This is a genomic window from Halorubrum cibi, assembly GCF_900182635.1.
GTDB classification, from domain to species: Archaea; Halobacteriota; Halobacteria; order Halobacteriales; family Haloferacaceae; genus Halorubrum; species Halorubrum cibi.
In genome coordinates this window covers 278,966-333,672 of record NZ_FXTD01000002.1, presented here as the reverse complement: position 1 = coordinate 333,672, position 54,707 = coordinate 278,966, and the positions used below count along the sequence as shown (strand labels likewise).

Below are 54,707 nucleotides of genomic sequence, written 5' to 3'. Positions count from 1 at the left end.
GCCAGCTCCCGGCCGGCCGTGAGCAGTTCGAGAGAGACGTCGCGAAGCTCCCCGCGGCGGTGTTCGGAGACGACGAGCACGTCGCTCATTACGCGTCCACCCCCTTCTCTCGAAGGACATCGGCAAGGCGACCCGCGGCCTCGCCGGCGTCGCCTTCGATGATCTCCGCGTCGGAGTCGCTCTCGGGTTCGTACATCTCAGTCAGCGTCAGCGCGCTCTCGACGTCGGCGGGGGTGAGTCCGAGGTCACCCAGGTCCTTCGCGGCGATCTCCTTGCGCTGGGCCTGTCGGATCCCGCGAAGGCTGGCGTACCGCGGCTCGTTGAGCCCGGTCTGGACGGTCAACACGGCTGGCAGGTCCACCTCGGTCAGCTCCTCGATACCGCCCTCCAGCTCGCGGTGGACGTTCGCGACGCCCGCGTCGGCGTCGAGATCGAGGTCGTTGACGACCGCGGCGTGGTCGAACCCGATCCGCTCTGCGAGCGCGACGCCGGTCGCGCCGAAGGCGGTGTCGGCCGCCTGAACGCCGCTCAAGACGAGTTCCGGCTCCTCCTCGTCGACGACCGCCTCGAGGACGTCGACCTTCGAGGAGACGTCGGCGAAGGTCCCCTCGAAGGCGTCGTCCCACACGCGGACCGCGCGGTCGGCGCCCTTCGCGAGGGCCATCCGGATCGTCTCTTCGGCGCGCTCCGGGCCGATCGTGACGGCGACGACCTCGTCTGCGATCCCGGCCTCGGCGAGCTGGACGCCGGCCTCGACGGCGTAGTCGTCCCACTCGTTGAGGTCGTACTCGAGGTCCGACGCCGCGATGTCGGTCCCCTCGATCTCGAAGTCGTCGTCGGCCTCCCCGACCTCCTTCACGGTCACGAGGACTTTCATGAACGTTCCTCCGGCGGTCGTGGTGTAATGGTTTTCGGAACGCGTCCCGCCGCGACGCCGACGCTCGCCGGCGGAGATCAGCGGTGATTCGGTGCGGCTCTAGTCGTCCACGACGGCTCTAGTCGTCCGCGCTCGCGGGGTCGCCGCCGCCTCCCGCTCGGTTCGGGAGCATCGGGGTGCCGTCGGCGCGGGGACCCAGCCGTGGCCCGTGCGGGCCGTCGTCGGGGTCGATCCGTCGGCGCGTGCGGTAGTCGGTCGACCGCTCGACCGGAGTGCGGCCGATCGCCGTGATCATCTCGACGTAGTCGTCGAACGAGCGGTACTCGCCGTACTCGCCGCCCGCGCGCTTCGTGATCTCCTCGGAGAGGATCGTCCCCATGAAGTCGTCGGCGCCGCAGTTGAGGAGTTTGAGCCCGTGTTCGTCGCCGGATTTCACCCACGACGCCTGGACGTGATCGACGTTGTCCAAGAAGAGCCGCGCGACGGCGACGACCAGTTCGTCCTCGTCGCGGGAGGGACCGGAATCGACGACGCCCTGCCGGTACAGCGGCGTGTTCCGATGAATGAACGAGAGCGGGACGAACTCCGTAATCGAACCGATCCGGTCCTGGAGGTCGCGGATCACCTTCAGGTGCTCCGCGCGGTGTTCGACCGTCTCGACGTGGCCGTACATCATCGTCGAGGTGACGTCGAGGCCGGCGGCGGCCGCGCCCTCCATCGCCGCGACCCAGTCGTCGGTGCGTATCTTCCCCGGACAGATCACGTCGCGCACCTCGTCGACGAGGATCTCGGCAGCCGTGCCGGGCGCGGAGTCGAGCCCGGCGTCGGCCAGTTCGCGGTAGACGGACTCGTAGCTCCAGTCGGTCCCCCGTCTCGCGTGGTACGCCTCCTCCGGCGTCATCGAGTGGAGGTGGACGCCGCCGACCGACATCGCGTTCATCTGCTCGAGGTAGGTCCCCGGATCGATCGCGTACGCCTCGGGGGGCTTGTAGTTCACCGCGCTCGCGGGGTCGTCGTGTGCGGCGAGGATCTCGTGGTGCTCGTCGTTCAGCGCGAACGCCGGGTGGAGCCCGGAGACCGAACACACCTCGTAGATCCCCATCTCGAGGGCGTCCTCGACGATCGCCCGCGACTCCGTCGGCGTCTTCGTGAACCCCGCGTGCTCCGCGTCGCTTCCGGCCTCGAAGGCGTGTGCGCTGTCCTTGAAGTTACAGAACAGACAGCCCGTGTTACAGGCGGTGGTGACGTTGTTGTTGAGGTTGGCGACGAAGGTGACCTCGTCGCCGACCTCCTCGGCGCGGCGGCGGTCGGCGGCCTCCAGCACCGCCTCCTTTCGGTTCGGGTCGATCCCGTCGACGTCGGTCCCCGTCGCGAGCAGTTCCGTCGCGTCGTCGACGGAGAGCCGGATCCCGTCGCGGGCCTTCGCGAGGGCGTTCTCGAACGACTGGTCGGTCGCCGGCTCGGGGAAGCCGAAGTCGTTCGGGTCCAGGTCGGGATCCGTCGTCATCCCCCTACCGTCCCGGCCCCACGGATAAAAACGGGGCGGTCACGGCACCCGCCGGCAACGCCGATCGGTTTTTTTATTCCCCGCGGCTCCTCCGGGAGACGATGGTCGCCGCCGGTTTCCCGCTCGATCCGCCGACGTACGCCCTGTTCGTGCTGGCGGCGGCGACGCTGATCGTCACGCCAGGGCCCGACACGCTGTTCGTGCTCTCGTGTGGGCTCGAGGACCGAGGGGCCGGCCTCCGGGCCGCCCTCGGGGTCACGACCGGGATCCTCTTTCACACCGCGCTCGTCGTGATCGGCGTCGCTGCGGTGTACCGGGCCGTGCCTGGCGCGGAGCGGGTCGTCCGGATCGCCGGCGGGATCTACCTCTGTTATCTGGGCGTCGACACGCTCCGATCCGCCGGCGAGGAGGCGTCGTCCACGGGCGGCGACGGCGTCCGCGAGGGGTTCCTCGTCAACGCGCTCAACCCGCAGGTCGCGCTGTTCTTCCTCGCGTTCCTGCCGGGGTTCGTCGAAAGCGGCGGCGTCGGGATCGGTGGCGTCGACGGTGGCGTGTCCGGCGGTGTCGGCGTCGGGACCGGCGTCGAGGGGTGGGGTCTCGCCCCGCTCGGCGGATTCGGCGCCGAGAGCGGGGCCATCGCGCTCCTCGGCGTCACCTACGCCTCGCTCACGGCCGCGTACCTCGGCGTCGTCGCACTCGTCGCCGATGGGGCCGCGGGGGTGCTCCGGTCCGAGGCGACCGGCCGCCTGCTGGACCGGGTCGCGGGCGCGATCCTGCTCCTGCTCGGCGCGTGGGTGCTCCTCGGGTGAGCGGTCGCCAGGTGAGTGATCACTGGGTGCGCGGGAGAGGATCTCACCGAACCGGCACGCCGGTCCACCCCTCTCGGCCCCGCCGGTCCGACTCGGCCTCGGCGCGTTCCCGAAGCCGTCGGATCCGGTCGGCGGTCGGCGGGTGCGTCGAGAGCCAGCGCTCGAGCGGATCGCCCGTGTCGCGGTGGGTCGAGAGCGGAGCGAACGGCCAGGACGGGTCGCTCGCGCGCTCGATCCGGCGCAGCGCCCGAGCCAGCGCGAGCGGGTCGCCGGTCACCTCCGCCGCCCGGTCGTCGGCCGCGAACTCCCGCCTGCGCGAGCGGGTTCGCGCGAGCAGCGTCGCGAGGACGAACCCGGCGACCACTCCTCCGGCGAGGAGGCGATGGAGCCGCGCGAATGCGCCCGAGCGATCGCCGGGTCGCCCGCGGATCCACGCCGATCCCTCCGCTAGTCCGGACAGCGCCAGCAGGGCGGGGAGCGTCGCGAGCGCGACGAGGCCGATGACGCTTCGCCCGAGGCCGTCGATCATCGCGGCCGCGAGCCCGTCCCTCGTCTCGAGATGTGCGAGCTCGTGTGCGAGGATCCCCTCGAGTTCGGGCGGCGACAGCAGCCGGAAGAGCGACCGGTCGATCACGAGTGCGTCGCCGCCGGAGCCGCCGACTGCGAACGCGTTCGGGGCTCGCGCGTCCGCGACGTACAGCGTCGGGCGGTCGACGTCCATCCGCTCGACGAGCGCGTCGAGCCGGCGGTGGAGTCTCGGGGCGTTCGCCCGGGGGATCGGGTCGGCGTCGACGGCGTCGAGCAGCCGCGCCGCCCCGAACCGGTAGCTCAGGTACGCGGAGCCGAGCGCGGCGGCGACGAGCAGCACGACCGACTCGACGGTTCCCGGTCGGAGCGCCCAGAGCGCGCGGAGCGCCCGGAGGACGACGAGCGCCGCCGCGAGGTACCCCGCGAGGAGGACGACGCCGACCGTCGCCGTCGCGAACCGGAAGGCGAGCCGGGTCATGCGCTCTCTACGCGCCGCAGGGACAAAACCCGTCGCGTCGTGCCGGAGGGAAAGCCGTAATCCCTCGGGGGAGAAAGCGAGTCGTCATGGACCCACGCGTACGCGAACACGCGGAGACGATCGCGAACCACTCGACCGGCATCGAGGCCGGGGACGACGTCGTCATCCAACTGCCGGCCGAGGCCGAGGACCTCGCGGTCGCGCTCCACGAGATCTGCGGCGACCGCGGGGCGAACCCGGTGTACCTCAACTACTCGAAGCGGGCGGACCGCGCGTTCAAACGCGCCGCCGACGGCTTCGAGGAGCCCGCTCACCGGCGCGCGCTCTACGAGGAGACGGACGTCTTCGTCATCGCCCGCGGCGGAGCGAACGTCACGGAGGGCGCCGACGTGGACCCCGAGACGAACGCCGCGTACAATCGCGCGATGGAAGAGGTGAAACGCGAGCGCCTCTCGAAGACGTGGTGTCTCACGCAGTACCCGACCTCCGGACACGCCCAGCTCGCGGGGATGAGCACCGAGGCGTACGAGGACTTCGTGTGGGACGCCGTCTCGCTCGACTGGGAGGCCCAACGCGAGTTTCAGGCGGAGATGGTGGAGATCCTGAACGACGCCGAGGAGCTCCGGATCCGCTCAGGCGAGGAGACCGACCTCACCATGAGTCTCGCCGGTAACACGGCCCTCAACGACTACGGCGAGGCGAACCTCCCCGGCGGCGAGGTGTTCACGGCCCCGATGCGCGACAGCGTCGACGGCGAGGTCCACTTCGACCTCCCGCTGTACCGATACGGCCGCGAGATCGACGGAGTCAGACTGCGGTTCGAGGACGGGAGAGTCGTCTCACACGCCGCCGACCGAAACGAGGACCTGTTGACCGGGATCCTCGACACCGACGAGGGATCGCGACACCTCGGCGAGCTCGGGATCGGGATGAACCGGCAGATCGACCGGTTCACCTACAACATGCTGTTCGACGAGAAGATGGGCGACACCGTCCACATGGCGGTCGGGTCCGCCTATCCGGACACGGTCGGCGAGGGGAACGAACTCAACGAATCCGCCGAGCACGTCGACATGATCGTCGACATGAGCGAGGACTCGGTCATCGAAGTCGACGGAGAGGTCGTCCAGCGTAACGGCACGTTCGTGTTCGAAGACGAGTTCTGACCGGAGACGAATTCTGACGGGACACGAGTTCTGACCGGAGACGGAGCGACTGGCGGTGCGGGAGGCGGCGTTTCGGAACCGGGGTCGGAATCGATCGGTCTCGTCCTCACGGTTCGTCGGGATCCTCCTCGGAGTCGTCGCTCGCGTCCGTCTCGAGCGGGTCGGGTCCACTCCCGACGTGACGAGCGTACGGGAAGCAGGCGAACGCCAGCGCCCCGAGCGTGTCGTATCCCAGATCGGAGATGGTGTCCGTGAGGTATCGCTCGATGCTCCATCGGACGTAGAACTCTCGGAAGGCGTATTCGTACACCTCGAAGACGGCACCGATCGTGAACACGAGCGCGGGCAGGAGCGAGAAGAGGCGCCTCGGAGTCGTGAACGCCGACGGTCGCAACAGGTAGACGATCCCCGCGACGCCGAACCCGGACAGCGAGTGGGTCACCGCGTCCCAGAACCAGTAGCGCGTGTACGTCCCCCACGCCAACCCGAGGAAGTGGAACGTCGTGACGGCGAGCGAGAGGAAGGCGATCGCGATCCAAGCGGGCCGCCACTCGGGACCGGACGCGACCCCCGAGACGATCCGCGACGGGATCCCCTCCGCGGGGTCCCGGCTCGCGAGCGACCGGCGAGTCTCACTGAGCGTTCCGCTGCCGGCGGCGAGAACCGAGACGGTCGCTCCGAAGACGATCGTGGCACCGACGACGACCATCACGCCACCGTGACCGGGCGTGTACACGACGAGGAGCGAACCGATCCCCCACAGCGAGACGAGCAGCGCGAGCGCGAGCCAGACGTCGTACCAACGGCGATCGGGAGCGGTGTTCAACAGTCCGAGAAGGACGAGGATCCCGACCAGAACCACTTCGAAAGCCGCGCCGAACGGAACGATCCCGAAGATCAGGAGTCCGCCGGTCGCCGCCCACTGAATCCGCCGATCGTTGCGCCACGCTCCGACGACCGCGATCGACGCGACGATCGGGATCGCGACGACCGAGACGGCGAGCGCTATCGTCCCGACGGGAGTCGACGGAAACCCGTCTGCGGCCGTCGTCGTCCCGGTGACGAGGGCCGCGGACGTGAGGACGGCCATCGGGATCGCGAGCAGCGTGGGGAGGGCGCGGAGGCTTCGACGGAGGGTGCCTCGTACGTCGGCGGTTTCGGACACGTCTCGGACTCGTCGAAGACGGTATTAAACCTGATCAGCGGTCGGCGCATACGTTTATCCGGTGACGCGACCAACGAGGAGGTATGCCCGAGGAAGTCCTCTTCGAGTCGGAGAGCCGTCGAAGCCGCGAGGAGATCGCCTCGTACCTTCGGACCGTCGCCGACTCGCTCGAGTCCGGTAACGCGATCACGCTGACCCGCGGCGAACAGTCGGTGACGATGGATCCACCCGCGCGGCCCACCTTCGAGGTGAAAGCCGAGCGAGAGGGTCCGGCCGGGGGTCCCGGCGAGTTGAGCGTCGAGTTCGAAATCGAGTGGGACGAGGACAACGCCGGCGGCGACGACGGCGGGGACCTCGAGATCGAGTAGCGTCGGGAGAAGGCGAGATCCGGTCGATCCGTCAGGGAACGTCCGTCGAGATCTCCGCGAAGGCGTCCTCCGCCGAGAGCCGGTCGAGGGTCTCGTCGACCTCCGCGCGGACCGCCCCCATCCGATCGACGAGTTCGTCGTACTCCTCGGTGTCCGTCGTTCCGGCGGCCTCCAGCGCCGCCTTTTTCGAGGCGAGCGCGAAGAACCTCTGGCTCCGTTCGTCGAAGGCGGCGCGCTCTAAGAGCACCTCCACGAGCGCGATGAGGTCCTCGTGGGTGACGGGTTTCGTCTTGTAGTCGTCGAACGGCATGTCGACGATGTCGACGTCGGGTTCGACCGCGGTCAGCATCGCGACCCGGGCGTCGTATCCCGCAGAACGGATCTCGGAGAGCACCTCGTGACCGGAGAGGTCCGGCATCCGCCGGTCGAGGAGTACCACGTCGACGTCGTCGTCCATCTCCTCGAGGGCCTGCTCGCCGCTCGTGGCGAGTCGGACGTCGTAGCGTCCGTCGAGGTAGACGCGGTACAGCTCGGCGAGGTCGGGCTCGTCGTCGACGGCGAGGACCGTCGGCGTCGATCCGTCGGAGGACGATCCGTCGGAGGACGATCCGTCCGTCATCGTCGTACGGGCGCGTCGAGGTACTCTCGTTCCGCGTCCGTCGACGCGGCGCGTTGTGAAACGGCTCGTCCGCTCATACGAGACGGTACGGACGGGAGCGGTATAAACCTCGTCGGCCAGGTCTCAGGTCGGATAATCGGAGTCCGCGCGGAAAACCCTCCCGACGCCGCCGCCGGCCCGCCGTGACCCAAAGGCACATTTACGCGCGTGCCGTACCGGGGATAACGAATGTCTCATAGCCCCTCACTGCCGGACCGCCCTCGTCTCGAACTCGATCCGGAGATGAGCGAGGCGGAGCGGCTCGAGGCGATCCGGCAACACTACCGGCGGATCGTCCACGTGAACGACGAACTCGAGGACCGCCTCGAGGACGCGCAGGGACGCCGGGGCGACCTCAAAACCGACGTCGACGAGCTGAAACGCGAGAACGAGGTGTTGAAGACCTCCTCTCTGTACATCGCCTCAGTCGAGGAGATGACCGAGGACGGCGTCGTCATCAAACAGCACGGCAACAACCAGGAGGTGTTGACGCAGACGGCGACCCGCCTCGACGCCGACCTCCGACCCGGCGACCGCGTCGCGATCAACGACTCCTTCGCGATCCAGCAGGTGCTCGACGACGAGACCGACTCCCGCGCGCAGGCGATGGAGGTCACCGAATCGCCCGACGTCGAGTACGCCGACATCGGCGGCATCGACGAGCAGATCCGCGAGGTTCGCGAGGCCGTCGAGGACCCCCTGGAGAACCCCGAACAGTTCGAGACCGTCGGCGTCGAGCCGCCGAGCGGCGTGCTGCTTCATGGCCCGCCGGGGACGGGCAAGACGATGCTGGCGAAGGCGGTCGCCAACGAGTCCGACGCGACGTTCATCAAGATGGCCGGCTCCGAGCTGGTCCGAAAGTTCATCGGCGAGGGGTCCCGGCTCGTCCGCGACCTCTTCGAGTTGGCCGCCGAGCGCGAGCCCGCGGTGATCTTCATCGACGAGATCGACGCGGTCGCCTCGAAGCGGACGGACTCGAAGACGAGCGGCGACGCCGAGGTCCAGCGGACGATGATGCAGCTCCTCTCGGAGATGGACGGCTTCGACGAGCGCGGGGAGATCCGCATCATCGCCGCCACCAACCGATTCGACATGCTCGACGAGGCGATCCTTCGGCCCGGTCGGTTCGACCGGCTCATCGAGGTTCCCGAGCCCGATACCGAGGGCCGCGAGCGTATCCTCGAGATACACTCCCAAGAGATGAACGTCGCGGACGACGTCGACGTGAGCGAGGTCGCGGCGGACCTGGAGGGGTACAGCGGCGCGGACATCGCCTCGGTCGCGACCGAGGCGGGGATGTTCGCGATCCGCGACGATCGCACCGAGGTGGTCCAGGAGGACTTCGAGCGCGCCCGCGAGAAGCTCCAGGACGTCGAGGGCACCGACGAGCAGGTCATCCACTACCAGTACTGAGCGTCGAGCGATCTCCGGGTGGCCGTTTTTGAGGCACCAGCCGTTCGTTCGTGTGTAGTCGCTGCCGTCAGCGCGAAGAACACCTCCAAAGCCCCAGCCGCGAGGCGGGCGCAGGCGACACAAGCACCGCAACGAGAGAGTGAGCGAAGCGAACGATCGAGTGAGGAGCGCAGCGAGCGTGCGCCCGCCTCGCGACTGCCCCTTTGAGTCCCACCCCACACCGCGACCGCACCTCACGCCTCCCCAGCCTCGTCGCCGGACTACGTCCGGCTGCCAGAGGCGCGTAGCGCCTCGCTGCGGCTCCTTTCAGTCGCCGCGTCCCTCGCGGGCTCCTCGCGCCCCTTCGGGGCACTCGCAGGCGCGCCACCGCTACGTTTTCAGGTTCGGCTTCGGACCGTCGTCAACTCGGACCCGGTTCGTAACCCCTTAGCGCCCGCGTCGTCGACTCCACGCCGATGAACACCATCCACGTCGCCGGCGGCGTCGGCGTCGCCGACACGCCGATGGCCTCCTACGACGCCGCGCTCGCGGACGCGAACCTCCACAACTACAACCTCGTCGCCGTCTCCTCGGTGATCCCCGCGGAGGCGACCGTGACGCGGGTCGATTCGGTTCCGGACCTCGGGCCGGCGGGGAACGCGCTCACCGTCGTGGAGGCGCGCCGGACGGTCGGGCCGGGGGACGAGGTCGATTTCCGCGAGGGCGGCCGCGCCGGCGCGGAGGACGCCGCCGACAAGCGCGCCCCCCGACGACGGCCGGACGTCGCCGCCGGACTCGGCTGGGCGACCGGTCCCGGACCGGGGATCTTCTACGAAGTGACCGGGGAGGACTCCGAGGCGGTCCGCGACCGGATCCACGCCGGATTGGACGACGGTTCGGCGCTGCGCGAGTGGGACCTCGCCGATCGGGAGACGCACGTCGAGACTGCGACCGCCGAGCCCGACCGATACACCACGGCGGTCACCATCGCCGCGTACGGCGAGTCGGAACCGATCCTCTGAGGTCTCGCCAAGATTGATTGGCGTCGCCCCGGTATTCCGTTTCGACGGAGACCGATGGTACTCGAGAACGTGACGCGGTACGACCGGGATCGGGCGTCGACGCTCGGGAGCCGGGCGGTCGTCCTCGGCGGGAGCGTCGCCGGCCTGTGTGCGGCGCGCGTGCTCGCGGACGCCTTCGATGAGGTGGTGGTGCTGGAGCGGGACCCGATCCCGGAGACTCCGCGTCCCCGCGACGGCGCGCCCCAGACGCGACACCCGCACGCCATGCTGGAGGCCGGTCGGGCGACGATCGCGGACCTGTTTCCCGGCTTCGGCGAACGGCTCCTCGAAGCGGGAGGGTTGCTGATAGACGCCTCCCGCGAGATGCGCTACTACGACGGCGGCGACTTCCTCGCGGATCCCCCCGGCCGGTTCCCGATGTACTGTGCGAGCCGGGCGCTGTTCGAACACGCGATCCGCGAGGGGATCGATCGACTGCCGTCGGTCACCCAGCGCGGGGACTGTGTGTTCACGAGCTACGAGACCGACGACGACGGCGGCGTCACGGGAATCGAGTTCCGCGACGAGCGCGGCGAGCCGACGACGCTCCCGGCCGACCTCGCCGTCGACGCGACCGGCCGCACGAGCCGGACCCCCTCGTGGCTCGAGGAACACGGGTACGAACCACCTCCCACCGAATCCGTCGAGGTCGACGTGACCTACAGCACGATCCGGGTCGAACGTCCCGAGTCGGCTCGGCACGCGCTCGTCGTCCCGCCGGACCCGCCGCGGACGCGCGGGGCCGCCGCGATCCCGATCGAGGACGGCCGGTGGGAGGTGATCCTCCAAGGACTCCACGGCGACGACGCCCCGACCGATCGCGAGGGGCTCGTCGCGTTCGCGGAGAGCTTCCCCGTCGCCGAGGTCGCCGAGGTCGTCCGCGACCGCGAGTGGAGCGAGGAGCGGATCCATCACTACCCGTTTCCCTCGAGCGTACGCCGCCGGTACGACCGGCTCGACCGGTTCCCCGACGGGCTGGTCGTCACCGGCGACGCGGTCGCGAGCTTCAACCCGATCTACGGGCAGGGAATGTCCGTGGCGGCGCTCGACGCGCTGGTACTCCATCACGCGCTCGCCTCCGGCGGTCTCGACGGCCTGGCCCCGCGGTTCTTCGACCGCATGGCGGCGATCGTCGAGGCGGTCTGGCGGGTCGCCGTCGGGGCCGACTTCGCGTTCGAGGCGACCGACGGGGCGAAACCGACCGGGACCGACTCGTTCAACCGGTACGTCGACCGGCTCGTCTCGACGGCACACGACGACGGGCGGGTGACGGACGCCTACTACCGCGTCTTTCGACTCGAGCGGGAGCCGACCTCGCTGTTGCGGCCGGGCGTGCTGTGGCGCGTGTTGGTTCCCTGAGAGGGCGGCACCGCGAGCCGAGCCGTCGCCGACGCGGGGGGATCGCCGTCGCCGACGCCTTTTTGACTCGGGTCCGCGTACACCGGGTGTCTTCGATGAACGGCAACAACCCGTACGCCGGACCGCCGGGCGTCACCGACGCGGGCGAGCCCGCGCCGGTCGACCTCTCCCCGGAACAGGAACGGCGACTCAGGCGGACGGTGGCGGGGATCGTCTCCCGTACCGAATCGTATCTTCCGGACGGCTACGCGGTCGGATCGGAGCTCTCGGTCGGAACCGACGGCCCCCAGGCAACCGTCGCCGTCAACCCGCCGGCCGGCCACCCCGTCACCGCGGGGTTCACGCCGGACCTCGACGAGCTCGAGGCCGGGATCGCCGACTCCGACGCCGACGAGGTCGCCCGCGGGCTGGCCGCCAGCGCCGCGATCCAGGTCATGGACGCCGTCGGCGACGTGACGCCGACCGCGAAGTGATCGCCTCGAGAACGGTTCCGACGTAGCCGCGAAACGGGATCGACGGAAAACGTCTTCACACCGGCCGAGAGACCTCCGGCGTGAACGGGCTCGAGATCGGTCTCCGACTGCTCGCCGGAGTCCTGCTCATCCTGACCAACGGCTTCTTCGTCGCGATCGAGTTCGCGCTGACCCGCGTCCGGCAGTACCCCGAGTCGGCGTTCGACACGCCGGGGTTACGGAGGGCCTGGGAGATGACCGAGGACCTCGAGATCTATCTCACGAGCTGTCAGGTCGGCATCTCCGCGACGAGCATCGCCGTCGGGATCGTCGCGGAGCCGGCACTGGCGACGCTGATCGAACCGTTCTTCGAGAACACGCTCCTGGCGTCGATAGGGGCCGGCGGGATCGTCGGCTTCCTGATCATCAACCTGCTTCACCTGACGCACGGCGAGCAGACGCCGACGTACCTCGGCGTCGAGCGGACGCGGTTCGTCGCCCGCTACGGCGCGAGACCGCTGTACTGGTTCGCGAAACTCATCTCCCCGATGATCGCGATCGGCGACGGCGTCGCCAAGTGGACGCTCGGGCTCTTCGGGGTCGAGATGACCGGCGCGTGGCTCGAGGCCGAGTCCGACCGGATCGAGTCGCGGGCGGACCTCCGACACCGGCTCGGCTCCGTCCTCGACCGGGGGGGCCTCCCGGAGGAACGCAAGACGGAGATACTCAACGCGCTCACCGTCGGCGAGCGTCCCGTGAGCGAGGTGATGACTCCTCGCGACGAGGTCGTGTTCCTCTCGACGACCGCGTCGATCGAGGAGAACCTCGATCGGATCGGCGGCAGCCCGCACACACGATTCCCGCTGATCGGCGACGACCCGGCGGACTTCCGCGGGATCGTTTACGTGCCCGCGGTCGTCGACCGGATCGACGCCCTGCGGGAGGGGTCGACGAACCTCGAGGAGGTCGCCGCGGATCCGATGACGGTCCGCGCGGACACGCCGATAAGCGAGGTCGTTGACCGCTTCCAGGCGGAACGCCAGGAGCTCGCGCTCGTGTGTGATGACGGGGATCAGAGCGTGCTGGGACTGGTGACCGCGACGGACGCCCTCGAGGCGGTAATGGGCGAGATCGAGGACCCGCTCGACGTCGCGTTGGGGGGACGGCCGGAGGGGGGCGAGTCAGGAACGTGATCCTCAGAACGCGGACGACACCCGACGCGTGAACACGCCGAACGCGAAGGCGAGCGTCCCGAACACCGGAACCGCCAGGACCCAGAACGCGACGGCTCCGTGCCGGCGTCCCGTATGGAGAAAATCGACGAGGCACTTAATACGGCCTCGGTCTGCGAGAACCTACCGGCTCTCCCTTTGCTCCGCCTTGTTCCGGTAGCTGAAATCCATAATACACCCTGTGCCCGCCACGGGGAAATCCGTGGGTAATAGTGGGTAACACATATCAGCGGTGGGTCCGTACCGTTCGTCGATGAAAGTCGACGCGACAGACCTCAAAACAAACGAGACGGACGACCGAGGTCGAGTCTACCTCGGCACCGAGTACGCGAACAAGCGCGTAACCGTCGCAGTCGTTGAGGTAGAGTCAGACCGACCGGACGACGACGAGGTGGCAGCCGCCTATCGGGAGGCCTCCGAGAGCGCGGAGGCACTCGCCGAGGAGTGGGGCGAAACGTCCGACGAGGCGTGGGAAAGCCTCGATGAGTGACGGCACGGACGTGCGACGGGGCGACGTGGTTATCGTTCGACTCGACCCCGCTGAAGGACACGAGATGAAGAAGACGCGCCCGGCCGTGGTCGTTCAAAACGATATCGGAAACCGGAACTCCAGTACGACCATCGTCGCGCCCGTCACGGGGACCTACCGCGAGTATCCGTTCGAGGTGTTCGTCGAGGAGGACGGGTCACCGCTCGAAAAGAATTCGTCGATCCGGCTCGACCAGATTCGAACCGTCTCGGTTCCAGAACGGATTCACTCGGTCGTCGGTTCACTCGACGGACCTACGATGGCTGAAGTCGACGAGGCGTTACAGCTGAGTCTCGGCCTCGACTGAGCTACCGGCTCTCCCTTTGCTCCGCCTTGTTCAACTCGATCAGGAGCCTGAAGATCGCCTTCACGAGGTTCACGTCGACGTCGAACTGCTCGGCGTTCTCGCCGGCACGGTCCATCACGCGGGCCTCCTGTGACTCGTCGGTGGTCGGGAGGTCTCGCTTCTCTTTCACCTGCGCGACCGTGTCCGCGACGTACGTTCGGCGGGCGATCAGTTCGACGATCTCGTGGTCGATGTCCTCGATCTCCCGGCGGAGTTCGTCGAGGCTCATCTCTTCGGGGTCGGATGTGTCAGTGCTCATGGTGAATCACCGGCGTACGCGCCGTCGTTTCGCGTCGTCGTCCGTCGAAGGGTTCCCGGTCGGTCGCCCCACACCTCCGCGAGGGCGTCGAGGTCGGCGTCGGGGTCGGTCGCGTCGGCGACGGCGACGACGCTCGGACCGGTCCCCGAGAGCGACACCCCCGACGCGCGGGGCATCGCCTCGACGGCGGGGTCCGTCTCGAAGCCGAGCGCGGCCGAGAAGGCGAGCCCGTTGACGGTCATCGCCTCCGCGTAGCGCCCCTCCTCGGCCAGGTCGGCGACGAGATCGGCCATCGACGCGACGGCCCCGCAGCGCTCGACGTCGGCGTCGGCGCTGTAGGCCCGCTCGGGCGGGGTCCAGACGAGGACGTCCCAGTCGACCGGGTCGCGGGCGCGGAGGCGGTCCTCGCCGTTGTCGGTGAGACAGATGCCGCCCAGCATCGAGGCGGTCGCGTCGTCGAACGCGCCGGTGACGGTAACGCCGGCCTCGCGGGCCGCGCGGACGCCGAGCCGGCAGGCGTCGAGCCGGGTCACGTCGACCGCGGGGTCGTCGGCGTCGCCGACCGCCAGTCCGAGCGCGTCGCAGGTCGCGAGGACGGTCGCGTTGGCGGCCGCGCTGGAGCTTTTGAGCCCCGCCGCCAGCGGCACGTCGCTGTCGGTCCGGACGATCCCGCCCTCGCCGTCGCCCCACCGATCGGTCGCGAGCGCGACGCAGCGCTCGACGAGCGCCGTGTCGCCGTCGGGGTTCTCCGCGATGGTCCCCTCGACGGCGTCGGCTTCGGAGTCGAGTTCGACCGTCGCGCGCGTCTCGACGTCGAGCCCGAAGGCCGCACCGGTCCCCGTCGCCAGGGCGTTCAACACGGTTCCCGCGCCGAGCGCGGCCGCCCGTCCCTCCATACACGCACTCGCGCCGAGGGCCCTCAAAGGGTTAGCGGTCGCGGCGAGGCTGTCGAGGGTGCCGGGACGACGCTTCGCTCCGGTTCGGCGAGGTCCATCGCGCCCGCGAGCGCGGTCCTTTTCACGTCGGCGGCCGGAGCGACCGACATGTCCGCATCCGCACCCGGCGACGTCCCGCCGACCTCGATCGGCGTCGACCTCCGCGAGGAGGGCGTCGTCGTCGAGTACCTCGACGGTCGAACCACGCTGTACCGCGGCGTCCCCGAGTCGGTCGAGGGAACCGTCACCGCGGGGCCGGGCAAGGAGACGCACGTGCTCGTCACCGACCCGACCGAGACCGAGGGCGTGATGACGTACGTGAACGACTACAACACCGGCGAGGAGATCCTCCGCGACTCGGGCGTCGGCCGCGTCGTGGTCGACTCCGACGAGACCGACGAGGTGTTCCCCGGCGTGATCGTCGGCCGCGACGGCCAGCGCAACCGGGTGACCGCCGACCCGGAGGTCGCCGGCGGCCGCGTGTTCGTGTTCGTCGAGGACGGCTGGATCGAGGAGAGCTACGAGATCGTTTCCGGCCCCGAGGAGGGCCTCGACGCCCACCGCTGATCGACCGTGAGCCTCGCGAAACCCTGGCGCGACCTCGACCGGACGACCGTCGGGAGCGCGCCGAACCGATACGGGCTCTACGAACTCGGCGACGACGAGGGGGAGACCGTGGGGTTCGGGACGGGCGTCCTCCGCGACGAGCTGAAGGAGGCGCTCGCGTACGGGGACGCGACCCGCGTCCGATGGGAGGTCGCCGACTCGGAGGCGCACGCCGAGCGGCTCCTCGCCGAACACGTCGAGGAGTGAGCGGCCTCCGCTACGACGACTCGGCGTGGATCATCGCTCGCTCGACGTCGAGCCGAACCGACTCGATCCGGCCGCCGACCGCGGCGACGGCCGCGAGGACGGGATACGTGACCGGCAGTTCCCGGTAGAGGTACGCCTGTACGTCCGAGACGATCCCGGCGACGTTGGCCGATCGCTCCCCGTCGATCCGCTCCTCCTGCCGACGGGCCGCGATCTCGTCGCACGTCCCGGCGAGGACGTTCAACCGAGCGCGATACGCGTCGAGCGCGCCGAACCGCTCGGCCTCGAACTCCCGCCGTGAGACGGTCTCGACCTCCTCGACGATCGGGGAGAGGTCCTCGCGAGCGTGGGAGACCGACGACGACTCGGACTCGACGATCCCGACGAGTTCGTCCCGCCGCCGTATCGCCTCCGTCGTCTTCGCCAGAAGCGACGATCGGTACCGCTCGTGTAGCGTCGGCTCTCGGGTGAGCGCGAGCGCGAGCTCCGGGCCGAACTCCTCCGCGAGGCTGCGTTCGTACGTGTCGTTGTACTCCTCGTCGTAGTGGGGTACGGACATCACCGTCTCCTCGTAGGCGTTCCGGATCGCGACGAGTCCCGGACCGGTGGTCCCCGTCCTGCCCCGGAGCCGCGACGGATCCGGGGCCGCGGCGGTCACCGTCCCGGCTTCCGCGGCGGGTCCCGCTCCCGTCGTCGGCGTCGCCTCCGCGGAGATCCCTCGAACGCGCGACCGAAACGCCTCGAAGGCCTCCCGTTCGTCGACGGTTCGCCGGCGCTCGACGCGGAGGGCGTCGCGGGCGTCACACAGGAGGGACTCGGCGCTACGTAGTCGCTCCGCGCCGTCGGGATCGGAGCCGTTCCCGGGATCGATCGTCGCCATGTCTCCCGAGATACGTTGATCGGGCATAATCGATTATATGTGGCGTATATCGTCCGGTATAGTGGGTCATACGGCTATATATGGATCGCCGACTGGACGTTCCGTAGCCGGATCGTCGGCGTTCGACGCGCCCTGAGTTCGAGATATATAGGTATCATAGTCATATATAGCACTATCGTTCACTACACCCCGTCGTATATTCATCATAGCATCGTATTTACGTGGTCTTCGTCCACGATCCGGTGATGGCACCCAGCCAGAACCTGGAGGCGGAGGGAATCACGCGACGGAGATCGCTCGCGGCGCTCGCCGGTGCCGGTGCGTTGGCGCTCGCGGGTTGTACACAGAGCTCGGGGGGCGGTGGCTCTGACGGCGGTTCCGGTGACGACGGTTCCGGTGACGACGGTTCCGGTGACGACGGTTCTGGAGACGGCGGAGACTCGCTCTCCGGTTCGATCAACATCGCCGGGTCGAGTACCGTGTTCCCGCTGATGAGCGCGGTCATGGAAGACTTCGCCGAGGAACACCCAGGCATCGACCCCACCATCAGCTCGACCGGCTCCGGCGGGGGCTTCTCCAACTACTTCTGTGTCGGCGAGACGGACTTCAACAACGCGAGTCGACCCATCCAGCCGGAGGAAGAACAGCTCTGTGCGGACAACGGCGTCGAGTACATCGAACTGGTCGCGGCGACGGACGCGCTCACGGTCGTCGTCAACCCCGAGGCCGACTGGATCGACTCGCTCACGATCGAGGAGCTCGCGACGATCTGGGAGTCCGACGCCGTCGAGACGTGGGACGAGGTCCGTGACGAGTTCCCGAACGAGGAGATCGAGCGGTACGGCGCCGCCGACACCTCCGGGACGTACGACTACTTCATCGAGGCCGTCCTCGGCGAGCGCGGCCACACCAGCGACTACCAGGCGACCGAACAGGACAACAACATCGCCACCGGCGTCGCGGGCAGCGAGTACGCGATCGGGTACTTCGGGTTCGCGTACTACTTCCAGAACCCCGACCAGCTCAAGGCGCTCGGGATCGACTCCGGCGACGGCCCCGTCGAACCGAGCCTCGAAACGGCCTCCAGCGGCGAGTACACTCCTCTCTCGCGCCCGCTCTTCACGTACCCCTCGATCGAGTCGCTCGGGAACGAACACGTCGCCGAGTTCGCCCGCTACTTCGTCGAGCAGACGACGAACGAGGACCTCGTCGCCGGCGACGTGGGATACGTCCCGGCGACCGAGGAGACGCAGGAGGAGCAGATGCAAAAGCTCGAGGACGCGATCGAGCAGGCACAGGGGTAACTCCCCGTGATGAATCGGTGTATTGATTTACGACAGCGTGCGATGTCCGACCGGTTGTGACAGATAGTACCGAAAGCCCCGATCTCCAGCGTCGGAGCGGGCTCAGACGGTTGAAGGAGGGAACCTACGGCGGGTTCTTCGCCGCGTGCGCGGCGATCACCCTGCTCACGACGGTCGCGATCTTCGCCACCCTGCTTTCGGACGCGGTGGTGTTCTTCGCGGAGGTCCCGATCATCGAGTTCCTGACCAGCACCAACTGGAGTCCGAATCCGGCGGGCGGCGGGCAGTCGTTCGGCATCGTCCCCCTCCTGATCGGGACGATCGTCGTGACGGTCACGGCGGCGTTCATCGCGCTTCCGACCGGGACGCTGACCGCGATCTACCTGAGCGAGTACGCGAGCCCGAACGCGCGCTCGATCCTCAAGCCGCTGTTGGAGATCCTCGCCGGGATCCCGACGGTCGTGTACGGCTACTTCGCGTTGGTGTACATCACCCCGGTACTGAAGGCGACGCTGTTTCCGGAGATGAGCACATTCAACGCGCTGTCGGCGTCGATCATGGTCGGCATCATGACGATCCCGATGGTGTCGTCGATCTCCGAGGACGCCATGAGCGCCGTGCCCGACGAGCTGCGGCAGGCCGGGTACGGCCTCGGCGCGACGAAGTTCGAGGTCTCGACCGGGATCGTCGTCCCCGCGTCGATCTCCGGGATCGCCTCCTCGTACATCCTCGCCGTCTCTCGCGCCATCGGCGAGACGATGATCGTCGTCGTCGCGATGGGCGCGCAGGCGCGGATGCCGGCCGTCGGCGAGACGCTCTTCGGGATCCCGTATTTCAACCCGGCGGACGTGCTCTTGGACTCCGGGATGACGATCACCGTCGCGATGGTCCAGATCGCGGGCGGGGACCTCACCGGCGGGACGATACCGTACGACTCGATGTTCGCGCTCGGACTCGCGCTGTTCGTGGTGACGCTCGTAATGAACGTGTTCAGTGACATCATCGCGGAACGCTACCGGGAGGAGTACTGATGGCGACCGACAACGCGAACGCGGACGGGTTCGGCGAAGTCAGTCGCGTCCGAGGGATCCTCTTCGAGTACCTCTCGCTCGGCGCGAGCGTGGCGGGTCTCGTCGCGCTCGGCGTCCTCCTGGTGTACGTCGCGATAGACGCCTTCGACCTGGCGAGCGCGAGTCCCGGGTGGCTGTTGACGTACTTCCTGACGCTCGTGATCCCGTTCCTTGCCTTCTGTCTGTACAGTGCGGACGACTCGGCGGTGACTCGACGCGTCCTCGTCGTCCTCGCCGGCGGACTCGTCGCCGTCGCCGTGATCTTCACCGCGATCGAGGCGTTCGTCGTGACGATCCCCCGGCTCAGCTGGCAGCTCACGTACCTCTTCGTCGTCGTCGCACCCGCCACGGCGTACCTCGCGTACGTCGGCAGCCACGGTCGAGTCGGCGCGGTCGGCTTCGGTCTGCTCGGTCGGCTCGTCGGCGGGACGGCGATCGGCCTCGCCGTCGGCACCCTCTTTCTGGTGTTCGACGAACTGGTGTGGTTCCTCGCCTACACGCTCGGCGTCCTCCCCGCGGCGGCGCTGTACGCGTACGGTCGGCGGCGCGACGCCGGTCGAGCGGTGACGGCCGCGATCCCGGTCGGACTGGTCGGGCTCGTCGCCGCGGTGTTCCTCCGCGGCGTCGTCCGAACGTATCCGTCGGATCTCATCATCTACCTCTGGACGCTCGCGGTCCCGATCGCGGCCGTCGGGGCGCTCGTCGTCGACGCCCGCGGGAGCCGGACCGCGGCGGTCGCGGCCGGCGGGGTTCCGCTCGCGCTCGCGATCGCCGGCGGGTTCCTCGCCGGGAACGTCGGGCTTCCGGGACCCACCACGCTGATCGTGATCGCGTTGACGGGCGTGCCGACGGCGATCTACGTCCACCGCGTCGTCGACGTCGGCGACGGAACCGTCGGGCTCGGGCTGCCGCTCCTGCTCGCCGCCGGCGTGATCGTCGGGGCGCTCGTCGTCGAGGCGTGGGGCGTGCCGGCACCGGACCCGTGGCTCGACGTCTCGTACGTCACCGAGGCACCGTCGCGGAACGCCACCGAGGCGGGGTTGTATCCCGCCATCGTCGGCTCCGTGATCATCATCGCGCTCGTCGCGGTGCTGTCGTTCGTCCTCGGCGTCGGCACCTCCGTCTTCTTGGAGGAGTACATGCCGGAGACCGGAGTTCTCGGTTCGCTGACGAGACTGCTTCAGATCAACATCGCGAACCTCGCCGCCATCCCGTCGGTCGTCTACGGGCTCCTCGGATTGGGACTGTTCGCGAACCTCCTCGGGTTCGGGTACGGCACGGCGGTGACGGCGTCGCTGACGCTGTCGCTTCTCATTCTCCCGATCACCATCATCTCAGCACAGGAGGCGATCCGGTCGGTGCCCGACGACCTCCGACGCGGGTCGGATGCGATGGGCGCGACGCGCTGGCAGACGACCAAGAACGTCGTGCTGCCGGAGGCGCTTCCGGGTATCCTGACGGGGACGATCCTCGCGCTCGGTCGGGCGATCGGCGAGACCGCGCCGCTCATCATGATCGGTGCGGCGACGACTGTCTTCAGCGCGCCGAGCAGCCTCTTCAGCCGATTCAGTGCGATGCCGATGCAGATCTACGCGTGGGCCGGCTTCCCGCAGGCCGAGTTCCGGTACGGGGTCGTCGCGGCCGGCGTGATAACGCTCTTGATCATCCTCATCGGCATGAACGGAACGGCGATACTGCTTCGGAACCGCGCGGAACGGGGGAGTTAACATGAGTAACACATCATCCGACACGACGGAAGACGAATCGCTCATCACCACGGAGGTCGAGACCGGATCGGCGAACTGGTCGCCGGCGCTCGGCGAGACGGCGGTCGCCGCGCGCGACCTGAACGTCTTCTACGGCGACGAGCAGGCGATCGACGACGTTTCGATCGAGATACCCGAAAAGCGAGTGACCGCGCTCATCGGCCCCTCGGGCTGTGGCAAGTCGACGTTCCTCCGGTGTATCAACCGAATGAACGACATGATCGACGTCTGCCGGGTCGAGGGCGACGTGGAGTTCGGCGGGAAGAATGTGTACGACGCCGACGTCGACCCGGTCGCGCTCCGGCGGAAGATCGGGATGGTGTTCCAGAAGCCGAACCCCTTCCCCAAGTCGATCCGCGACAACGTCGCGTACGGCCTGAAGATCCAGGGTTACGACGGCGACGTCGACGCCCGCGTCGAGGAGTCGCTGAAGGGGGCCGCGCTGTGGGACGAGGTGAAGGACCAACTGGACTCCTCGGGACTCGACCTCTCGGGGGGACAACAGCAGCGGCTCTGTATCGCCCGGGCGATCGCGCCCGACCCCGAAGTGATCTTAATGGACGAGCCGACCTCGGCGCTCGACCCCGTCGCGGCCTCGAAGATCGAGGACCTCATCGACGACCTCGCCGAGGAGTACACCGTCATCATCGTCACGCACAACATGCAACAGGCGGCGCGTATCTCTGATCGAACCGCCGTGTTCCTCACCGGCGGGCAACTCGTCGAGTACGACGACACGGCGAAGATCTTCGAGGATCCCGAAGAGCAGCGCGTCGAGGACTACATCACGGGGAAGTTCGGATAGATGCCCAGAGAGAACTACCAACAGCGGCTCGAGGACCTTCGAACGGGCGTCGTCGGCATGGGCGATCTCGTTCTCGAGCGGTACGACGCCGCACTCGAGGCGGCCGAGACCGGCGACGACGACCTCGCTAGCGAAGTTATCGAGGGCGACTACGAGGTCAACGAACGCTACCTCGGGCTCGAGGAGGAGTGTACGGAGCTTCTCGCGCTCCAACAGCCCGTCGCGGGCGACCTCCGGCTGGTGGCGGCCTCGTTCAAGGTCATCACCGATCTCGAGCGCGTCGGCGACCTCGCGACCAACCTCGCGGGCTACGGCGGCGACGACGGCGGGCTCCACCCCGCGGTCGACTTCCGCGAGATCGGCGACGAGGCGGGCACGATGGTCGCCGACGCGGTGGCCGCCTACGAGTCCGGCGACCCCGACGCCTGCCGGGCGGTCGCCGCCCGGGACGACGACCTCGACGAGCGGTGCCGACGGGCCAGCGAGGCGGTCGTCCGCGACCTGCTCGAGGCCGACCGCGCCCGCGTCGAGGCGAACCGGAGCGGCGAGTCGGACCCGGACTCCGAGGAGCTGGCGGGCGCGCTCGACGAGGTCTCCCGCGCGCTGCTGGCGGTCCGCGACCTTGAGCGCGTGGGCGACCACGCGGTCAACATCGCGGCCCGCGCGCTGTACATGATCGAGAACGACGACGAGCTGATCTACTGAAAGCCCACCGAGTCGCCGGGAGGCGACTCCGATCCACCATGACGTCCACCAACACCCCGGACGACGGCCCGGAATCGAACGGCGACGAAACCGAACCGACGACGCTCACGTTCATGTGCGTTCGGAACGCCGGCCGCAGTCAGATGGCGACCGCGTTCGCCGAACGCGAACGGAGGGAACGCGGACTCGAGGGCCGAGTCGAGATCGTCACGGGCGGGACCGCCCCCGCGGACGAAGTACACGACGTGGTCGTCGAGGCGCTCGCCGAGGTCGGCCTCGACGTGAACGGACGTACCCCGCAGCACGTCTCGGAGGACGCGCTCGCGGAGTCCGACTTCGTCGCGACGATGGGCTGTTCGACTCTGGAGTTACCCGGCGTCGACACCGACGACTGGGACCTCGAGGACCCCGGCGAGCGACCGATCGAGGAGGTGCGGCCGATCCGCAACGAGATCGAACGGCGGGTGGTCGCCCTCTTCGACGAGCGATTCGGGAAGCGGTAGGCGGTCGTCGCCGACGTCACTGTTTCCGATCCGACGACGCGGTTAGTCCTCGGACCGCACAACCCGCGTCCCCGCGACGTGGTCGCCGACGCGTCGGTCGCCGTCCGTGAGAACGACGGCGGCGGTCCCGACGAGGTAGAAGACCGCGCCGTCCACGACCCGGAGCAGGTTCCGGACGAACGCCGCCCGGAGTCCGCACGGGGAGCCGTCGCGTTCGCGGACGACGAGCCCGAGGAGACGCTTCCCGGGCGTTCGTCCGAACGCCCCCTCGAAGGCGACGTAGTAGCCGAGGTACGCGACCGGGAGGAGCCACCGCCCCGCCGGAAGGGGAGATCCGACGAGGAGTCGAAACGCGAGTTCGGCGAGCCCGAGCAGCGTCGCGACGAGCAGCGCGTCGGCGACCAGCGCGCCCCCGCGCCGGAGAAGCAGTCCCGCGTTCGTGTCGGTTCCGAGTCGAGGGCGTTCCATGGCGATCGCTCCCTCGGCATGAGATAAAACGGATCGGTAGTGGGCGAAACGGATCGGTACGGGACGACGTGGGAGGGTACGAGGCGAACCGGAGCGGAGCGACCGAACCGTCACCCGCCGTTCGAGTCGGGACTTCCAACCGCCCGCCGGCCGCGGAGCCGACCTCCCTCGACCGGCTCGACCGCGAATCCGAGTTCCGCGTAGAACCCCCTCAGATCCGCGTCGAAGGTCGCGGTGATCGCGTCGGCGTCGGGGTCCGCTCGCGCGTCCCGCACCGCACGAGCGACGAGCGCGGACCCGATCCCCCGGCCGCGCCGCGCGCGACGGACCGCGACCGCGTCGACGTGGCGTCGTCCCGGCTCCGGCCGGGTCACGACCAGCGCCCCGACCACGGATCCGGTCCGCTCGAAGCGGGCGACGAGGGCGTCCCCGGCGTCGATCCGGGCGGAGAGGTCGTCGGCGTCGGTCTCCAACATCGCCGCGTCGAGCACGCGGAGGGCGTCGAGCCGGTCGCCGGCCGTCGCCGGCTCGATCGCGATCCGCTCCGGGACCGGTGCGTGGTCGGCGGAGTCGGAGTCGGAGTCGGCGGAGTTGCGGTCGAGAGCGTCGCGGTCGGCGGAGTTGCGGTCGGCGGGGTCCGCCACGGCGTCACCCCTCGGCCTCGAGGTGGTCGTTCGATCCGCCCTGGATCAGCCGGAGCAGCCGAACGCGGTCGGCGTCGACGGGGCGGTCCCCGGGGACGGGCGAACCGTCGACGAGGACCGACGCCTCCTGTGGGTGAAAACCCGCGGCGCGGATCAGGTCGGCGTAGGTCGCGTCGTCCTCGAGGACGCACTCGCGTTCCTCGCCGCCGACGACGTCGACGGTCACGTCCATGCGTTCGGTGTGTCGAGCGACTCCATCGACTACCCGTCCAGCCGCTCGCGGAGGAGTCCGTTCACCTGTCCGGGGTCGGCGCTCCCGCCGGTCTCCTGCATCACCTGGCCGACGAGGAAGTTGATCGCCCCGTCGTCGCCGTCGTGGTAGTCGGCCACGGCGTCGGGGTTCTCGTCGATGGCGGACTCGACCGCGGTCTCGACCTCGCCCGCTTCGGCCTTCCCGAGCCCTTCGCGGTCGATAACTGCCTCGGGGTCCTCTCCCTCGTCGAGCATCTCGCGGAGGACGATCTCCTCGGCGTTCTTCACCGTCAGCTCCTCGGCGGCGACCAACTCGATCAGGCGTTTGAACTCGTCGAGTCGGTCGCTCACGTCCGTGATCTCCAGCTCGCGGTAGTTGAGTTCGCCGAGTAGGTTGTCCGCGACCCACGTCGCCGCGAGGTCGGGGTCGTACTCGCCGGCGACGTCCTCGAAGAAGTCCGCGACCTCCTTCGTCGAGGTGAGCTTGGAGGCCGCCTCGTCGTCGAGGCCGTACTCCGTACCGAAGCGCTCGCGGCGGGCGTCGGGCAGTTCGGGGATCGGGATCCGGTCCTTCCAGTCGGACACCTCCAGGGCGGGCAGGTCGGCCTCCCGGAAGTAGCGGTAGTCCTTCTCGGCCTCCTTCGAGCGCATCGAGACGGTGACGCCGCGCGCCTCGTCCCAGTGGCGGGTCTCCTGTTCGATCTCACGGCCGCGACGGAGGACGTTGCGCTGGCGGGTGATCTCGTAGGCGAGCGCCTTCTCCGCGCCCTTGTGACTCGAGATGTTCTTCACCTCGGCGCGGTTGGCGTCGGCCAGCACCGACTCGGGAACCGAGCCGTCCTCTCGTACCTCGCCGGCGTCGACGAGCGAGACGTTGGCGTCGACCCGGAGGCTGCCGTCCCGCGTCGCGTCGAAGACCCCGAGGTACTCCAGCACCTCCTCGAGCTTCGCGAGGAACGTGCGAGTCTCCGCCGGCGACCGGAAGTCGGGCTCGGTGACGACCTCCATCAGCGGCGTCCCCGCGCGGTTGTAGTTCACGAGCGTGTGCGTCGCCGACTCGATGGAGCCGCCCGCGTGCTGGATGCTCCCGGGGTCCTCCTCCAGGTGCGCGCGGGTGATCCCGATGGTGCGTCGCTCGCCGTCGACGGACACCTCGAGTTCGCCGTCGGCGCAGATCGGCGCGTCGTACTGGGTGAGCTGGAAGTTCTTCGGCAGGTCGGGGTAGTAGTAGTTCTTCCGGTGGAACGTGGTCGTCTCGGGGATGTCGGCGTCGAGCGCCTTCCCGATCTTCACCGCGCTCTCGACGGCGGCCTCGTTGAGGACCGGCAGCGCGCCCGGCAGCCCGAGACAGGTCGGGCAGGTGCGCGTGTTCGGCTCCTCGTCGTCGGCCGGCTCCGTCGAACAGCCACAGAAGACCTTGGTGTCGGTCTCGAGCTGGACGTGGACCTCCAGCCCGATCACGACCGCCCGCTCCTCGGTTGCGGCCCGTGTGCTCATTAGCGGGTCGTTGCGGGCGGGCCACCTAAATCGTGTCGGCACGGACGGACGCGGAGGTTCGACGGAAGCGGGACGCCGAGATCGGTCGGGCTCCACGGAGGCCGTTCCACAAACCCTTATGCTCGCGCGGGCGACTCCCGAGGTATGAGCGATCTCCCGGACGACTTCGACTGTACCGTGACCAACTGGGAGTACATCTACGGCCTCTGTCGGAACGTCTCGAACGCGGTGAAACGCGCCGACTTCGAGCCGGACGTCGTCGTCGCACTCGCCCGAGGCGGGTGGTTCGCCGGCCGCTGTATCTGTGACTTCCTCGGCCTCGACGACCTCACGAGCCTCAAGATGGAACACTACGTCGGCGCGGCCGACAAATCGAACGAGCCGCAGATCCGCTACCCGATGCCGGAGGGAAGCGTCGAGGACAAGGACGTGTTGATCATCGACGACATCGCCGACACCGGCGGGTCGATCCGCCGCGCCGAGGAGTACGTCGAGGACCGCGACGCCGGCACGGTCCGCACCGCGACGCTCCAGCTCCTCTCGACCTCCGAGTTCGAGCCCGACTTCGTCGGCGAACGGCTCGAGACGTGGACGTGGGTCGTCTACCCGTGGAACTTCATCGAGGACATGATAGATATCATCGCGGGCGCGATGGAGCGCGCGGACGCGACGACCTTCGACCGCGAGGCGGTCCGCCACCACCTCGAGGCCGACCACGGGGTCGGTCGAATCGAGATGGAGGTCGCACAGCCGGGCCGGCTCGACGAGGTGCTCGCGGAGATGGAGCGCCGCGGCGTGGTCGAGGCGGTCGGCGAGGAGACCTGGGCGCTCGCGGAGTGAGCGATGGGGTCGGAGGGTCCGGAACCCGACCCGGTTCTCGAGGCCGTCCTCGACGCGTACGCGCTCAAAGACGAGGGTCGCACGGGATGGCAGCTCCGCGGCGTCGACGCCCCGGAGTCGGTGGCCGCCCACGCGTGGGGCGTCGCGTACCTCGTGTTGGCGCTCGGCGACCGCTTTCGCGAGGACCTACCCGGCGTCGACCTCGACCGCGCCCTCCGGCTCGCCGTCGTCCACGACGTCGCCGAGGCGGAGACGGGCGACGTGGCGACGCGAGCGGACTCGACGGCGGAGTCGGTCGACCGCGACGAGAAGGAGGCGCGCGAACGCGCCGCGATGGCGGACCTCGCCGGGCCGCTCCCCGAGCGCGTCCGCGACGCGTGGGAGGCGTACGAGGCCCGCGAGACGCCGGAGGCGGTCCTCGTCAAGGAGTGTGACCTCCTCGACACCTGCCTCCAAGCGATCGTCTACGAGCGCGACGGCCGGTACGACCCCGCCGACGGAACGCCCGAGGCGTTCGCGGAGTACGACGCGCTCGAGGAGTTCTTCGCGACGACGGAGCCGCGGATCCGGACCGACGCCGGACGTGCGCTCTTCGAGCAACTCCGGGAGCGGTACCGGACGCTGCGATCCTGATCTCGCGTCGGAGGAGACGACCCCGGTTCGACCTCCGACGGGCCGGTGTCGGGATGGTCGATCCCGCCGGCGCGGAATAGGAAGTCAGTTAACTCCCAAGACGGTACACTCCGTGAGACGGAGCCTCACGCATGTCCGATCACACCGACCTCATCGTCATCGGCGGGGGAATAAGCGGGGCATCGCTTCTGTACACGGTCTCGAAGTTCACCGACGTCGACGACGTCACACTCATCGAGAAGGAGCCCGAGATCGCGGCGGTGAACTCCCACCACACGAACAACTCCCAGACGCTCCACTTCGGCGACATCGAGACGAACTACACGCTCGAGAAGGCCGAGGAGGTCAAGGAGGGTGCGGAGCTGCTCGCGGGGTACCTCGAGAACGTCGACCCCGACCGCGAGATGCACAGCAAGCGCAGCAAGATGGTGCTCGCGGTCGGCGAGGAGGAGGTCGCGGAGCTGGAGGCTCGCTACCACGACGAGGGGTTCGGCGAGCTCTTCCCCAAACTCGAGCCGATCGGCCGCGAGGAGATAGCCGAGATCGAACCGAAGGTCGTCGAGGGCCGGGACCCCGACACCGAACTTCTGGCGCTCCAGACGCCCGACGGCTACGTCCTCGATTACGGCATGATCGCGGAGTCGTTCGTCGAGGCCGCCCGCGGCGAGGAGGGCGTCTCGGTCCACCTCGGGACGACGGTGACGAACGTCGACGAGGGCGGTGACGGCTTCACCGTCGAGACCGACGACGGCGACTTCGCGGCCGACGCGGTCGCGGTCGCCGCCGGGTCACACAGCCTCCAGTTCGCTCAGAAGATGGGGTACGGCGAGGACATGTCGCTTCTCCCCGTCGCGGGGAGCTTCTTCCTCGCCGACGACCTGTTGAACGGCAAGGTGTACACCCTCCAGATGAAGAAGCTGCCCTTCGCCGCGGTTCATGGGGACGCCGACGTCCACGACGACGGCGTCACCCGGTTCGGCCCGACGGCGAAGCTCGTCCCCGCGCTCGAGCGCGGGGAGCTCTCGACGGTGGGCGACTTCGCAGACGTCTTCGGCTTCACGCCGTCGTCGTTTTTGAGCTACGCGAACATCCTCGCCGATAAGATCTTGTTCCCGTACGTGGTCCGGAACCTGGTGTACGACCTGCCGGTCGTGGGTAAGCGACGGTTCCTCCCGCACGTACGGAAGGTCGTCCCGAGCGTCGAACTCGAGGACATCGACCGCGCGAAGGGGTACGGCGGGGTCCGCCCGCAGATCGTCGACACCGACTCGAAGGAGCTCGACATGGGCGAAGCGAAGATCCGCGGCGACGGCATTCTCTTCAACATCACGCCCTCGCCGGGCGCGTCGACCGCGCTGAAGAACGCCATGGTTGACACGCGAACCGTCCTCGAGTTCCTCGATACGGAGTACTCCTTCGACGAGGAGGCGTTCCGCGCGGAGACGATCGACAACTTCCCACGGCTCGGTGACGCCGAGGACGGTAGCGACGGCGACGAGGACGGTAGCGACGACGCGGCCGCCCCCGAGGACGCCTCGACGGCAGTCGAGGCGGACGACTGATCGAGCCTGCCCCACGACGGATCTCGGACCGTTTTCCGGAGATCCTCCCGTCGAGCGATACCGGTAAGACCCCGACGTGCGGATCCGCTCCCGTATGACCGACGAGGACGTCGACGACGCGAGCGAGGGTCGCGCGGTCGACCACGCGGACGACGTCGGCGGTACGCGCCTCGCTCGCCGCTGGCGAGCCCTCGACCGCGGCTGGCAGGCGCTGTGTCTGGGACTCGCGATCGTTTTCGTCCACCTCGTGATCTATCCGGTCTAATGACGATTCTCGACGATTTCCGACCGTACGTCCCCGGACTGGTTCTGCTCGGCGGGGGCGCGCTGCTTTCGGTCGTCGTCGCGGACGCGGTTCCCGGCGTCCAGCCGCTGGTCGTCGCCGTCGCGATCGGCGCGCTCGTCGGGAACGCGGTCGGCACCCCGGCGTCCGCGGAGCCGGGAGTCGACGTCGACAAGCTGTTCTTGGAGACCGGGATCGTGCTGCTCGGCGCGGCGGTCGCCGTCGAGGAGTTCCTCGCGGCGGGACCGACGGTCCTCGGGCTGGTGATCGCGTTCGTCGCCGGAGGGATCCTGTTCGCGGAGGTCGTCGCGCGCACGCTGTTCCGGATCGGAACTCCCACGTCGTCGCTGCTGGCGGCCGGCGCCGGTATCTGCGGCGTCTCGGCGGTCGTCGCGATCGGCCGCGTCCTCGACGCGCGCGGCGCCGCGATCACCTTCGCGGCCGCGACGATCCTGCTCTTCGACGCGGTGACCCTCGTCGTGTTCCCGCTGGCCGGCGAGTGGCTCGGGCTGTCGAGCCGGCAGTTCGGCGTCTGGGCGGGCGTGAGCATGTTCTCGACCGGCCCCGTCGCGGCAGCGGGGTTCGCGCACTCGACCGAGGCGGGACAGTGGGCGACCGTGACGAAACTCGCGCGCAACGCCCTGCTCGGTGGCGTCGCCGTCGCGTACTCGCTCGCGTACGCGGCGCGATCGGCGGCCGATCCCGGCGTCCGGCGGCTGTGGGCGGAGTTCCCGAAGTTCCTGCTCGGGTTCCTCCTCGTGGCCGCCGTCGCCAACAGCGGGCTCCTCTCGCCGGCCGCGCTCGCGTCGATCGGGCGGATCTCCGACGCGCTGTTCACGCTGGCGTTCGTCGGTCTCGGGCTGTCGATCCGGATCGACGACATGCGCGCGGTCGGAGCCGCGCCCGTTGGCGCGGTGCTCGTTCACCTGCTCGTCGTGAGCACGGTCGCGCTCGCGGCGGTGCGAGCGCTTCTATGACCCGCTCTCGTCCGTGACGCGGGTGTACACGCCTCAGTTACTGGTTTAATATCTCGGACGGCGTATGGTACCTCAGTCGCCCCGGCGCGATCGGATCACGATCCGGAGTAGAACTCCGGCCGAACGCGTGGACCGGTTCGACGACCGAGTTGAGACCACATGACGACATTCGAACACACCATCGAGATCGCCGCACCCGTCGAACACGTCTTCGCGTTCGACAGCACCCCCGAGAACTGGTCACGGACGATGGCCAGCCTGCGCGACCTCGAGGTCGTCGAGGAGACCGATCACGGCGCGCGGATGACCGGGACCTACGGCGTGTTCGGGATCTCGATGGAGGTGGAAATGGAGATGACGGTCGTCGAACCGAACGAGGAACTGCTCGTCACGATCGAAAGCGACGAGATGAGCGGCGAGATCCGGAACCGCTACTCGGAAATCGCCGCCGGGACCCGACTCTCCCACCGAGCGACTTACGAGATGGGAGACTCCCTCTTGGATCGGATCCTGAAACCGGTCGCCAGCCGCTACAACGAGCGGCAACTCGAGAACCACCTCCGGAACACGAAGGACCTCGTCGAGGCCGAGGTCGCGGCCGAGTCGGCGGCCCCTGCCTAGCTCGTCGCCCTCGGCGGAGGACGAGATCTGCGTACTGACGAGACCCGCGTACTCCCGTTTTTTTCAGTACCCTCGCTTTTTCCGGCCCTCCTCGACCCCATCGGGAACTCCCGTCGCGACATCGCCGAGTCTTCCGTCGATATAAGTAGCGAGCGGGCGGATCCGGGGTATGAGCACGATCGGATTCATCGGCGGCAGCGGGATCTACGAGGCGCTTCCCCTGAACGACGTGCGCGAGGTCGAGTACGACACCCCCTACGGCGAGCCGAGCGACGCGGTCACGATCGGCGAGTTCGCCGACACGGGCCGGCAGGTCGCGTTCCTCCCGCGACACGGCTCGAACCACGGCGTCTCGCCCACCGACCTCCCGTACCGCGCCAACATGTACGCGTTGAAGAAGGCGGGCGTGACCCACGTCTTCGCGTCGAACGCGGTGGGGAGCCTCAAGGAGGAACTGGAACCCGGCACGCTGGTCGTCCCCGACCAGATCTACGACCGGACCAAACGACGCGACCTCTCGTTTTATGGGGACGGCGTCGTCGTCCACCAGCCCTTCGCGGACCCCTACAGCCCCGAACTCGTCGACCACCTGACCGAGGCCGCGGAGTCCGCCGTCGGCGGTGAGGCCGACGGCGACGATGACGATCACTCCGGCGACGCGCGGGTCGTGAAGGGCGGCACCTACGTCTGTATCGAGGGGCCGCAGTACTCCACGCGCGCGGAGTCGGAGTTTTACAAGTCGCAAGGGTGGGACCTCGTCGGCATGACGGCGATCCCGGAAGCGAAACTGGCCCGCGAGGCGGAGATCGCCTACGCGACGATCGCGGGCGTCACCGACTACGACGTCTGGAAGACGGACAGCGAGGTGACGCTTGAGGAGGTCCTCGAGAACGCCGAGCGGAACCAGACGGCGATCAAGGCCGCCGTCGAGGAGGCGGTCCGGACGCTCCCCGCGGACCACGAGTGCGACGCACACACGTCGCTCGAGGGAACGATCAACACGCCGACCGAGTCGATCCCCGAGGAGACCAAAGAGCGCGTCGAGCCGCTGTTGGGCGAGTACCTGTAACGACGCGAGCGGGCGTCCGTCTGCGCCCGACACCGTGCCCCTGGACGACTCAGTCCGCGATCGCTTCCGTCTCTCCCGTCGCCGCCGCCGGGTCCCGGATCCACAGGTCCCCGAACAGGTCGTCCTGTCGGAGTCGGACGCTTCCTCGGTGGGCCATGAACAACAGCGCGAGGAACGTCATGAACGGGCGGCCGCCCGACGACTCCACCTCGGCGAACAGCACCTCCGCGCGCCCGCCCTCGAAGTGGGGTCGGAGGGCGGTCTCCACCTCCGTTATCACCTCCTCGATGTCCTCGTCGTGGGTTCGGTCGGTCGCCTCCCCGGCGGTCGGCTCGCCGTCGCGGCGGAACTCGTCGCCGGCGTGGTAATCCAGCGTCTGCGTCCCGCGGGCGTAGCCGCTCGGCGACTCCGAGGTGTCGTACTCCCGGGAGTCCTTCCACCACGAGTCGCGCTCGGCCTCGCGCAGCTCGCGGACCAGCTCGTCCAGCGTCTCCGGCGACCCGCGGGTGTTCTTGCGGTCGAGACGGCGATCCATCTCCGCCTCCAGCCGGTCGATCGGATCGAACTCCGGATCGGCGGGGTCGGCCGCGCCGCCCTCCATCGCCAGCTCCCACGGCTCCGCCTCGGGTTCGTCGTCCTCGTCGTCCTCTGCGAGCATTCCGTCGCTTTTCATCCGGAGCAGGACGCTCGCGTAGAACAGCGCCCGACCCGTCGTCCGGAGGTCGGTCTGATCGAGCTTCTCGAGGAAGGCGTCGGTCACTCGGACGATGTCGATGTCCCACGGTTCGATCTCGCCCTCCTCGGCGAGCTGGACGAGGAGTTCGACGGGCTCGACTTCGTCGTCGTCGGGGTCGGCACCGGTGGGGTCTGCGGCATCGGCGAGTTCTGCGGAATCGGGATCTGCGGCATCGGTGGGATCGGCGGCGGTCGCCCCGTCGGCCGAAGGGTCGCCGTCGTCGACCCCTCCGCCGAACGTCGGCGTCGCGCCGTCTCGCTCGCTCGTCAGGTCCAGATCGGGCACGCCGCCGCCCGCTCCGGCGTCGGCCGAGCCGTCGTCAGTCATCCGCGCTCACCTCCGCCTCCTCGTCGCCGTCCTCGCCGTCGCCGAACCGCATCCCGGTCACGGCAGAGAGGTTGTCGCCCTGCATCGTGACGCCGATGGCCCGGTCCGAGCGCTCCAGAAGCGCCGAGCGGTGTCCGACCACGACGAACTGCGCCTCGGCGGCCAGCTCCTCTATCATCTCGCCGACCCGCTCGGCGTTGACCGCGTCGAGGAAGGCGTCGATCTCGTCGAGCGCGTAGAACGGAGCGGGGTTGTGCCGCTGGACCGCGAAAATAAAGGAGAGCGCGGTCAGCGACTTCTCCCCGCCGCTCATCGCCTCGAGCCGCTGGACCGGCTTGTCCGCGGGCTGTGCCTTCATCGTCAGCCCCTCCTCGAAGGGGTCCTCGGGGTTCTCCAAGACGAGTTCGCCGCTACCCGCCGACAGCCGCGAGAAGATGTCCCGGAAGTGGTCATTTATCGACTCGAACGTCTCCATGAACGTCGCCTTCTTCTCGGCCTCGTACCCCTCGATCCGCTCCGTGATCGCGTCGCGCTCCTCCGCGAGCACGTCCCGGCGCTCCTGGAGCGTCTCGAGCTCGGCCTCGACCTCGTCGTACTCGTCGATCGCGAGCATGTTGACCGGCTCCAACGCCTCCATCTCGGCTTCCAGCTCCTCGATCCGCGACTCGACCTCGTCGATGTCGGGGACCTCCTCGGGGTCGTACTCGCCGACCTGCGATTCCAGCTCGTCTATCTCCCACTTCAGGCGGTCCCGTCGGTCCGTGAGATCCGACAGCTCGGACTCCGCGTCCGCGACGAGCGAGCGCTGTTCGTCGCGTTTCCGGGTCGCCTCCCGGATCTCCTCGCGGAGTTCCTCGCGGTCCCCTTTCAGGTCCGCGATCTCCGCTTCCAGCTCCGCTATCGACTCGCGTTTGGTCTCCAGCGTCTCCTCCTTCTCGGCGATCGCCGCCTCGTGGTCGGCGATCGTCTCCTCCGCCTCGCTCTTCGCGTTCTGTGCCTCCTCGACGGTGTCGTGGAGGTCGTCGACGGCCTCCTCGGCGTACTCCTTTTCGAGTTCCAACTCGTTTCGCCGGGCGTCGAGGTCGTCCATGCGATCCTCCAGCTCGGCGATCTCCTCGCGGATCCCGTCGGCCCTCTCCGAGAGCTCCGGGATCTTCGAGTCGGCGAGTTCGGACTCGATCTCCTCGACGTCCGCCTCGATCCGGTCGACGTCCGAATCGAGCGCGTCGAGCGTCCCGTCGATCCCGCTCATCTCCTCGTCGACCGACTCGCGCTCCGCACGGAGCTCCTCGAGTCTCCCCTCCAGCTCCTCGATCCGGTCTTCGGTCGCCGCCAACTCCTCCTCGGCTCGCTCGATGTCGGCCTCCAGCGACCGGACGCGGTCGGCGGCGTCCGCCTTCCGCTCGCGGGCGTCCTCGATGTCGGCGTCCAGGTCGTCGATCTCCGACTCGAGCTCGCGCCGCTCGTCCTCCAGGTCGCTGATCTCCGTGGCGAGCCGCTCGAGCTTGCCTCCGCCCGACTTCGTGAACGCGTACCGGGAGCCGCCGCCGGAGCCGCCGGTCATCGCCCCGGACTTCTCGACGAGGTCGCCCTCGAGGGTGACCATCCGGTAGTCGCCCATCAGATCGCGGGCGGTCGCCATGTCCTCGACGACGAGCGTCGACCCGAGCACGTACGAGAAGATCGTCTCGTATCGCGAGTCGTACTCGACGAGGTTCCGCGCGAAGTCGACGACGCCCGGCATCGAGGGTTTGCGGGGGAGGCCGCGGTCGTCCATCTTCGTGATCGGGAGGAACGTCGCCCGCCCCGCGTTGCGCCGCTTCAGGTAGTCGATACACGTCGAGCCCACGCCGTCGTCGTCGACGACGACGTTCGCGAGCCGCCCGCCGGCGGCCGTCTCACACGCCTCCGCGTACTCCGCCTCGACGGACCCGAGTTCACCGACCGCGCCGTGAACGCCGTCGATGCCGCCGTTTTTCACCTCAGTGACCGCCCGCGGCCAGGAGGTGTCACCGCGCTCGCTCGCGGCCGCCTCCAGCTTCGCGTACTCGTTCTGCTTCCCGCGGAGGTCGTCCTCGATCGCCTCCAGCTCCTCCTTCCGTTCGGCCTTCTCTGCGAACAGGTCGGCGACGACGTCCTCGATCTTCGACTCGTTCTTCTCGGCCTTGTCGAGCTCGCTGTGGAGCTCCGAGATCCGCGCGTTCAGGTCGGGTACCTCCTCGCGGGCCGCCTCGAGGTCGGCGCGGGCCTCCTCGACCGCGTTCGAGCGACGGCGGGCCTCGTCGAGCAGCCGGTCCTTCTCGCGCTGGTGGCGGTTCCTCTCCTCGCGGAGGGACTCGAGCCGCTCCTTCTTCTCGGCGAGTTCGGTCTTCAGCTCGTCGAACTCGGTGTCGGCGCCCTCGATCTCGGCTTCCACCTCAGCCAGCTCCGAGCGCTTCGTCGCGAGCTCGGACTTGAGCGACGCCTTCTCGACTTTCGTCTCCCGGATCTCCGAGTCGAGGTCGTCGATCGTCTCCTGTTTGCGGTCGATCTGGACGAACGCGTTCCGCCGTTCCGTCTCGGCGTCGTCGGCGCGCTCCTCCGCTGCCTCGATCTTCCCCTCGAGGCGGGAGATCTCGCCTTTGATCTCCTCGATCTCCGACCGGATGGCGATCTGTTCGTCCTCGCCTTTGGTCTCGATCTCGTGGTTGAGGTCGGCCAGGTCCTCCTCGAGGCGGGTGACCGTCCCCTGTCTGGTGTCGAGTTCGACGCGGAGCTCCTCGAGGTCCGCCTCGGCGTCGTCGATCTCGTCTTCGACCGCGGCGAACGAATCGCGTTTGTCCTCCAGCTCCGAGGCCTTCCGGTAGCCGCGGTACTGCTCCACCTCCTCGCGGAGCGACTGGTACTCGAGGGCGGTCTCGCGTTCCTCGGAGAGCTGATCGAGCCGCTCCTCCTTCTCGTCGATCCGGAGGTCGGCCTCGCCGATCCGGTCTTTTACCGTGTCGAGCTCCTCGAAGGCCGCTTCCTTCTTCTCGTCGAACTCCGCGACGCCCGCGATCTCGTCGACGATCCCCCGGCGCTGGTAGGGGGTCATGTTGATGATCTCGGTCACGTCACCCTGCATGACGACGTTGTAGCCCTCGGGCGTGACGCCGGCGGCCGCGAGCAGGTCGCGGACGTCGGAGAGGTTCACCGACCGCCCGTTGAGATAGTAGTACGAGTAGTAGTTGTCCTCGGTCTCCTTCACCCGCCGCTTGATCGTGATCTCCGAGACGTCGCCGACGTTCTCGGAGCCGGCCGCCGAGACGACCTGCGAGCGGTCGAGCGTCCCGTCCTCGTTCGACAGGACGACCGTGACGGACGCCTCCTTCGGGCCGCCGGCCGCCTCGCCGTCGTCGTGGCCGGGGTTGTAGATGAGGTCGGTGAGCTTCTTGGCTCTGATCCCGCGGGTGCGCGCCAGTCCGAGCGCGAACAGCACCCCGTCGATGATGTTCGACTTCCCGGAGCCGTTCGGCCCCGTGACGACCGTGAAGTCCTCGTAGAAGGGGATCCTCGTGGTCCGCCCGAAGCTCTTGAAACCGTCCAGGACTACTTCAGTGATGTGCATGGCGGGATACGGACGCCGGCTTACGCGACGATGATGTCGCTGTCGTCGGACTCCCCGTCCTCGGCGTCGCCACCGTCCGCGTCGGCCGCGGCCGCCTCGGCGTCGGACGTCGCCGTTTCGGGCGCGGGTTCCTCGCCGTCCGCATCGGGCGAGTCGCCGTTCGCGTCGCCGGTTTCGTCGATGGCCGACGTTCCGTCGGTCGACGGTCCGCCCGTTCGCTCGACGACCTCGACGTGGTCGTCGGAGTGGGTTCGGCGTTCGCCGCCGGTCGGCGAGGACGCGTCGGACGCGTCCGACGGGTCGGAAGACGGTTCCTCGGGGGAAGCGGCCGCGGCGGCTTCCGCCTCCGCGTCGACCGCCACCTCCTGGGCGTCCTCCACCTGTCGGACGCGCTCTTTCATCTCCACGAGCTCCTCGGTAAGCCCGTTGACCGCCGCCTGCAGCTCCGCGACCTGCCGTTCGAGGTCCTCGACGCGGTTACTCATGTGCTCACGTATGCCCGCGCGAGGCGTATAAACCTGTGTCAGACACACGTGTGACCACACCACATGGACGTCGAGCGTTCCCCGAACGGTGGATCGCCGATCCGGCCGTACCGGACGTTTCGAGCCGCTGAAACGTGTCTGCCGTTGAGCGGACGCAGGGGAAAATACTTGTACTGTGGTGGATATCACCTCGGTATGAGTAAGATCACGTTTCGGGCCGACGACGAGCTCGTCGAGCGGCTGGAAGCGTGTGAGGCCTCGAAAAGCGAGGTGATGCGCGAGGCGCTTCGCGCCCACCTCGACGAGGCGGCGGACGGGTATGTGACGGACGGACCCGATGTCGACCGCCCAGAGGGAAGCGTGGACGCCGCCCTCTCCGAGCGGATCGACGACCTGATCGACGACCGGCTCGACGCCGCGTTGGACGAGCGGTTCGGAGCCGCGGATCGCCGCGAGCCCGAAGACGCGTATACGCCGTCTACACCGGGCGAGATCAACGTAAACGTCACGCTCGACGCCCCTGGGGCCGACGGCGGCGATGCGCGTGTGACACGGGAGACGGAACCGGAGATCGATCCGGATTCGCGTAAGACACGCGCCGATCGCGGGGTGCAAACGGGCGAAAACGCCTGCGGAGGATGTGGCGAAAACGTCCCGGAAGACCACGTATACTGCCCGAACTGCGGTGAGAAACAGTCCCATCGCGCGTTCTGTGAGTGCGGCGACGAAGTCCGAACGGACTGGGCGTTCTGCCCCGGTTGCGGACGGCGGACCCCCGCTGCGGACGTGTTGAAAGACAGGTAACCGGCGAAAACGACGTTCTCAGACGAGTATACGGCAGTTTTAGAGAGTGTCTTACGACCGTCGTTAATTTTATAAGGGTAGCCTCGGTGACTACAATCGCGTAAGACGACCGTCTTACAGCCGTCGTCCGACGAAGGGACGTCCCCGCCGTCGGGCGATCCGAGGCCGTAAGACGCACGGCGTGTGTCGTGGACGTCGTCTTACCGGGGGAATACAACAAATGGAGCGTGTGACACTACGGATCCCGAAACAGCAGATAGACGAGGTCGAACAGATGGTCGAGACGGGTGAGTTCCCGAACCGGAGCGAGGCGATCCGGTCGGCCGTCCGAGACATGTTGAGCGAACAGGACGGCGAGCGCGAGGAGCGCGGCCGCAACCGCAGCTGGGCCAAGGTGTAGATCGATGCAGGATCTCGTTCAGGACGCCCTCGACAACGCGGAAGCGGAGAAGCGCGAGATGGACGCCAGCATGGACGACGACGAGTTCGGGGACCCCCGGATCGTCATCGTCGGCGCCGGCGGCGCCGGTAACAACACCGTCAACCGCCTGTACAACATCGGCGTCGACGGCGCCGACACCGTCGCGATCAACACGGACAAACAGCACCTCAAGATGATCGAGGCCGACACCAAGATCCTGGTGGGCAAGTCGCTCACGCAGGGACTGGGTGCCGGCGGCGACCCCAAGATGGGCGAGCGCGCGACCGAGATGGCCCAGGGGACGATCAAGGAGGTGCTCGGCGACGCCGACCTCGTCTTCGTCACGGCCGGCATGGGTGGCGGCACCGGCACGGGCGCGGCGCCCGTCGTCTCGAAGATCGCCAAAGAGCAGGGGGCGATCGTCGTCGGGATGGTCTCGACGCCGTTCAACGTCGAGCGCGCCCGCACGGTGAAAGCCGAGGAAGGGTTAGAAAGCCTCCGCAACGAGGCCGACTCGATCATCGTCCTCGACAACAACCGCCTGCTCGATTACGTCCCGAACCTACCGATCGGCAAGGCGTTCTCCGTGATGGACCAGATCATCGCGGAGACGGTCAAGGGTATCTCCGAGACGATCACCCAGCCGAGCCTGATCAACCTGGACTACGCCGACATGTCCACCATCATGAACCAGGGCGGGGTCGCGGTCATGCTCGTCGGCGAGACCCAGGACAAGAACAAGACCCAAGAGGTGGTCAACGACGCGATGAACCACCCGCTCTTGGACGTCGATTACCGCGGCGCCTCGGGCGGACTCGTCCACATCACGGGCGGTCCGGACCTCACGCTGAAGGAGGCCGAGGGGATCGCGAACAACATCACCGAGCGACTGGAGGCGAGCGCCAACGTCATCTGGGGCGCGCGCATCCAGGACGAGTACAAGGGGAAGGTCCGCGTCATGGCGATCATGACGGGCGTCCAGAGCGCGCAGGTGCTCGGCCCGTCGACCCAGAAGCAGGCGGACAAGTCCCGCGCCGCGGTCGACGCCGACGACCTCGGCGACTCCCGTTCGCGGGCAGCCGAGGCGACGAACGGCGTTCAGGGATCCGGCGGTTCCGAGCACGCCGCCTGGGAGTCCGACGGCGGCACCGAGCCCGTCGAGAAGAACAACGGGCTCGACGTCATCCGCTGAAGGCGGACGCTCTCGGAGCCGTTTTACACCGCGTTTTTCGCCCGCTCGACCCCGCGAGCTACGACGCCGCCTCGATCGCATCGAGCAGCCGGCACTTCCGGCACACCTCGCGGCTTGTCGTCGAGCCGCAGCGTGAACACTCGCGAAGCGAGCGGGAGTCGCCGTCGCGGTCGCTCTCGTCGCCGGATTCGGCCCCGCCGTTTCCGTCGGCCTCGTCGTCACCGCCGTCCCCGTTCCCGCCCCGATACCGCTCCGCGGTGATCGCCGACAGCTCCTCGTAGCCGGCCATGATCGAGTGGCGCGTGCCGGGGTGGTTCTCTTCGAGGTCGTGGATGAGTGACTGGATCTCGCCGCGGTACGCCTCGGCGGCGTGGGGGCACTCGGCCATGTGGACCGGGAGGTCGCGGACGTGACAGTAGAGGGCGATCTCCTTCTCGGGCACGTCCCGAAGCGGCTTGGCGCGTGGGACGAACGCGTCGGTCTCGCCGCGCTCGTCGAAGGGCCCGAGCGAGGCGTCGAAGTGTTTCGCGACCTGTTTGACGTCGCCTTCGAGGAAGTTCATCAGCGCGGTCTGGGCCTCGTCGTCGAGGTTGTGGCCGGTCAGCAGTTTGTCCGCGTCGAACTCCTCGGCGTATCGTTCGAGAACGTCCCGGCGGAACACCCCGCAGTACGCACACGGGGCCATGTCCTCCGGGTCGGTTTCGACCACGTCGTCCATGCGGACGCCGAACTCGTCGTCGTAGGAGACGACCTCGTGGCGGATCGAGCGGTCCTCGGCCAACTCGACGCAGGCGTCGAGGCTCTCGTCGCGGTACCCCTCGATCCCCTCGTGGATCGTGAGCGCGAGCATCTCGACGCGGGGATCCCTTCCGAACACCTCCTCGAGGATGTGGGTGAGGACTACGCTGTCCTTCCCGCCCGAGAGTCCGAGCACCCACCGGTCCGGGTCGTCGGGGGTCGCGTCGGGATCGAGCAGTCCGTCCTCGCGAACCCGCCGTTTCACGCGCTTCTCGACCGAGCGACAGAGGTGCTCGCCACAGAGGTGCGCCCCCGAGTAGGTGGCGTGGTGGATCGCGTCGGCCCCGCACTTGTCACACTCCATCGGTCTCCGATTGCGGACGCGCGGGGATACCGGTTTCGGGCGCTCGCGGGTCGCCGCTCTGACGGTTCCCGCGACCGTGACGCCGCGCGGCAACCGGGCGCGAGTTGTTCGGCGTTCCGATACCGGTTTGTCGTCGGGGACGACTGGAGCGGACGTGAGCGACTCTTCGACCGGGATCGACCGCGACCCGGACCCGCGGCCGATCGATCCGGACCCGCCGGCCGAGAGCCTCCGTACCCGCCTGTGGCGACACGCGTTCAACCTGCTCCCCGCCTACCGCGGGACCGGCGGGCGGGTCGACCACATCGGCGCGGCGTGGCGGTACGTCCGCGTGCGGGTCCCGTTCAACTGGCGGACGCGGAACGGGCTCGGCGTGACCTTCGGCGGGAGCCTCTACGGCGCGCTCGACCCGGTCTACATGACCATGCTCCGGCGGACCCTCGGCGACGAGTTCACCGTCTGGGACAAGTCGGCCGCGATGGAGTTCATCGAACCCGGGCGCGGGACGCTGTACGCGGAGTTCGAACTCCCACCCGACGAGATCGAGGCGATCCGTGGGGCGCTCTCGCCTGGCGAGTCGACCGACCGCGAGTACGACGTCTCGCTCGTCGACGAGGCGGGCACCGTCCGCGCGACCTGTCGGAAGACGCTGTACGTGCGGCGCGACGGCTGAGGCGGCTTCGACATCGGAAGGGCGGGACCGATTCCGGCTCAGTCGTCGGCGCGAACGGCCGATTCGCCGTACTCCGACACCGATATCAGGAGGCGACCGTCGCTCGTCGTGCTCACCATCTTCGACTCGGGGAACGTGCTTCCGTCCGCCCGGAGTCCGGTGCTCCGTCCGGTCCACCGGTCTCCCTCCATGACGGCCGGGAGCACGTCCGTCCGGATGTGTTCGATCTCCTCGTCGGGGTGGAGCCGCTGCCAGCGCTCGCCGACCAGATCGTCGGGATCGTAGCCGTACAGTTCACCGTACTCCGCACAGACGTACTCGAAGGTGCCGTCCGGCCCGACCGTACAGACGCCGTCAACCGAGACGTTCTCCGCGTCGAATCCGGCGTCTCCGCTCGCGCTCGCCTCCGCGTCGACCGCGTGTTCGACCCGGCGGATGAGCGTCGTGTAGGCCTCGGTTCCGCCGCCTTTGTTCACGTAGTCGGTGACGCCGACGCGGACCATCTCGGCGGCGATCTCGTCGGGCTCAGTCGCCGAGAACAACAGGAACGGAAGCTCCGGACGCGTCTCGCGGGCCGACGAGAGGAGTTCGACGCCGGTCCGAGCGGGCATGTCGTAGTCGGTGACGACGCAGTCGAACGGCTCGGAACGGATCCGATCGAGCGCCGCGTTCGGGTCCGTCTCGACGGTCGTCTCGCAGTCGAACCCGTCGGCGCGTTCGAGGTGCGCTGCGACGAGACCCGCGAGCCCGGGCTCGTCGTCGACACAGAGCACTCGTAGCGGGTCGTCGGTCATGTATCCGCGTCCACCGAGGCGACATAAATCGTTTGTCCCCCGCTATTCAGTTCTGATATCGGCGGTGGTTGAAACGGGGACGCCGCCGGGGGACGGGGCGCGTTCCGCTAGGCCGTCGCGCCGGCGACGAGGCTCTCGCGGACGGTCTCGAGGAAGCGGTTCGGGTGTTCGACGTGTGGCAACAGCGCGGCGCGGTCGAAGACGACGAGCCGCGCGCCCGACGCGTCCGCGAGCTCGCGGCCGTCCGACAGCGGGCTCACGTCGGCCTCGCGTCCCCACACGATCGTCGCCGGCACCTCGAGGTCGGCGAGCGCGGCCGCCAGGTCGACGTCGCTGTTGAGGTACCCCGAGACGAACGACGCCGGGGCGAACCGCGCGTTCTCGACGTGGCTGGTCCGCCACTCGTAGTCGACCCACTCCTCCGCGGGGGCGTCGGGGTCGTAGTAGCCGTGGTCGGCGTTGAAATACCGGATCGAGGGCTTCGAGGCGATCAGGTTGAAAAACGCCGAACCGACGAGCGGCGACCGGATCAGCTCTCGGAGCCAGGGCTTCGGCGGGCTCGGTCCGGCGACGGCCGTGGGACAGACGCCGACGAATCCGCTCACCTCGAGGTCATCTCTCGCCGCGTCGCCCGCGAGCGCGCCGGCCGCGTACGCCGCCGACAGCGACGAGGCGACCACGGCGGGCTCGTCGAACTCGGCGAGGAAGTCGCCGACGAAGTCCTCGTACAGCGCCGCCGAGTACCGAAGCGGCGGGCGGTCCGACCGGCCGTATCCCGGCAGGTCGGGCGCGACGACGTGGTGGTCGGCGGTGAGGTCACCGAAGACCTCGCGCCACTCCCCGGAGGAGCCGGCGGCGTTGATCCCGTGGAGCAGCACGAGGTCGGGGTCCTCGGGGTCGCCCCCCTCGGTGTAGGCGACGTCCATGCCGCGCCAGCGGAAGGTGCCGTCGTCGCCGACGAGAGGCGACTCGAGGTCGCCCTCGTAGCGGAGCCCGGCGTTCGTCGCCGCCATCGCACCGACGCCGAGGAGGGCCGTCCCGGCGAGGTTCCTGAGTCTCATGGAATCCCGTTGGTTCGCCGGCGACTTATAACACGTGGAGTCGCCGATCGCAAAGACGTGAAGTCGCCGCCCGAGTTCGCGTGGCCCCGCTACTCGTCGGCGCGTTCGCGGTCCCCGTTCGGGTCGTCGCGGTCCTCGAGACACGCCGCGATCGGGTCGACGATCTCGGCCGCGACGCCGTACGGATCCGCTTCCTTCCGTCGGACGCGGTCCGCGAGCGTCTGGATCCCGCCCCGGCGGTCGATCGCCTCAGTCGCGAGCGTGCCGACGTCCGCGCGCACCAGCGTCCGGATCTCCTCGGCGTACCGCCGCCGCCGGGTCCGCGCCAGATCGCCGGACTCGCGGAGATGGGTCGCGTGCGCGTCGAACGCGTCGATCAGCTCCGCGACGCCCTCGCCCGTCTCCGCGACGGTTCCCAACACCTCGGGTGTCCACTCGGCGTCGTTCGAGGCATCCGAGTCGGCGGCTGCGTCCGGGGCGTCGGAGTCGGCGGCTACGTTCGGGGCGTCGGAGTCAGCGGCTACGTTCGGGGCGCCGCCTCCGCCGTGCGGTCCGTGGTGGCCCGCGGCTCCGGGGGTCGCGGTCGACCCCTCCCGTCTGTGGACCATCTCCTCCAACTCCGCGAGGGCGCGTTCGGCGCCGTCCACGTCGGCCTTGTTGACGACGAAGACGTCGCCGATCTCCAATATCCCCGCCTTCAGCGTCTGGACGTCGTCGCCGGAGCCGGGTTGGACCAGCACCGCGACGGTGTCCGCGGTGCGGACCACGTCGACCTCGTTCTGTCCGGCTCCCACGGTCTCTATCAGGACCACGTCCTTCCCGAAGGCGTCGAGCGCCTTCACGGCGTCCGCGGTCGCCATCGAGAGCCCGCCGAGCTGGCCGCGCGCGCTCATCGACCGAAAGAACACGTCCATGTCGCCGACGTTCGAGGCCATCCGGATCCGGTCCCCGAGCACCGCGCCGCCGGAGTACGGCGAGGAGGGGTCGACGGCGACGACGCCGACGGTGTCGCCGCGGTCGCGGTAGGCCGCCGCGAGCTTGTCGACGAGCGTGGACTTGCCCGCGCCCGGCGCGCCCGTCACGCCGATCACGTCCGCCCCGCCCGTGTGATCGTACAGCGCCGAGACGAGCCCGCGGTACCCCGGCTCACGCTCCTCGATCCGGGTGATGACGCGGGCGAGCGCGCGGTGATCCCCCGAGAGGAGGCTCTCGAGGAGATCGGCGTCGTCGTCGCGGAGGTCGGCCGTCCGGTCGGCGGGTCCGGTTCGCCGCCGAGTCGAGCCCGTCCCCTCGTTCGCGTCCGGCCCGGTCATCTACTCGCGCTCCGGGGCGTTGTTCCGGACGAACTCGATCGTCTCCGACATCGGCGTCCCCGGCCCGAACACCTCTGCGACGCCGAGCGCCTTCAGCTCCGTCACGTCGTCCTCGGGGATGATCCCGCCGACGAGGATCAGGGTGTCCTCGAACGCGCCGTACTCCTTGAGCCCGTCTATCACCTTCGGCACGAGGGTGTTGTGCGCCCCCGAGAGGATCGAGATGCCGAGGACGTCGACGTCCTCCTGGACCGCCGCCTGGACGATCTCCTCCGGCGCGCGGTGGAGCCCCGAGTAGACCACCTCGAAGCCGGCGTCGCGGAACGCCCGCGCGATCACGTGTGCCCCCCGGTCGTGGCCGTCGAGGCCCACCTTCGCGACCAGACACCGCACGGTCCGTCCCGTCCCTTCGACGCTCATACCGGAACCTGACACGCGTGACCGTTTGACTCTAACGGCCGTGTCGGGTCGATCCGGTCGTGTTCGAGAGACGCGGCCGGCCCGCCGGACCTTGCCGATCGCTCCCGAACGACGCCGATAAACCGTCCGCGGGCCTACGGGGAGCAAATGAGCGGAAAGGACGACTACTACAACCGGTCGAAACAGCAGGGGTACCGAAGCCGCGCCTCCTACAAGCTGAAACAGCTCGACGAGGACGCGGACCTCCTCTCGCCGGGCGACACCGTCGTCGACCTCGGGGCCGCACCCGGCGGTTGGCTCCAGGTGGCCGCCGAGGCCGTGGGCGAGGGCGGCACCGTCATCGGCGTCGACCTCCAGCGCATCGACGACCTCGAGGAACACGACGTCGAGACGATCCGCGGCGACATGACCGAGGAGCGCACCCGCCACTACCTCCGGGAGGCGGTCGGCGAGTCGGGAGCCGACGTCGTCGTGAGCGACATGGCTCCGAACATGACCGGCGAGTACTCGCTGGACCACGCCCGATCGGTCCACCTCGCCCGGCAGGCGTTCGACGTGGCGGAGGAGCTGCTCGCGCCCGGCGGCGACTTCGTCGTGAAGGTGTTCCAGGGTGAGGACCTCGACGCGTTCCGCGACGAGGTCGCCGAGGCGTTCGAGTACGTCAAGACGGCCTCACCGCCGGCCTCTCGCGACGCCTCCTCGGAGGTGTACCTGATCGGAAAGGGCCGGATGACCGCCACGGTCGCGGTCGGCGACCGGCTGGAAGTCACCGTCGAGGAGCGCGGCGAGGAGGGAGACGGCATCGCGTACGTCGACGGTTACACGCTTTTCGTCCCCGGAACGGACCCCGGCGAGACCGTCGAGATCGAGGTCCAGGACGTCAAACCACGGTTCGGATTCGCCGAGCGGGTCGAGTCGTAGGCGAGTCACTCCATCGCGAGGGATCTCCGCCACCTCCGCAACGTGAACCGCTCGTAGTCGGTTTCCTCGAGCACCTCCCACTCCTCGTCTCTCCACTCGGGAAACCGCGTGTCCCCCTCGTAGCTCCCGTCGACGTGACTCAACACCAATTCGTCGACGTGCGGCTGAAACAGCTCGTATATCGTCCCGCCGCCGAGGACGTAGACGGCGTCGTCCGCGTCGTCGCGATCCGCGCCGTCGTCCGCGTCCGCGTCGCCGCGATCCACGTCGTCGCGATCCACGCCGTCGTCCGCGTCCGCGTCGCCGACGATCTCTCTCGCGAGTTCGATCGCCGCCTCGACGCCGTCGACGACGACCGCGGTCGGGACGTCGACCGACGTCACGCTCCGGCTCACGACGATCTGGCGGCTCCCGGGGAGGTCGTCGCGCATCGAGTCGAAGGTGCGCCGGCCGAGAATGACGGGGGAGTCCGCGACGCGCTCGCGGTACTGGCGGACGTCCGCCTCGATGTGCGGCCAGGGAACCTCCCCGTCGTTCCCGATCACGCCGTTCTCGGCCACCGCCGCGACGCTGACGAGTCGCATACCCGTCGCTGGGGCGCTGTGGTATAAAAATCCACGCGGGGTGCGGTGTCCTCCCGGTCGAGACGCTGGCTCCTTCTACTCCGCGACCCCGAGCAGGTCGAACGGGTAGCCGTTGTCGTTGTCGTCGGCCTCCTCGTAGACGACGCGGGCGGCCGCGACGTCCTGGATCGCGAGGCCGGTCGAGTCGAAGACGGTGACGCCGGTCACGCCCTCGTCGCCCGTGCCCCTGACACCCACGCGCCCGGGCCGGTTCCCGACGACGATCTCGCCGATCTCGCCGTAGATGTCGTCGTCGCCGAGGACGCCCGCGGCGTACGGGACGTTGATCTCACCGGAGTGGGTACACTGCGCGTGGTCGTCGATGACGACGGTCGCGTCGAGCAACAGCTCGTCGGCCAGTTCGTGTTTGCCCTCGGCGTCGGCTCCCATCGCGTTGACGTGGGTGTGTTCGCCCACGTCGTCGGGACCGACGATCGGGTCCTCGACGGGAGTCACCGTCGAGAGCACGTCGCAGTGGCCGGCCTCCGAGATCGACCCCGCGCGCACGTCGAAGCGGTCCTCGAACGCGTCGATGAAGTTCGCCACTCGCTCCTCGTCGAGGTCGCTCACGACGACCTCCTCGACGTCTCGAACGGTCGAGATCGCCTCGAGCTGGGTGTACGCCTGAACGCCCGCCCCGACGATCCCCATCGAGGCGGCGTCCGGGACCGCGAGGTGGTCGGTGGCGACCGCGGCGGCCGCGCCGGTCCGCTTCATCGTGAGCTCGGTCCCGTCCATGATCGCGAGCGGGAAGGCGGTCTCGGGGTCCGAGTAGATCATCGTTCCCATCACGGTCGGGAGGTCGTGGTCGGCGGGGTTGTCCGTGTGGACGTTCACCCACTTGATCCCCGCGGCGTCCCAGTCGCCGGCGTCCATGTACGCGGGCATCGACCGGAAGTCGCCGTTGTACTCGGGGAGGTCGATGTACGACTTCGGCGGCATCTGGGCGTCGCCGCGCTCGTAGGCGGCGAACGCACCCTCGACCGCCTCGATGACGCGGTCCATCCGTGCGTTCTCGTCGACGTCCTCGTCGTTGAGGAGCAGCGTCTGCATATCGCAACTCTTGCCGGAGGGGTACTTATGAGTGCTGAAGCGTCGCTACCGAGGAGCGGAGACGGGGGACGACCGGCTACGTCCCGGATTCGGCCGGCTTCGGATCGGCGGCTTCGGTCGGGTCGAGATCGGGACCAACGATCTCGAAACGCGCGCCGCCGTCGGCCCCCTCCGCGATCTCGATCTCCCAGCCGTGTGCCGTGACGATCCGGTCGACGATCGCGAGCCCGAGGCCGCTGCCGTGCTCGGAGATGGTATGGCCCCGCTCGAAGACGGTCTCGCGGTCGGACGGGTCGATTCCCGGTCCGTCGTCCTCGACGTAGAACCCGTTTCTCACCTCGAGCACGCCCACGGTGATGGTCACCGCCTCACCGCCGTGATCGAGCGCGTTACGGAAGAGGTTCTCCAGCGCCTCCCTCGTCCGAGCCGGGTCACACCGGATTGTCCCCGATCCGACGATCTCGAGGGTCGAATCCGGAAAGAGGAGGTTCTCGGTCGAGGAGCGAACCAGCGATTCGAACCCGATCGGCGACAGTTCGTCGATCGTCGCTCCTCGCTTCGCGAGCGTCAGGAGGTCGTCGATGAGGTCGTCCATCCGCGCGAGCGCCCGGGCGGTGGTCTCGAGGTAGGGACCGTCGTCGTCCTCCCTCGCGAGGTCGACGTTCCCGTCGGCGACGTTCAGCGGGTTACGCAGGTCGTGTGCGACCCTCGACGCGAACTGTTCCAACTGCTCGTTCTTCTCGACGAGGCTCGCTTCGTAGTACTTCCGATCGGTTATCTCCCGGCTGAACCCGCTGATGAAATCGGTTTCTCCCTCGTCGTCGGTGACCGGCGTACACCGCGATTCGACCCACGACTGGAGTTCCGTGGACTTGTTCACGCGGTACTCGATCCGGACGTGCTCCCCGCTCGAAGCGCGGGCCATCGCCCGCTCGACGCGGTCGGTGTCCTCGTGGTGTACCCGATCGAGAAACGATCGCGGCTCCGCCCGGAGCTCCGCGGCCGGCTGCCCGAAGACGCTCTCGTACGCGGAGTTGATGAAGTGGAGCTCCCCCCAGTCCGCCGAGAAGATCCACAGCGCGTCGTTGGTCGCCTCGGCGACCGACCGGAGCTGTCGGGCCGTTCGGTCCATCCGCCGCTTGGTCCGTCGGTGTTCGACGGCCGAGCACACCTTTCGCGCCAGAAGCGGGGAGGGGTCACCGATCGCCCGGTGAATGACGTAGTCGGTGACGTCGGCGGAGATGGCCTCGCTCGCGACCGCTTCGTCGCCCGTTTCGGTGAAGAGGATGAACGGGATCCCGTCGTCGTTCCCGCGGAGCGACCGGAGGTATTCGAGGCCGGTCCGGCCCGGCATGTGGTGATCGCTCATGATACAGTCGACGTCGTGACGCGAGCGGACTCCCTCCGCCGCGTCGACCGACTCGGCCGTTCGAACGCCGATCCGATCGTCCTCGCGCTCGAGCCGTCGAGCGACCAACTGGAGGAGTTCAGGACCGTCGTTGACGTAGAGTACGGAGATGTCTGTCGATCCAGACATTGTCCGGAGATCACACCGCCGACACAAGACGTTTCGGCGCCGATTATCACGATCTGTAACGGACTCCCTCCGCGGCGGACGGCGGATCGAAACGATCACGCGAAGCGGTCACACGAAACGGCCACACAAAACGGCACGACGGCGTGAGACGGTTCGACGGCTCGATTCGAATCGGAAGGGAGAGGTCGGACGCGTGGTGACGCGGAGGCAACGCTGGCGGTATCGGTCAGCGAAACATCGAAAAGCGAAACGTCGGGAAGCGGGTCCGAACGTCGTTCGACTGACGCGGTTCGGCGGTCGGTGGTGGACGGGATCCGTGTGAGTCTTACCTGCCGGAGCTCACATCGCACCGCCCATTCCGCCCATGCCGCCCATACCCCCCATGCCGCCGGCACCACCCTCGTCTCCGTCGCCGGAGGTGGAGAGGTCGCCGGCCGCGATGATGTCGTCGATCTTGAGGACGAGGTTCGCGGCCTCCGTGGCGGAGGAGATCGCCTGCTCCTTGGCGTGGGCCGTCTCGACGACGCCCGCATCGAAGGTGTCCTCGACCTCGCCGGTGAAGACGTTGAGCCCGGCGTTCTCGTCGCCGGATTCGTGAGCCGCACGGAGATCGACCAGGAGGTCGATGGAGTCGAGTCCGGCGTTCTCGGCGAGGACGCGGGGGATCAACTCGAGGGAGTCGGCGAACGCCTCGACGGCGAGCTGCTCGCGCCCGGAGACGGAGTCCGCGTAGTCGCGGAGCCGGCTCGCGAGCTCGACCTCGATCGCGCCGCCGCCGGGGAGCGTCCGACCGTCGGAGACGGTCGTCGCGACCACGTCGATCGCGTCGTTGATGCCGCGCTCGAGCTCGTCGACGACGTGCTCGGTGGAACCGTAGAGCAGGAGCGTCGCGCCGTGGGGGTTCTCGCCCTCGACGTAGAACAGCTCCTCGTCGGCGTCACGAGTGACCGAGCCGACCGCGACGTCGTCCGCCGACAGCGAGTCGAGGTCGGTGACGATCGCCGCGTCGAGGACGTTCTTGAGGAACTTCATGTCGGACTTCTTGGTCCGACGGACGGCCAGAATACCCTCCTTCGCGAGGTAGTGCTGGGCGAGGTCGTCGATCCCCTTCTGACAGAAGACGACGTCCGCGCCGCTCTCGACGATCGCGTCGACCTTCTCGCGGAGCTGCTCCTCCTCCTGATCGAGGAACTTCTGGAGCTGGTCGGGCGAGTCGACGTTGACGGAGGTGTCGACGTCGGCCTCCTCGACTTCGATGGCCTCGTTGAGGAGGAGGACGTTCGCCTCCTCGAAGTCGGTGGGCATGTCGTCGTGGACCGGGTCCTTGTCGATGACGGCACCGGAGAGCAGCCGGGACTCGCCGGCCGAGCGACCGGTCCGCGTCTCGATGTTCAGGTTCTGGAGGTCGACGACGTGCGAGCCGTCCTCGGCCTCGACGGTGACCTCCTGGATCGCGCGGACGACGAGGTCCGCGAGGACGTCCTTCTCGAGCTCCGCGCCCTTCCCCGTCATCGACGTCTCGGCGACGCTCTTCAGCGTCTCCGTGTCGTCGGGTTCGACGGCGGTGGCGATGTCATCGACCTGCTCGCGGGCGTGCTCGCTCGCGAGGTTGAAGCCCTTGATCACCGCGGTGGGGTGGATGTCCTGCTCGAGGAGCTCCTCGGCGTTCTTCAACAGCTCGCCCGCGATGGCGACCGCGCTCGTCGTGCCGTCGCCGGCCTCGTCCTCCTGGGTCTCGGCGACCTCGACGATCATCTCGGCGGTCGGGTTGTCGATGTCCATCGTCTGGAGGATGGTGACGCCGTCGTTCGTGATGGTGACGTCGCCCATCGAGTCGACGAGCATCTTGTCCATCCCTTTCGGTCCGAGCGTCGAACGTACGGACTCGGCGACGCCGCGTGCCGCGGAGATGTTGTACTCCTGTGCGTCCTTGTCCTTGACGCGCTGGGCGTCGTCGCCCATGATGATCATCGGCTGACCCTGCTGCATTCGCTGGCTCATACAGCGTTCGATTGTTTGTGATTCTATATAAATCCATCGCAAGCGACTCCGATGGAACCGTCGGCAGCGACGACCGGTTTGACGACGAAACTCGACGACAGCGTGCCCACAGGTTGAGTATAATGTTGACTATTCTCATGGATGTTCTTCGGTGTCCGCGACCTCGAAAGGGTCGCTTTATAACACGTATACCACTCGTGAGATCGATGCCCATTCGTTATTAGGCGGCACCGAAAACGACGGCGTATGGATGGGTTCGAAGGCCCCGTGGAGGGCCGAAACGGGACGTGGTCGGTCGGCGACCGCGCCGGGAAGACGACCCGGTGGACGACGTATCGCGGGACGGACGAGGAGGGGTCTCCCGTCGCGATCCGGACGCCGACCGGGACGGTTCCCGGCGACCGGTACGACCGGTTCGACGCGCTCGCCCGTCAGTGGGGAACCGTCGACGAGCGCCGGACCGTCAGGGGGCTGCTCGACTGGGGGACCGATCCCGAGCCGTGGGTCGCCGTCGAGTACGTCCCCGACGAGCTCGAGGCGTGGGCGACCGGAACTACCCTCGAGACCGCGCGAGCGTGCGACCCGCGGACGCGAGCCGAACTGCTCTTCGACGTGTGTGAGGTCCTCCGTACCTACTCCCGGTACGGCTCCACGCCGTGTCACCTCGCGCTCCACCCCGACTGTCTCTCCTTCCGGGTCGACGCCGACGGACCCGTCGCGGTCGTCGACGACTGGGGCCTCAGCCGACTCGTCGAGGACCCCCCGACGACCCCTTACACCGCGCCCGAACAGCTCGAGGGCGACCACGCCTCGAAGCGGACCGACGTCTATCGGATCGGCGCGCTCGCGGCTGCGGCGCTCGGCGACGGGTCTCCCTTCCCCGGCGTCGACGCCGACGACCCGGCGGCGCTGGCCGACGCGATCCGCGGGGGGATCGACGCCGACGCGCTCGGCGACGAATTCCCGGAGGGAGCGGTTCGACCGGTCACCCGGGCCACCGAGAGCGACCCGGCGGACCGGTACGCGACGACGTACCCTCTCGGCCGGGACCTCCTCGACGCCGTTCCGATGGTCGACACGGGCGACCGCGAGGCGGACGCGCTCGCCGCGACCGTCGCCCCGACTCCCGAGGAGCCCGACGCCGACGAGCCGGACGCCGGGGCGGAGGCCGAGGACGCGGGCGCGGGCGCCGCCGCACCCGCGACGGGCGACGACGGCTCGGACGCGGACGACCCGGACGACGGGACGACCGAATCCACGGCCGCAGGCGTCGACGGGTCGGGAGGCGCGGGATCGAACGATGGAGGTGCGGACGGCGACGGTTCTGACGGAGGCGGCTCCAGACGGTCGTTCCTCAAGTACGGGGTCGGCGCGTTCGCGCTCGCCGGCGTCGGCGTGGGCGGACTCATCGCGATGGATCGGAACGAACCGTCGCTTCGGGCGATCGAGGACGGAACGGGAGCGTCCAGGTCGGGCTCCGAATCCGGGACCGGGAGCGAATCCGAGACCCAGTCCGAACCGGCCTCCGAGGAGGAGGCGGCGACCGAGATCACGGGCGGGACCGTCACCGTAGACGCCCGGTACTACCAGTGGCTACAGGACCTTCCGGAAGCGATCGACGAGTCGGACGTTCCCGACGCCGTCGACGTGGAGGTCCGGTCCGACACCGACGGCTCGAGATCGATCGACGAGATCCTCTCCCGGATCGAGGCCGGCGATCCGAAGCCGGACGTGCTGCTCGCCGGCCTCCAGGAACTCGGCCCGCTCTTCTCGGCGGGAGCGACCGAGCCGCTCTCGACGCACGCGGGCGACCATCGGATCGGCGAGGTGTTGGACCGGTCGTTCCCCGCGCTCGACACCGCGGCCCGGCACCCCGAGGACGGCGAGGTCCACGCGCTACCGTACTCGTTCGCTCCCTTCCCCATCGTCTATCGGAAGCGACCGTTCGAGGAGGCCGGGATCGACGACACCGACGAGTGGATGACCGCTCCCCCGACGTGGACGGAGTGGTCGGAGATGGTCGCGGCCGCCCGACAGAACCAGGGGTTCGTCTGGACCGGCCAGCCCCCTCTGCTCCGGCCGGCGTTCACCGGCGTGCTCGGCGGCTTCGGCGGCTCGTACTACGAGACCGGGGACACGGCACCCGGAGACGACGCCGTGGTGACGATCGCGGACACGCCGGGCGTCCGGGCGGCGAACGTCCTCCACGACCTCGCGCTTGGCGGCGACCGGGCGGACCCGCCGGTCCAACAGACGTCCTCCGAGAACGTGCTCGAGTACGGGTTCCCCGAGGTTCTGAACGCGTTCCGCACCGGAGAAGCCGTCGCCGCGCTGCTCCCGCCCTCGATCGCGATGGACGTACAGGGCGACTCCGAGCCGATCGGCATGATGCCGATGCCCACGGGATCGGTCACGTCCCGGACGAACCTGTACGGCCAGTACGTCGTCGTCAACCCCAACACGGAACTGCTCGGCGAGGCGCTCGCGGTCGCCCGGGGGTTCCGCTCGGAAGCCGTCGGATCGCTGCTCGTCGCGAACGGGCAGCTCCCCACGATGAACGGGGACCCCTTCTCGATAGACGCCGCGTCGTCGTCGCCGTACGCGTCGCACGCGCCGGCGATCCGGTTCATGGCCGAGAACGCGATCGTCGAGCCGCCGACGGAGACGTGGTATCGCGAGCAGTCGACGATCGGGCAGGTGCTGCGACGGACGATCACGGACGACCCGCGGGCGGGGCTGAGCGAGCTCGCGTCGATCCTCGGCGAGTAGCAAAAAAAGCGCTCGACTGCGCGGTCGGGACGGTTACTCGGCGGCGGCCTCGCCGGGCTCGTCGAGATACTCCGAATCGATCGTCTCGAGCGTCGGTTCCGGCGGTTCCTCGTCGGCTTCCAGCTCCCGTCGGGTGAGGTGGTTCTCGAGCTGCCGGCGCTTTCCTCTCCCCTTCCGTTCGCGTCCCGATTTCGTGTCTGGCATCGTCACCCGTGACAACACTTCCCACACATATGAAGATTATGTAGGGACGTTGAAATCCGTCGCCGTCGCTCGGCGCGAACTCACTCGTCGCTCCGCTCCTCGTTCGTTATTGCGACAGCAAAAGCGCCAGGAGAGGGATTTGAACCTCAGTCGTTCCGCTCGCTCCGCTCGCTCCACTCTCTGGTTCAAATCCCTCAGTCTCGGTTTTCGACGAACGGCTCGCTCCGCTCGCCGTGTCGTTCGTCGAAAACGCCAGGAGAGGGATTTGAACCCCCGATCCCGGAAGGGAACACGCTTTCCAGGCGTGCGCCTTACCACTCGGCCATCCTGGCTCGTCCGGGAGTAATCCGGTGGGACTGTTAAGTCCTTCTTTTCGCCCCCCGTCGAGCGATCCGGTGTTCCGTGACGTACGCCAGCGCCGCGGCGGCGACGGCGACGACCGCGGCCAGTCCGAACAGCCGCGCGTACCCGAAGGGGAACGAGCCGCCGACGAGGAGGTACCCCTGCGCGGCGACGAGGAACGCGAACCCGCCGATCGCCCCCCACAGCGCCGCCGAGCGCAGTCGGTTCCGCCGCGTGGCGGGGACGCCGGGCGCGTCGCCGCCGCGCTCCTCGCCGCCCTCGGTCATCTCACTCCACGCTCGCGACGGCCTCGATCTCGACGCCGACGCCCTTCGGGAGCGCGCCGGCCTGGACCGCCGACCGCGCCGGCGGCGCTCGGTCGAAGTAGTCGGCGTACACCTCGTTCATCTCCTCGAAGTCGTCGATGTCGCCGAGGAAGACGGTCGTCTTGAGCACGTCCTCCGGCTCCGCGCCGGCCTCCGCTAAGACCGCCAGCAGGTTGTCGAGCGCCTGTTCGGTCTGCTCGGCTA

The 54,707-nt window shown here is 68.5% G+C and carries 59 protein-coding genes and 1 tRNA gene (2 of these 60 running past the window's edge); 31 read left to right on the top strand and 29 right to left on the bottom strand.

Annotation, left to right across the window (positions count from 1 at the left end; all coding sequences use genetic code 11):
• From FN829_RS04255 to cofH, 3 genes are all read right to left on the bottom strand, one after another.
• A protein-coding gene (locus tag FN829_RS04255) for an electron transfer flavoprotein subunit alpha/FixB family protein (RefSeq protein WP_142985754.1) crosses the window boundary here: on the bottom strand, positions 1-89 show its start. It extends 862 nt beyond the left edge of the window; only the first 89 of its 951 coding nucleotides appear in the window; its start codon is at positions 87-89; its stop codon lies off the left edge, out of view.
• Positions 89-877, bottom strand: coding sequence for an electron transfer flavoprotein subunit beta/FixA family protein (locus FN829_RS04250; protein WP_142985753.1), 789 nt, complete (start codon positions 875-877; stop codon positions 89-91). The genes FN829_RS04255 and FN829_RS04250 overlap by 1 nt, the downstream gene beginning before the upstream one ends.
• A gap of 118 nt (positions 878-995) precedes the next feature.
• A complete protein-coding gene (gene cofH, locus FN829_RS04245; RefSeq protein WP_142985752.1) occupies positions 996-2,384 on the bottom strand; it encodes a 7,8-didemethyl-8-hydroxy-5-deazariboflavin synthase subunit CofH in 1,389 nt (462 codons plus the stop codon).
• A 101-nt stretch (positions 2,385-2,485) separates the two neighbouring features.
• On the opposite strand from cofH, the gene FN829_RS04240 reads away from it, so the two are divergent.
• Positions 2,486-3,193: a LysE family translocator gene (locus FN829_RS04240; RefSeq protein ID WP_142985751.1), complete on the top strand. Its 708-nt coding sequence runs from the start codon at positions 2,486-2,488 to the stop codon at positions 3,191-3,193.
• 43 nt (positions 3,194-3,236) lie between these two features.
• Here FN829_RS04240 and FN829_RS04235 read toward each other — a convergent pair whose 3' ends face one another.
• On the bottom strand, positions 3,237-4,199 hold the full coding sequence (locus FN829_RS04235; protein ID WP_142985750.1) for a M48 family metallopeptidase: 963 nt from the start codon (positions 4,197-4,199) through the stop codon (positions 3,237-3,239).
• Between the two features lie 86 nt (positions 4,200-4,285).
• Between FN829_RS04235 and FN829_RS04230 the strand changes: the two genes are divergently transcribed.
• Positions 4,286-5,365, top strand: coding sequence for an aminopeptidase (locus FN829_RS04230; RefSeq protein WP_142985749.1), 1,080 nt, complete (start codon positions 4,286-4,288; stop codon positions 5,363-5,365).
• Positions 5,366-5,471: 106 nt separating this feature from the next.
• Here the strand turns inward: FN829_RS04230 and FN829_RS04225 are convergent, their stop codons facing one another.
• Positions 5,472-6,530 (bottom strand): hypothetical protein, encoded by a 1,059-nt coding sequence (locus tag FN829_RS04225; protein WP_142985748.1) that lies wholly within the window; start codon positions 6,528-6,530, stop codon positions 5,472-5,474.
• An 83-nt stretch (positions 6,531-6,613) separates the two neighbouring features.
• Between FN829_RS04225 and FN829_RS04220 the strand changes: the two genes are divergently transcribed.
• The gene (locus tag FN829_RS04220) at positions 6,614-6,898 is read left to right on the top strand and encodes an amphi-Trp domain-containing protein (RefSeq protein ID WP_142985747.1); all 285 of its coding nucleotides are present in this window, start codon (positions 6,614-6,616) and stop codon (positions 6,896-6,898) included.
• Between the two features lie 31 nt (positions 6,899-6,929).
• Here FN829_RS04220 and FN829_RS04215 read toward each other — a convergent pair whose 3' ends face one another.
• Positions 6,930-7,517, bottom strand: coding sequence for a response regulator (locus tag FN829_RS04215; protein WP_142985746.1), 588 nt, complete (start codon positions 7,515-7,517; stop codon positions 6,930-6,932).
• 228 nt (positions 7,518-7,745) lie between these two features.
• Here FN829_RS04215 and pan2 point away from each other — a divergent pair, with 228 nt between their 5' ends.
• The 7 genes from pan2 (at position 7,746) to FN829_RS04180 (ending at position 13,888) form a co-directional block, all read left to right on the top strand.
• Complete coding sequence (gene pan2, locus FN829_RS04210; protein WP_142985745.1) at positions 7,746-8,969, top strand: proteasome-activating nucleotidase Pan2; 1,224 nt, start codon at positions 7,746-7,748, stop codon at positions 8,967-8,969.
• Positions 8,970-9,424: 455 nt separating this feature from the next.
• Positions 9,425-9,970 (top strand): pyruvoyl-dependent arginine decarboxylase, encoded by a 546-nt coding sequence (locus FN829_RS04205; RefSeq protein ID WP_142985744.1) that lies wholly within the window; start codon positions 9,425-9,427, stop codon positions 9,968-9,970.
• A gap of 54 nt (positions 9,971-10,024) precedes the next feature.
• Positions 10,025-11,368 carry an FAD-dependent oxidoreductase gene (locus tag FN829_RS04200; protein ID WP_142985743.1) on the top strand — a complete coding sequence of 448 codons (1,344 nt, stop codon included), beginning with the start codon at positions 10,025-10,027 and terminating at the stop codon, positions 11,366-11,368.
• 95 nt (positions 11,369-11,463) lie between these two features.
• The gene (locus tag FN829_RS04195) at positions 11,464-11,841 is read left to right on the top strand and encodes a DUF5811 family protein (protein WP_094534549.1); all 378 of its coding nucleotides are present in this window, start codon (positions 11,464-11,466) and stop codon (positions 11,839-11,841) included.
• Positions 11,842-11,921: 80 nt separating this feature from the next.
• Positions 11,922-13,013 carry a CNNM domain-containing protein gene (locus FN829_RS04190; protein ID WP_142985742.1) on the top strand — a complete coding sequence of 364 codons (1,092 nt, stop codon included), beginning with the start codon at positions 11,922-11,924 and terminating at the stop codon, positions 13,011-13,013.
• Positions 13,014-13,305: 292 nt separating this feature from the next.
• Positions 13,306-13,542, top strand: a complete 237-nt coding sequence (locus FN829_RS04185; protein ID WP_142985741.1) for a hypothetical protein — start codon at positions 13,306-13,308, stop codon at positions 13,540-13,542.
• Positions 13,535-13,888: a type II toxin-antitoxin system PemK/MazF family toxin gene (locus tag FN829_RS04180; protein WP_142985740.1), complete on the top strand. Its 354-nt coding sequence runs from the start codon at positions 13,535-13,537 to the stop codon at positions 13,886-13,888. The genes FN829_RS04185 and FN829_RS04180 overlap by 8 nt, the downstream gene beginning before the upstream one ends.
• A gap of 1 nt (position 13,889) precedes the next feature.
• Here FN829_RS04180 and FN829_RS04175 read toward each other — a convergent pair whose 3' ends face one another.
• Both FN829_RS04175 and FN829_RS04170 read right to left on the bottom strand, forming a co-directional pair.
• A complete protein-coding gene (locus tag FN829_RS04175) occupies positions 13,890-14,186 on the bottom strand; it encodes a chorismate mutase (RefSeq protein ID WP_142985739.1) in 297 nt (98 codons plus the stop codon).
• Positions 14,183-15,082, bottom strand: a complete 900-nt coding sequence (locus FN829_RS04170) for a shikimate kinase (RefSeq protein WP_142985738.1) — start codon at positions 15,080-15,082, stop codon at positions 14,183-14,185. Before FN829_RS04170 ends, FN829_RS04175 begins: the two co-directional genes overlap by 4 nt.
• 147 nt (positions 15,083-15,229) lie before the next feature.
• On the opposite strand from FN829_RS04170, the gene FN829_RS04165 reads away from it, so the two are divergent.
• Positions 15,230-15,688, top strand: coding sequence for a DUF5796 family protein (locus FN829_RS04165; protein WP_142985737.1), 459 nt, complete (start codon positions 15,230-15,232; stop codon positions 15,686-15,688).
• Between the two features lie 6 nt (positions 15,689-15,694).
• The gene (locus FN829_RS04160) at positions 15,695-15,934 is read left to right on the top strand and encodes a DUF7508 domain-containing protein (protein WP_142985736.1); all 240 of its coding nucleotides are present in this window, start codon (positions 15,695-15,697) and stop codon (positions 15,932-15,934) included.
• A gap of 10 nt (positions 15,935-15,944) precedes the next feature.
• Here FN829_RS04160 and FN829_RS04155 read toward each other — a convergent pair whose 3' ends face one another.
• Positions 15,945-16,814 (bottom strand): DUF7260 family protein, encoded by an 870-nt coding sequence (locus FN829_RS04155; RefSeq protein ID WP_246066438.1) that lies wholly within the window; start codon positions 16,812-16,814, stop codon positions 15,945-15,947.
• Positions 16,815-17,059: 245 nt separating this feature from the next.
• Here FN829_RS04155 and FN829_RS04150 point away from each other — a divergent pair, with 245 nt between their 5' ends.
• The 6 genes from FN829_RS04150 to FN829_RS04125 are packed head-to-tail and all read left to right on the top strand — an operon-like array spanning position 17,060 to position 22,967.
• Positions 17,060-18,118: a PstS family phosphate ABC transporter substrate-binding protein gene (locus tag FN829_RS04150; protein ID WP_142985735.1), complete on the top strand. Its 1,059-nt coding sequence runs from the start codon at positions 17,060-17,062 to the stop codon at positions 18,116-18,118.
• Positions 18,119-18,174: 56 nt separating this feature from the next.
• The gene (pstC, locus tag FN829_RS04145; protein ID WP_142985734.1) at positions 18,175-19,149 is read left to right on the top strand and encodes a phosphate ABC transporter permease subunit PstC; all 975 of its coding nucleotides are present in this window, start codon (positions 18,175-18,177) and stop codon (positions 19,147-19,149) included.
• Entirely contained in the window at positions 19,149-20,915 is a 1,767-nt protein-coding gene (gene pstA, locus FN829_RS04140; protein WP_142985733.1) for a phosphate ABC transporter permease PstA, read from the top strand. The genes pstC and pstA overlap by 1 nt, the downstream gene beginning before the upstream one ends.
• A 1-nt stretch (position 20,916) precedes the next feature.
• On the top strand, positions 20,917-21,759 hold the full coding sequence (gene pstB, locus FN829_RS04135) for a phosphate ABC transporter ATP-binding protein PstB (protein ID WP_142985732.1): 843 nt from the start codon (positions 20,917-20,919) through the stop codon (positions 21,757-21,759).
• A complete protein-coding gene (locus tag FN829_RS04130) occupies positions 21,760-22,464 on the top strand; it encodes a phosphate signaling complex PhoU family protein (protein ID WP_142985731.1) in 705 nt (234 codons plus the stop codon). It begins immediately after the preceding gene.
• A gap of 38 nt (positions 22,465-22,502) precedes the next feature.
• Positions 22,503-22,967 (top strand): arsenate-mycothiol transferase ArsC, encoded by a 465-nt coding sequence (locus FN829_RS04125; RefSeq protein ID WP_142985730.1) that lies wholly within the window; start codon positions 22,503-22,505, stop codon positions 22,965-22,967.
• Between the two features lie 42 nt (positions 22,968-23,009).
• Here FN829_RS04125 and FN829_RS04120 read toward each other — a convergent pair whose 3' ends face one another.
• The 4 genes from FN829_RS04120 to gatB form a co-directional block, all read right to left on the bottom strand.
• Positions 23,010-23,435 carry an RDD family protein gene (locus FN829_RS04120; protein WP_142985729.1) on the bottom strand — a complete coding sequence of 142 codons (426 nt, stop codon included), beginning with the start codon at positions 23,433-23,435 and terminating at the stop codon, positions 23,010-23,012.
• A gap of 110 nt (positions 23,436-23,545) precedes the next feature.
• Positions 23,546-23,974 carry a GNAT family N-acetyltransferase gene (locus FN829_RS04115; RefSeq protein ID WP_246066441.1) on the bottom strand — a complete coding sequence of 143 codons (429 nt, stop codon included), beginning with the start codon at positions 23,972-23,974 and terminating at the stop codon, positions 23,546-23,548.
• A gap of 109 nt (positions 23,975-24,083) precedes the next feature.
• A complete protein-coding gene (gene samp2 / locus FN829_RS04110) occupies positions 24,084-24,311 on the bottom strand; it encodes a ubiquitin-like small modifier protein SAMP2 (protein WP_142985728.1) in 228 nt (75 codons plus the stop codon).
• A gap of 29 nt (positions 24,312-24,340) precedes the next feature.
• Positions 24,341-25,828: an Asp-tRNA(Asn)/Glu-tRNA(Gln) amidotransferase subunit GatB gene (gene gatB, locus FN829_RS04105; protein WP_142985727.1), complete on the bottom strand. Its 1,488-nt coding sequence runs from the start codon at positions 25,826-25,828 to the stop codon at positions 24,341-24,343.
• A gap of 144 nt (positions 25,829-25,972) precedes the next feature.
• Between gatB and FN829_RS04100 the strand changes: the two genes are divergently transcribed.
• The 7 genes from FN829_RS04100 to mtnP all read left to right on the top strand — a co-directional run bounded on the left by FN829_RS04100 (position 25,973) and on the right by mtnP (position 31,813).
• Positions 25,973-26,668 carry a phosphoribosyltransferase gene (locus FN829_RS04100; RefSeq protein WP_142985726.1) on the top strand — a complete coding sequence of 232 codons (696 nt, stop codon included), beginning with the start codon at positions 25,973-25,975 and terminating at the stop codon, positions 26,666-26,668.
• A gap of 3 nt (positions 26,669-26,671) precedes the next feature.
• On the top strand, positions 26,672-27,301 hold the full coding sequence (locus FN829_RS04095; RefSeq protein WP_142985725.1) for an HD domain-containing protein: 630 nt from the start codon (positions 26,672-26,674) through the stop codon (positions 27,299-27,301).
• A gap of 131 nt (positions 27,302-27,432) precedes the next feature.
• On the top strand, positions 27,433-28,863 hold the full coding sequence (locus FN829_RS04090; RefSeq protein ID WP_142985724.1) for an FAD-dependent oxidoreductase: 1,431 nt from the start codon (positions 27,433-27,435) through the stop codon (positions 28,861-28,863).
• Between the two features lie 94 nt (positions 28,864-28,957).
• Positions 28,958-29,128: a hypothetical protein gene (locus FN829_RS15805; RefSeq protein WP_185955674.1), complete on the top strand. Its 171-nt coding sequence runs from the start codon at positions 28,958-28,960 to the stop codon at positions 29,126-29,128.
• Complete coding sequence (locus FN829_RS04085) at positions 29,128-30,123, top strand: YeiH family protein (protein ID WP_142985723.1); 996 nt, start codon at positions 29,128-29,130, stop codon at positions 30,121-30,123. The genes FN829_RS15805 and FN829_RS04085 overlap by 1 nt, the downstream gene beginning before the upstream one ends.
• Before the next feature lie 159 nt (positions 30,124-30,282).
• Complete coding sequence (locus tag FN829_RS04080; RefSeq protein WP_142985722.1) at positions 30,283-30,744, top strand: SRPBCC family protein; 462 nt, start codon at positions 30,283-30,285, stop codon at positions 30,742-30,744.
• A gap of 169 nt (positions 30,745-30,913) precedes the next feature.
• Positions 30,914-31,813 (top strand): S-methyl-5'-thioadenosine phosphorylase, encoded by a 900-nt coding sequence (mtnP, locus tag FN829_RS04075; RefSeq protein WP_142985721.1) that lies wholly within the window; start codon positions 30,914-30,916, stop codon positions 31,811-31,813.
• A gap of 49 nt (positions 31,814-31,862) precedes the next feature.
• Here mtnP and FN829_RS04070 read toward each other — a convergent pair whose 3' ends face one another.
• Genes FN829_RS04070 through FN829_RS04060 form a run of 3 tightly spaced genes read right to left on the bottom strand, consistent with a single transcriptional unit; the run spans position 31,863 to position 36,947 of the window.
• Positions 31,863-32,876, bottom strand: a complete 1,014-nt coding sequence (locus FN829_RS04070) for a segregation and condensation protein A (RefSeq protein ID WP_142985720.1) — start codon at positions 32,874-32,876, stop codon at positions 31,863-31,865.
• Positions 32,869-36,462 carry a chromosome segregation protein SMC gene (smc, locus tag FN829_RS04065; protein WP_142985719.1) on the bottom strand — a complete coding sequence of 1,198 codons (3,594 nt, stop codon included), beginning with the start codon at positions 36,460-36,462 and terminating at the stop codon, positions 32,869-32,871. The genes FN829_RS04070 and smc overlap by 8 nt, the downstream gene beginning before the upstream one ends.
• Positions 36,463-36,482: 20 nt before the next feature.
• Positions 36,483-36,947, bottom strand: a complete 465-nt coding sequence (locus FN829_RS04060; RefSeq protein WP_142985718.1) for a DUF7518 family protein — start codon at positions 36,945-36,947, stop codon at positions 36,483-36,485.
• A 195-nt stretch (positions 36,948-37,142) separates the two neighbouring features.
• Here FN829_RS04060 and FN829_RS04055 point away from each other — a divergent pair, with 195 nt between their 5' ends.
• The 3 genes from FN829_RS04055 (at position 37,143) to ftsZ (ending at position 39,364) form a co-directional block, all read left to right on the top strand.
• Positions 37,143-37,751 (top strand): double zinc ribbon domain-containing protein, encoded by a 609-nt coding sequence (locus tag FN829_RS04055; RefSeq protein ID WP_142985784.1) that lies wholly within the window; start codon positions 37,143-37,145, stop codon positions 37,749-37,751.
• A 220-nt stretch (positions 37,752-37,971) separates the two neighbouring features.
• Positions 37,972-38,151 (top strand): ribbon-helix-helix domain-containing protein, encoded by a 180-nt coding sequence (locus tag FN829_RS04050; protein WP_066411425.1) that lies wholly within the window; start codon positions 37,972-37,974, stop codon positions 38,149-38,151.
• 4 nt (positions 38,152-38,155) lie between these two features.
• Positions 38,156-39,364, top strand: coding sequence for a cell division protein FtsZ (gene ftsZ / locus FN829_RS04045; protein WP_142985717.1), 1,209 nt, complete (start codon positions 38,156-38,158; stop codon positions 39,362-39,364).
• A 58-nt stretch (positions 39,365-39,422) separates the two neighbouring features.
• Here the strand turns inward: ftsZ and ncsA are convergent, their stop codons facing one another.
• Entirely contained in the window at positions 39,423-40,466 is a 1,044-nt protein-coding gene (gene ncsA / locus FN829_RS04040; protein ID WP_142985716.1) for a tRNA 2-thiolation protein NcsA, read from the bottom strand.
• A gap of 154 nt (positions 40,467-40,620) precedes the next feature.
• Here ncsA and FN829_RS04035 point away from each other — a divergent pair, with 154 nt between their 5' ends.
• Positions 40,621-41,139 (top strand): DUF4442 domain-containing protein, encoded by a 519-nt coding sequence (locus tag FN829_RS04035; protein WP_142985715.1) that lies wholly within the window; start codon positions 40,621-40,623, stop codon positions 41,137-41,139.
• Positions 41,140-41,177: 38 nt separating this feature from the next.
• On the opposite strand, the gene FN829_RS04030 is transcribed toward FN829_RS04035, so the two are convergent.
• From FN829_RS04030 to FN829_RS04015, 4 genes are all read right to left on the bottom strand, one after another.
• Entirely contained in the window at positions 41,178-41,933 is a 756-nt protein-coding gene (locus tag FN829_RS04030) for a response regulator (RefSeq protein ID WP_142985714.1), read from the bottom strand.
• Between the two features lie 107 nt (positions 41,934-42,040).
• Positions 42,041-42,994: an alpha/beta fold hydrolase gene (locus FN829_RS04025; RefSeq protein WP_142985713.1), complete on the bottom strand. Its 954-nt coding sequence runs from the start codon at positions 42,992-42,994 to the stop codon at positions 42,041-42,043.
• Positions 42,995-43,083: 89 nt separating this feature from the next.
• The gene (gene meaB / locus FN829_RS04020) at positions 43,084-44,307 is read right to left on the bottom strand and encodes a methylmalonyl Co-A mutase-associated GTPase MeaB (RefSeq protein WP_142985712.1); all 1,224 of its coding nucleotides are present in this window, start codon (positions 44,305-44,307) and stop codon (positions 43,084-43,086) included.
• Positions 44,308-44,727 carry a cobalamin B12-binding domain-containing protein gene (locus FN829_RS04015; protein ID WP_142985711.1) on the bottom strand — a complete coding sequence of 140 codons (420 nt, stop codon included), beginning with the start codon at positions 44,725-44,727 and terminating at the stop codon, positions 44,308-44,310.
• A gap of 147 nt (positions 44,728-44,874) precedes the next feature.
• Here FN829_RS04015 and FN829_RS04010 point away from each other — a divergent pair, with 147 nt between their 5' ends.
• Positions 44,875-45,648, top strand: a complete 774-nt coding sequence (locus FN829_RS04010; RefSeq protein WP_142985710.1) for an RlmE family RNA methyltransferase — start codon at positions 44,875-44,877, stop codon at positions 45,646-45,648.
• Between the two features lie 5 nt (positions 45,649-45,653).
• Here the strand turns inward: FN829_RS04010 and FN829_RS04005 are convergent, their stop codons facing one another.
• The 4 genes from FN829_RS04005 to thsB form a co-directional block, all read right to left on the bottom strand.
• Positions 45,654-46,232: a dihydrofolate reductase gene (locus tag FN829_RS04005; RefSeq protein WP_142985709.1), complete on the bottom strand. Its 579-nt coding sequence runs from the start codon at positions 46,230-46,232 to the stop codon at positions 45,654-45,656.
• Between the two features lie 75 nt (positions 46,233-46,307).
• Positions 46,308-47,324, bottom strand: coding sequence for an ornithine cyclodeaminase family protein (locus tag FN829_RS04000; protein ID WP_142985708.1), 1,017 nt, complete (start codon positions 47,322-47,324; stop codon positions 46,308-46,310).
• A 76-nt stretch (positions 47,325-47,400) separates the two neighbouring features.
• Positions 47,401-48,861 (bottom strand): receiver/sensor box histidine kinase, encoded by a 1,461-nt coding sequence (locus FN829_RS03995; RefSeq protein ID WP_142985707.1) that lies wholly within the window; start codon positions 48,859-48,861, stop codon positions 47,401-47,403.
• A gap of 339 nt (positions 48,862-49,200) precedes the next feature.
• A complete protein-coding gene (thsB, locus tag FN829_RS03990) occupies positions 49,201-50,850 on the bottom strand; it encodes a thermosome subunit beta (protein ID WP_142985783.1) in 1,650 nt (549 codons plus the stop codon).
• Positions 50,851-51,108: 258 nt separating this feature from the next.
• Here thsB and FN829_RS03985 point away from each other — a divergent pair, with 258 nt between their 5' ends.
• Entirely contained in the window at positions 51,109-53,631 is a 2,523-nt protein-coding gene (locus tag FN829_RS03985) for an extracellular solute-binding protein (RefSeq protein ID WP_142985706.1), read from the top strand.
• 33 nt (positions 53,632-53,664) lie between these two features.
• Here the strand turns inward: FN829_RS03985 and FN829_RS15800 are convergent, their stop codons facing one another.
• From FN829_RS15800 to FN829_RS03970, 4 genes are all read right to left on the bottom strand, one after another.
• Positions 53,665-53,835 (bottom strand): hypothetical protein, encoded by a 171-nt coding sequence (locus tag FN829_RS15800; RefSeq protein ID WP_185955673.1) that lies wholly within the window; start codon positions 53,833-53,835, stop codon positions 53,665-53,667.
• A gap of 250 nt (positions 53,836-54,085) precedes the next feature.
• Positions 54,086-54,167 (bottom strand) — tRNA-Ser (locus FN829_RS03980).
• Positions 54,168-54,194: 27 nt separating this feature from the next.
• On the bottom strand, positions 54,195-54,464 hold the full coding sequence (locus tag FN829_RS03975) for a hypothetical protein (RefSeq protein ID WP_142985705.1): 270 nt from the start codon (positions 54,462-54,464) through the stop codon (positions 54,195-54,197).
• Between the two features lies 1 nt (position 54,465).
• Positions 54,466-54,707 carry the 3' portion of a Rid family detoxifying hydrolase gene (locus FN829_RS03970; protein ID WP_142985704.1) on the bottom strand. Its footprint extends 139 nt past the window's final position, so only the last 242 of its 381 coding nucleotides appear in the window; its start codon lies off the right edge, out of view — the gene reads right to left on this strand; the stop codon is at positions 54,466-54,468.

Coding starts and splice junctions, on each gene's coding strand:
- FN829_RS04250 (WP_142985753.1), bottom strand. CDS start 877: ATGAAAGTCCTCGTGACCGTGAAGGAGGTCGGGGAGGCCGACGACGAC.
- cofH (WP_142985752.1), bottom strand. CDS start 2,384: ATGACGACGGATCCCGACCTGGACCCGAACGACTTCGGCTTCCCCGAG.
- FN829_RS04240 (WP_142985751.1), top strand. CDS start 2,486: ATGGTCGCCGCCGGTTTCCCGCTCGATCCGCCGACGTACGCCCTGTTC.
- FN829_RS04235 (WP_142985750.1), bottom strand. CDS start 4,199: ATGACCCGGCTCGCCTTCCGGTTCGCGACGGCGACGGTCGGCGTCGTC.
- FN829_RS04230 (WP_142985749.1), top strand. CDS start 4,286: ATGGACCCACGCGTACGCGAACACGCGGAGACGATCGCGAACCACTCG.
- FN829_RS04220 (WP_142985747.1), top strand. CDS start 6,614: ATGCCCGAGGAAGTCCTCTTCGAGTCGGAGAGCCGTCGAAGCCGCGAG.
- FN829_RS04215 (WP_142985746.1), bottom strand. CDS start 7,517: ATGACGGACGGATCGTCCTCCGACGGATCGTCCTCCGACGGATCGACG.
- pan2 (WP_142985745.1), top strand. CDS start 7,746: ATGTCTCATAGCCCCTCACTGCCGGACCGCCCTCGTCTCGAACTCGAT.
- FN829_RS04205 (WP_142985744.1), top strand. CDS start 9,425: ATGAACACCATCCACGTCGCCGGCGGCGTCGGCGTCGCCGACACGCCG.
- FN829_RS04200 (WP_142985743.1), top strand. CDS start 10,025: ATGGTACTCGAGAACGTGACGCGGTACGACCGGGATCGGGCGTCGACG.
- FN829_RS04195 (WP_094534549.1), top strand. CDS start 11,464: ATGAACGGCAACAACCCGTACGCCGGACCGCCGGGCGTCACCGACGCG.
- FN829_RS04185 (WP_142985741.1), top strand. CDS start 13,306: ATGAAAGTCGACGCGACAGACCTCAAAACAAACGAGACGGACGACCGA.
- FN829_RS04180 (WP_142985740.1), top strand. CDS start 13,535: ATGAGTGACGGCACGGACGTGCGACGGGGCGACGTGGTTATCGTTCGA.
- FN829_RS04175 (WP_142985739.1), bottom strand. CDS start 14,186: ATGAGCACTGACACATCCGACCCCGAAGAGATGAGCCTCGACGAACTC.
- FN829_RS04170 (WP_142985738.1), bottom strand. CDS start 15,082: ATGGAGGGACGGGCGGCCGCGCTCGGCGCGGGAACCGTGTTGAACGCC.
- FN829_RS04165 (WP_142985737.1), top strand. CDS start 15,230: ATGTCCGCATCCGCACCCGGCGACGTCCCGCCGACCTCGATCGGCGTC.
- FN829_RS04155 (WP_246066438.1), bottom strand. CDS start 16,814: ATGGCGACGATCGATCCCGGGAACGGCTCCGATCCCGACGGCGCGGAG.
- FN829_RS04150 (WP_142985735.1), top strand. CDS start 17,060: ATGGCACCCAGCCAGAACCTGGAGGCGGAGGGAATCACGCGACGGAGA.
- pstA (WP_142985733.1), top strand. CDS start 19,149: ATGGCGACCGACAACGCGAACGCGGACGGGTTCGGCGAAGTCAGTCGC.
- pstB (WP_142985732.1), top strand. CDS start 20,917: ATGAGTAACACATCATCCGACACGACGGAAGACGAATCGCTCATCACC.
- FN829_RS04130 (WP_142985731.1), top strand. CDS start 21,760: ATGCCCAGAGAGAACTACCAACAGCGGCTCGAGGACCTTCGAACGGGC.
- FN829_RS04125 (WP_142985730.1), top strand. CDS start 22,503: ATGACGTCCACCAACACCCCGGACGACGGCCCGGAATCGAACGGCGAC.
- FN829_RS04120 (WP_142985729.1), bottom strand. CDS start 23,435: ATGGAACGCCCTCGACTCGGAACCGACACGAACGCGGGACTGCTTCTC.
- samp2 (WP_142985728.1), bottom strand. CDS start 24,311: ATGGACGTGACCGTCGACGTCGTCGGCGGCGAGGAACGCGAGTGCGTC.
- gatB (WP_142985727.1), bottom strand. CDS start 25,828: ATGAGCACACGGGCCGCAACCGAGGAGCGGGCGGTCGTGATCGGGCTG.
- FN829_RS04100 (WP_142985726.1), top strand. CDS start 25,973: ATGAGCGATCTCCCGGACGACTTCGACTGTACCGTGACCAACTGGGAG.
- FN829_RS04095 (WP_142985725.1), top strand. CDS start 26,672: ATGGGGTCGGAGGGTCCGGAACCCGACCCGGTTCTCGAGGCCGTCCTC.
- FN829_RS04090 (WP_142985724.1), top strand. CDS start 27,433: ATGTCCGATCACACCGACCTCATCGTCATCGGCGGGGGAATAAGCGGG.
- FN829_RS15805 (WP_185955674.1), top strand. CDS start 28,958: ATGACCGACGAGGACGTCGACGACGCGAGCGAGGGTCGCGCGGTCGAC.
- FN829_RS04085 (WP_142985723.1), top strand. CDS start 29,128: ATGACGATTCTCGACGATTTCCGACCGTACGTCCCCGGACTGGTTCTG.
- FN829_RS04080 (WP_142985722.1), top strand. CDS start 30,283: ATGACGACATTCGAACACACCATCGAGATCGCCGCACCCGTCGAACAC.
- mtnP (WP_142985721.1), top strand. CDS start 30,914: ATGAGCACGATCGGATTCATCGGCGGCAGCGGGATCTACGAGGCGCTT.
- FN829_RS04070 (WP_142985720.1), bottom strand. CDS start 32,876: ATGACTGACGACGGCTCGGCCGACGCCGGAGCGGGCGGCGGCGTGCCC.
- smc (WP_142985719.1), bottom strand. CDS start 36,462: ATGCACATCACTGAAGTAGTCCTGGACGGTTTCAAGAGCTTCGGGCGG.
- FN829_RS04060 (WP_142985718.1), bottom strand. CDS start 36,947: ATGAGTAACCGCGTCGAGGACCTCGAACGGCAGGTCGCGGAGCTGCAG.
- FN829_RS04055 (WP_142985784.1), top strand. CDS start 37,143: ATGAGTAAGATCACGTTTCGGGCCGACGACGAGCTCGTCGAGCGGCTG.
- FN829_RS04050 (WP_066411425.1), top strand. CDS start 37,972: ATGGAGCGTGTGACACTACGGATCCCGAAACAGCAGATAGACGAGGTC.
- ftsZ (WP_142985717.1), top strand. CDS start 38,156: ATGCAGGATCTCGTTCAGGACGCCCTCGACAACGCGGAAGCGGAGAAG.
- ncsA (WP_142985716.1), bottom strand. CDS start 40,466: ATGGAGTGTGACAAGTGCGGGGCCGACGCGATCCACCACGCCACCTAC.
- FN829_RS04030 (WP_142985714.1), bottom strand. CDS start 41,933: ATGACCGACGACCCGCTACGAGTGCTCTGTGTCGACGACGAGCCCGGG.
- FN829_RS04025 (WP_142985713.1), bottom strand. CDS start 42,994: ATGAGACTCAGGAACCTCGCCGGGACGGCCCTCCTCGGCGTCGGTGCG.
- meaB (WP_142985712.1), bottom strand. CDS start 44,307: ATGACCGGGCCGGACGCGAACGAGGGGACGGGCTCGACTCGGCGGCGA.
- FN829_RS04015 (WP_142985711.1), bottom strand. CDS start 44,727: ATGAGCGTCGAAGGGACGGGACGGACCGTGCGGTGTCTGGTCGCGAAG.
- FN829_RS04010 (WP_142985710.1), top strand. CDS start 44,875: ATGAGCGGAAAGGACGACTACTACAACCGGTCGAAACAGCAGGGGTAC.
- FN829_RS04005 (WP_142985709.1), bottom strand. CDS start 46,232: ATGCGACTCGTCAGCGTCGCGGCGGTGGCCGAGAACGGCGTGATCGGG.
- FN829_RS04000 (WP_142985708.1), bottom strand. CDS start 47,324: ATGCAGACGCTGCTCCTCAACGACGAGGACGTCGACGAGAACGCACGG.
- FN829_RS03995 (WP_142985707.1), bottom strand. CDS start 48,861: ATGTCTGGATCGACAGACATCTCCGTACTCTACGTCAACGACGGTCCT.
- thsB (WP_142985783.1), bottom strand. CDS start 50,850: ATGCAGCAGGGTCAGCCGATGATCATCATGGGCGACGACGCCCAGCGC.
- FN829_RS03985 (WP_142985706.1), top strand. CDS start 51,109: ATGGATGGGTTCGAAGGCCCCGTGGAGGGCCGAAACGGGACGTGGTCG.
- FN829_RS15800 (WP_185955673.1), bottom strand. CDS start 53,835: ATGCCAGACACGAAATCGGGACGCGAACGGAAGGGGAGAGGAAAGCGC.
- FN829_RS03975 (WP_142985705.1), bottom strand. CDS start 54,464: ATGACCGAGGGCGGCGAGGAGCGCGGCGGCGACGCGCCCGGCGTCCCC.